At 61.2% G+C, this 54,561-nt stretch carries 56 protein-coding genes and 3 pseudogenes (1 of these 59 cut by a window edge); 25 read left to right on the forward strand and 34 right to left on the reverse strand.

The genetic code is table 11. The features are described from left to right. Nucleotides 1–592: 592 nt before the first annotated feature. Nucleotides 593–754 (forward strand): DUF1328 family protein, encoded by a 162-nt coding sequence (locus AB3X95_RS09450; RefSeq protein ID WP_176122082.1) that lies wholly within the window; start codon nt 593–595, stop codon nt 752–754. Nucleotides 755–1,380: 626 nt separating this feature from the next. Continuing rightward, nucleotides 1,381–2,115, forward strand: coding sequence for a hypothetical protein (locus AB3X95_RS09455; protein ID WP_176122081.1), 735 nt, complete (start codon nt 1,381–1,383; stop codon nt 2,113–2,115). Between the two features lie 35 nt (nt 2,116–2,150). Here the strand turns inward: AB3X95_RS09455 and AB3X95_RS09460 are convergent, their stop codons facing one another. Together AB3X95_RS09460 and AB3X95_RS09465 are read right to left on the reverse strand one after the other, a co-directional pair. Further along, nucleotides 2,151–2,453 (reverse strand): DUF4148 domain-containing protein, encoded by a 303-nt coding sequence (locus AB3X95_RS09460; protein ID WP_176122080.1) that lies wholly within the window; start codon nt 2,451–2,453, stop codon nt 2,151–2,153. A 191-nt stretch (nt 2,454–2,644) separates the two neighbouring features. Then, complete coding sequence (locus AB3X95_RS09465) at nt 2,645–4,930, reverse strand: NADP-dependent malic enzyme (protein WP_176122079.1); 2,286 nt, start codon at nt 4,928–4,930, stop codon at nt 2,645–2,647. A 138-nt stretch (nt 4,931–5,068) separates the two neighbouring features. Between AB3X95_RS09465 and AB3X95_RS09470 the strand changes: the two genes are divergently transcribed. From AB3X95_RS09470 to AB3X95_RS09485, 4 genes and pseudogenes are all read left to right on the forward strand, one after another. Next, entirely contained in the window at nt 5,069–6,046 is a 978-nt protein-coding gene (locus AB3X95_RS09470; RefSeq protein WP_176366617.1) for a LysR family transcriptional regulator, read from the forward strand. 16 nt (nt 6,047–6,062) lie between these two features. After that, nucleotides 6,063–6,239: pseudogene (locus AB3X95_RS09475) on the forward strand (LysR family transcriptional regulator); the annotation flags it as partial. A gap of 132 nt (nt 6,240–6,371) precedes the next feature. After that, nucleotides 6,372–6,640, forward strand: a pseudogene (locus tag AB3X95_RS09480) (alanine racemase); the annotation flags it as partial. An 83-nt stretch (nt 6,641–6,723) separates the two neighbouring features. After that, nucleotides 6,724–7,134, forward strand: a complete 411-nt coding sequence (locus AB3X95_RS09485; protein ID WP_368621168.1) for a RidA family protein — start codon at nt 6,724–6,726, stop codon at nt 7,132–7,134. On the opposite strand, the gene AB3X95_RS09490 is transcribed toward AB3X95_RS09485, so the two are convergent. Next, nucleotides 7,124–7,309: a hypothetical protein gene (locus tag AB3X95_RS09490; protein WP_176122076.1), complete on the reverse strand. Its 186-nt coding sequence runs from the start codon at nt 7,307–7,309 to the stop codon at nt 7,124–7,126. The two genes, AB3X95_RS09485 and AB3X95_RS09490, sit on opposite strands and share 11 nt — an antisense overlap. Before the next feature lie 26 nt (nt 7,310–7,335). On the opposite strand from AB3X95_RS09490, the gene AB3X95_RS09495 reads away from it, so the two are divergent. Then, the gene (locus AB3X95_RS09495; RefSeq protein WP_368621169.1) at nt 7,336–8,736 is read left to right on the forward strand and encodes an aspartate aminotransferase family protein; all 1,401 of its coding nucleotides are present in this window, start codon (nt 7,336–7,338) and stop codon (nt 8,734–8,736) included. A 261-nt stretch (nt 8,737–8,997) separates the two neighbouring features. On the opposite strand, the gene AB3X95_RS09500 is transcribed toward AB3X95_RS09495, so the two are convergent. After that, a complete protein-coding gene (locus AB3X95_RS09500; protein ID WP_368621170.1) occupies nt 8,998–9,582 on the reverse strand; it encodes a TetR/AcrR family transcriptional regulator in 585 nt (194 codons plus the stop codon). A 137-nt stretch (nt 9,583–9,719) separates the two neighbouring features. On the opposite strand from AB3X95_RS09500, the gene AB3X95_RS09505 reads away from it, so the two are divergent. After that, complete coding sequence (locus AB3X95_RS09505; protein ID WP_368621171.1) at nt 9,720–10,496, forward strand: SDR family oxidoreductase; 777 nt, start codon at nt 9,720–9,722, stop codon at nt 10,494–10,496. 32 nt (nt 10,497–10,528) lie between these two features. On the opposite strand, the gene AB3X95_RS09510 is transcribed toward AB3X95_RS09505, so the two are convergent. From AB3X95_RS09510 to AB3X95_RS09520, 3 genes and pseudogenes are all read right to left on the reverse strand, one after another. Continuing rightward, a complete protein-coding gene (locus tag AB3X95_RS09510; protein WP_368621172.1) occupies nt 10,529–11,149 on the reverse strand; it encodes a hypothetical protein in 621 nt (206 codons plus the stop codon). A gap of 61 nt (nt 11,150–11,210) precedes the next feature. After that, nucleotides 11,211–11,564, reverse strand: a pseudogene (locus AB3X95_RS09515) (patatin-like phospholipase family protein); the annotation flags it as partial. Nucleotides 11,565–11,569: 5 nt separating this feature from the next. After that, nucleotides 11,570–12,121, reverse strand: a complete 552-nt coding sequence (locus AB3X95_RS09520; RefSeq protein ID WP_368621173.1) for a hypothetical protein — start codon at nt 12,119–12,121, stop codon at nt 11,570–11,572. Nucleotides 12,122–12,343: 222 nt separating this feature from the next. Here AB3X95_RS09520 and frmR point away from each other — a divergent pair, with 222 nt between their 5' ends. Together frmR and AB3X95_RS09530 are read left to right on the forward strand one after the other, a co-directional pair. Then, nucleotides 12,344–12,619 (forward strand): formaldehyde-responsive transcriptional repressor FrmR, encoded by a 276-nt coding sequence (frmR, locus tag AB3X95_RS09525; protein WP_176366508.1) that lies wholly within the window; start codon nt 12,344–12,346, stop codon nt 12,617–12,619. A 54-nt stretch (nt 12,620–12,673) separates the two neighbouring features. After that, nucleotides 12,674–13,783 (forward strand): S-(hydroxymethyl)glutathione dehydrogenase/class III alcohol dehydrogenase, encoded by a 1,110-nt coding sequence (locus AB3X95_RS09530; RefSeq protein WP_184227505.1) that lies wholly within the window; start codon nt 12,674–12,676, stop codon nt 13,781–13,783. A 140-nt stretch (nt 13,784–13,923) separates the two neighbouring features. On the opposite strand, the gene AB3X95_RS09535 is transcribed toward AB3X95_RS09530, so the two are convergent. Further along, entirely contained in the window at nt 13,924–15,072 is a 1,149-nt protein-coding gene (locus tag AB3X95_RS09535; RefSeq protein ID WP_368621174.1) for a 2Fe-2S iron-sulfur cluster-binding protein, read from the reverse strand. 7 nt (nt 15,073–15,079) lie between these two features. Beyond that, nucleotides 15,080–16,339 (reverse strand): SRPBCC family protein, encoded by a 1,260-nt coding sequence (locus tag AB3X95_RS09540; RefSeq protein ID WP_368621175.1) that lies wholly within the window; start codon nt 16,337–16,339, stop codon nt 15,080–15,082. Between the two features lie 199 nt (nt 16,340–16,538). Here AB3X95_RS09540 and AB3X95_RS09545 point away from each other — a divergent pair, with 199 nt between their 5' ends. Beyond that, nucleotides 16,539–17,465, forward strand: coding sequence for a LysR substrate-binding domain-containing protein (locus AB3X95_RS09545; protein ID WP_176122067.1), 927 nt, complete (start codon nt 16,539–16,541; stop codon nt 17,463–17,465). Between the two features lie 110 nt (nt 17,466–17,575). On the opposite strand, the gene gcvA is transcribed toward AB3X95_RS09545, so the two are convergent. Further along, on the reverse strand, nt 17,576–18,487 hold the full coding sequence (gene gcvA / locus AB3X95_RS09550; RefSeq protein WP_176122066.1) for a transcriptional regulator GcvA: 912 nt from the start codon (nt 18,485–18,487) through the stop codon (nt 17,576–17,578). Nucleotides 18,488–18,705: 218 nt separating this feature from the next. Here gcvA and AB3X95_RS09555 point away from each other — a divergent pair, with 218 nt between their 5' ends. Together AB3X95_RS09555 and fdxA are read left to right on the forward strand one after the other, a co-directional pair. Beyond that, entirely contained in the window at nt 18,706–20,109 is a 1,404-nt protein-coding gene (locus AB3X95_RS09555) for a KamA family radical SAM protein (RefSeq protein WP_368621476.1), read from the forward strand. Nucleotides 20,110–20,179: 70 nt separating this feature from the next. Further along, the gene (fdxA, locus tag AB3X95_RS09560) at nt 20,180–20,518 is read left to right on the forward strand and encodes a ferredoxin FdxA (RefSeq protein WP_368621176.1); all 339 of its coding nucleotides are present in this window, start codon (nt 20,180–20,182) and stop codon (nt 20,516–20,518) included. A gap of 13 nt (nt 20,519–20,531) precedes the next feature. Here fdxA and AB3X95_RS09565 read toward each other — a convergent pair whose 3' ends face one another. Further along, a complete protein-coding gene (locus AB3X95_RS09565) occupies nt 20,532–21,680 on the reverse strand; it encodes a branched-chain amino acid ABC transporter substrate-binding protein (protein ID WP_368621177.1) in 1,149 nt (382 codons plus the stop codon). Nucleotides 21,681–22,050: 370 nt separating this feature from the next. Here AB3X95_RS09565 and AB3X95_RS09570 point away from each other — a divergent pair, with 370 nt between their 5' ends. Beyond that, entirely contained in the window at nt 22,051–22,221 is a 171-nt protein-coding gene (locus AB3X95_RS09570; RefSeq protein ID WP_184227509.1) for a hypothetical protein, read from the forward strand. 134 nt (nt 22,222–22,355) lie between these two features. Here AB3X95_RS09570 and AB3X95_RS09575 read toward each other — a convergent pair whose 3' ends face one another. From AB3X95_RS09575 to AB3X95_RS09585, 3 genes are all read right to left on the reverse strand, one after another. Further along, nucleotides 22,356–22,520, reverse strand: a complete 165-nt coding sequence (locus AB3X95_RS09575; RefSeq protein WP_176111137.1) for a hypothetical protein — start codon at nt 22,518–22,520, stop codon at nt 22,356–22,358. A gap of 142 nt (nt 22,521–22,662) precedes the next feature. Continuing rightward, a complete protein-coding gene (locus AB3X95_RS09580) occupies nt 22,663–23,349 on the reverse strand; it encodes a hypothetical protein (RefSeq protein ID WP_368621178.1) in 687 nt (228 codons plus the stop codon). Nucleotides 23,350–23,814: 465 nt separating this feature from the next. Then, entirely contained in the window at nt 23,815–24,612 is a 798-nt protein-coding gene (locus AB3X95_RS09585) for a hypothetical protein (RefSeq protein ID WP_368621179.1), read from the reverse strand. Nucleotides 24,613–24,973: 361 nt separating this feature from the next. Between AB3X95_RS09585 and AB3X95_RS09590 the strand changes: the two genes are divergently transcribed. Next, entirely contained in the window at nt 24,974–26,080 is a 1,107-nt protein-coding gene (locus AB3X95_RS09590; RefSeq protein ID WP_368621180.1) for a transglutaminase domain-containing protein, read from the forward strand. 56 nt (nt 26,081–26,136) lie between these two features. On the opposite strand, the gene AB3X95_RS09595 is transcribed toward AB3X95_RS09590, so the two are convergent. Together AB3X95_RS09595 and AB3X95_RS09600 are read right to left on the reverse strand one after the other, a co-directional pair. Then, nucleotides 26,137–27,291 carry a WD40/YVTN/BNR-like repeat-containing protein gene (locus tag AB3X95_RS09595; protein WP_368621181.1) on the reverse strand — a complete coding sequence of 385 codons (1,155 nt, stop codon included), beginning with the start codon at nt 27,289–27,291 and terminating at the stop codon, nt 26,137–26,139. A gap of 32 nt (nt 27,292–27,323) precedes the next feature. After that, nucleotides 27,324–27,593, reverse strand: a complete 270-nt coding sequence (locus tag AB3X95_RS09600; RefSeq protein WP_013093592.1) for a MoaD/ThiS family protein — start codon at nt 27,591–27,593, stop codon at nt 27,324–27,326. A gap of 561 nt (nt 27,594–28,154) precedes the next feature. Between AB3X95_RS09600 and AB3X95_RS09605 the strand changes: the two genes are divergently transcribed. After that, nucleotides 28,155–28,505, forward strand: a complete 351-nt coding sequence (locus AB3X95_RS09605; RefSeq protein ID WP_176122058.1) for a BON domain-containing protein — start codon at nt 28,155–28,157, stop codon at nt 28,503–28,505. Nucleotides 28,506–28,733: 228 nt separating this feature from the next. After that, nucleotides 28,734–29,045, forward strand: coding sequence for a high-potential iron-sulfur protein (locus tag AB3X95_RS09610; protein WP_176122211.1), 312 nt, complete (start codon nt 28,734–28,736; stop codon nt 29,043–29,045). Between the two features lie 67 nt (nt 29,046–29,112). Here the strand turns inward: AB3X95_RS09610 and AB3X95_RS09615 are convergent, their stop codons facing one another. Beyond that, the gene (locus tag AB3X95_RS09615) at nt 29,113–29,238 is read right to left on the reverse strand and encodes a hypothetical protein (RefSeq protein WP_260332324.1); all 126 of its coding nucleotides are present in this window, start codon (nt 29,236–29,238) and stop codon (nt 29,113–29,115) included. Between the two features lie 459 nt (nt 29,239–29,697). Beyond that, a complete protein-coding gene (locus tag AB3X95_RS09620) occupies nt 29,698–30,336 on the reverse strand; it encodes a TetR/AcrR family transcriptional regulator (RefSeq protein WP_176122057.1) in 639 nt (212 codons plus the stop codon). 250 nt (nt 30,337–30,586) lie between these two features. Here AB3X95_RS09620 and AB3X95_RS09625 point away from each other — a divergent pair, with 250 nt between their 5' ends. Further along, nucleotides 30,587–30,931 (forward strand): putative quinol monooxygenase, encoded by a 345-nt coding sequence (locus AB3X95_RS09625; RefSeq protein ID WP_176122056.1) that lies wholly within the window; start codon nt 30,587–30,589, stop codon nt 30,929–30,931. A gap of 32 nt (nt 30,932–30,963) precedes the next feature. Here the strand turns inward: AB3X95_RS09625 and trpS are convergent, their stop codons facing one another. Then, complete coding sequence (trpS, locus tag AB3X95_RS09630; RefSeq protein ID WP_368621477.1) at nt 30,964–31,980, reverse strand: tryptophan--tRNA ligase; 1,017 nt, start codon at nt 31,978–31,980, stop codon at nt 30,964–30,966. Between the two features lie 302 nt (nt 31,981–32,282). Between trpS and AB3X95_RS09635 the strand changes: the two genes are divergently transcribed. Beyond that, nucleotides 32,283–32,663 carry a hypothetical protein gene (locus AB3X95_RS09635; RefSeq protein WP_176122055.1) on the forward strand — a complete coding sequence of 127 codons (381 nt, stop codon included), beginning with the start codon at nt 32,283–32,285 and terminating at the stop codon, nt 32,661–32,663. On the opposite strand, the gene AB3X95_RS09640 is transcribed toward AB3X95_RS09635, so the two are convergent. The 8 genes from AB3X95_RS09640 to AB3X95_RS09675 all read right to left on the reverse strand — a co-directional run bounded on the left by AB3X95_RS09640 (nt 32,656) and on the right by AB3X95_RS09675 (nt 42,058). After that, the gene (locus AB3X95_RS09640) at nt 32,656–34,377 is read right to left on the reverse strand and encodes an IlvD/Edd family dehydratase (protein ID WP_368621182.1); all 1,722 of its coding nucleotides are present in this window, start codon (nt 34,375–34,377) and stop codon (nt 32,656–32,658) included. The two genes, AB3X95_RS09635 and AB3X95_RS09640, sit on opposite strands and share 8 nt — an antisense overlap. A gap of 360 nt (nt 34,378–34,737) precedes the next feature. Beyond that, nucleotides 34,738–34,887, reverse strand: a complete 150-nt coding sequence (locus AB3X95_RS09645) for a hypothetical protein (protein WP_254905882.1) — start codon at nt 34,885–34,887, stop codon at nt 34,738–34,740. 10 nt (nt 34,888–34,897) lie between these two features. Next, on the reverse strand, nt 34,898–36,790 hold the full coding sequence (locus AB3X95_RS09650) for a thiamine pyrophosphate-dependent enzyme (protein ID WP_368621183.1): 1,893 nt from the start codon (nt 36,788–36,790) through the stop codon (nt 34,898–34,900). A gap of 18 nt (nt 36,791–36,808) precedes the next feature. Further along, entirely contained in the window at nt 36,809–37,879 is a 1,071-nt protein-coding gene (locus tag AB3X95_RS09655) for a Gfo/Idh/MocA family protein (protein WP_184227516.1), read from the reverse strand. Further along, a complete protein-coding gene (locus AB3X95_RS09660; protein ID WP_368621184.1) occupies nt 37,876–38,991 on the reverse strand; it encodes an ABC transporter ATP-binding protein in 1,116 nt (371 codons plus the stop codon). The genes AB3X95_RS09655 and AB3X95_RS09660 overlap by 4 nt, the downstream gene beginning before the upstream one ends. A 4-nt stretch (nt 38,992–38,995) precedes the next feature. Beyond that, complete coding sequence (locus AB3X95_RS09665) at nt 38,996–39,841, reverse strand: carbohydrate ABC transporter permease (protein WP_368621185.1); 846 nt, start codon at nt 39,839–39,841, stop codon at nt 38,996–38,998. Then, nucleotides 39,834–40,715: a carbohydrate ABC transporter permease gene (locus AB3X95_RS09670; protein ID WP_184227518.1), complete on the reverse strand. Its 882-nt coding sequence runs from the start codon at nt 40,713–40,715 to the stop codon at nt 39,834–39,836. Before AB3X95_RS09670 ends, AB3X95_RS09665 begins: the two co-directional genes overlap by 8 nt. A gap of 59 nt (nt 40,716–40,774) precedes the next feature. Continuing rightward, nucleotides 40,775–42,058, reverse strand: a complete 1,284-nt coding sequence (locus AB3X95_RS09675) for an ABC transporter substrate-binding protein (RefSeq protein ID WP_368621186.1) — start codon at nt 42,056–42,058, stop codon at nt 40,775–40,777. A gap of 234 nt (nt 42,059–42,292) precedes the next feature. Here AB3X95_RS09675 and AB3X95_RS09680 point away from each other — a divergent pair, with 234 nt between their 5' ends. Further along, nucleotides 42,293–43,012 (forward strand): IclR family transcriptional regulator, encoded by a 720-nt coding sequence (locus AB3X95_RS09680; protein WP_368621187.1) that lies wholly within the window; start codon nt 42,293–42,295, stop codon nt 43,010–43,012. A gap of 224 nt (nt 43,013–43,236) precedes the next feature. Here AB3X95_RS09680 and AB3X95_RS09685 read toward each other — a convergent pair whose 3' ends face one another. Then, the gene (locus AB3X95_RS09685) at nt 43,237–43,713 is read right to left on the reverse strand and encodes a bacteriohemerythrin (RefSeq protein ID WP_013093601.1); all 477 of its coding nucleotides are present in this window, start codon (nt 43,711–43,713) and stop codon (nt 43,237–43,239) included. 328 nt (nt 43,714–44,041) lie between these two features. Here AB3X95_RS09685 and AB3X95_RS09690 point away from each other — a divergent pair, with 328 nt between their 5' ends. Both AB3X95_RS09690 and AB3X95_RS09695 read left to right on the forward strand, forming a co-directional pair. Beyond that, nucleotides 44,042–45,373: a Rieske 2Fe-2S domain-containing protein gene (locus tag AB3X95_RS09690; protein WP_368621188.1), complete on the forward strand. Its 1,332-nt coding sequence runs from the start codon at nt 44,042–44,044 to the stop codon at nt 45,371–45,373. A 16-nt stretch (nt 45,374–45,389) separates the two neighbouring features. Then, entirely contained in the window at nt 45,390–46,568 is a 1,179-nt protein-coding gene (locus tag AB3X95_RS09695; protein ID WP_368621189.1) for a Gfo/Idh/MocA family protein, read from the forward strand. A 114-nt stretch (nt 46,569–46,682) separates the two neighbouring features. Here AB3X95_RS09695 and nadC read toward each other — a convergent pair whose 3' ends face one another. From nadC to AB3X95_RS09720, 5 genes are all read right to left on the reverse strand, one after another. Next, nucleotides 46,683–47,528 carry a carboxylating nicotinate-nucleotide diphosphorylase gene (gene nadC, locus AB3X95_RS09700; protein ID WP_368621190.1) on the reverse strand — a complete coding sequence of 282 codons (846 nt, stop codon included), beginning with the start codon at nt 47,526–47,528 and terminating at the stop codon, nt 46,683–46,685. 145 nt (nt 47,529–47,673) lie between these two features. Next, complete coding sequence (locus tag AB3X95_RS09705) at nt 47,674–48,276, reverse strand: MarR family winged helix-turn-helix transcriptional regulator (RefSeq protein WP_176134982.1); 603 nt, start codon at nt 48,274–48,276, stop codon at nt 47,674–47,676. 89 nt (nt 48,277–48,365) lie between these two features. Then, the gene (locus AB3X95_RS09710) at nt 48,366–49,436 is read right to left on the reverse strand and encodes a porin (RefSeq protein ID WP_176122049.1); all 1,071 of its coding nucleotides are present in this window, start codon (nt 49,434–49,436) and stop codon (nt 48,366–48,368) included. A 109-nt stretch (nt 49,437–49,545) separates the two neighbouring features. Further along, nucleotides 49,546–50,538, reverse strand: a complete 993-nt coding sequence (locus AB3X95_RS09715) for an ABC transporter substrate-binding protein (RefSeq protein ID WP_176122048.1) — start codon at nt 50,536–50,538, stop codon at nt 49,546–49,548. A 46-nt stretch (nt 50,539–50,584) separates the two neighbouring features. After that, nucleotides 50,585–51,931 (reverse strand): MFS transporter, encoded by a 1,347-nt coding sequence (locus tag AB3X95_RS09720; RefSeq protein WP_176122047.1) that lies wholly within the window; start codon nt 51,929–51,931, stop codon nt 50,585–50,587. A 211-nt stretch (nt 51,932–52,142) separates the two neighbouring features. On the opposite strand from AB3X95_RS09720, the gene AB3X95_RS09725 reads away from it, so the two are divergent. From AB3X95_RS09725 to AB3X95_RS09735, 3 genes are all read left to right on the forward strand, one after another. Next, entirely contained in the window at nt 52,143–53,111 is a 969-nt protein-coding gene (locus tag AB3X95_RS09725) for a 2Fe-2S iron-sulfur cluster-binding protein (RefSeq protein ID WP_368621478.1), read from the forward strand. A gap of 145 nt (nt 53,112–53,256) precedes the next feature. Then, nucleotides 53,257–53,502: a hypothetical protein gene (locus tag AB3X95_RS09730; RefSeq protein WP_184227600.1), complete on the forward strand. Its 246-nt coding sequence runs from the start codon at nt 53,257–53,259 to the stop codon at nt 53,500–53,502. Then, on the forward strand, nt 53,439–53,771 hold the full coding sequence (locus tag AB3X95_RS09735; protein ID WP_368621495.1) for a hypothetical protein: 333 nt from the start codon (nt 53,439–53,441) through the stop codon (nt 53,769–53,771). The genes AB3X95_RS09730 and AB3X95_RS09735 overlap by 64 nt, the downstream gene beginning before the upstream one ends. 13 nt (nt 53,772–53,784) lie before the next feature. Here the strand turns inward: AB3X95_RS09735 and AB3X95_RS09740 are convergent, their stop codons facing one another. Beyond that, nucleotides 53,785–54,561 carry the 3' portion of a dihydrolipoamide acetyltransferase family protein gene (locus AB3X95_RS09740; RefSeq protein ID WP_368621191.1) on the reverse strand. It continues 345 nt past the right edge of the window, so 777 of the gene's 1,122 nt are visible here — the last part of the coding sequence; the start codon falls outside the window, past its right edge — the gene reads right to left on this strand; its stop codon occupies nt 53,785–53,787.

Raw genomic sequence — 54,561 nt, forward strand, 5'->3', positions numbered from 1 at the left:
CCTTTCGACATGGAAGTCGAACCACTGGTGGCGCCTGTGTTCGGCGCACTGATTCCCGCACCGCCCTGGCCCGCTCCGTTGGCTCCTCCCGCCACGCCAGCACCAGCGCTCGTCCCACCGCCTCCACCGCCTCCACCGCCCTGCCCATAGGCCGCGCCGACCGACGCTAGCGCCAATGCAAGACAGACGATTACTGTCTTCGTTGCTTTCATGATTGCCTCCCTTGAATGACCGCAAACTCGCGGCAACGCCGTTGGGCGAATCTGCGCTATCCCCGGTGGGGTGCCAGATTTCGCAAGCCGGCATTTCCCGAAGCGCAACGAATATGCCAGACACGCATCATGAGTCGCCGCGCCTTCCTTGCCGCGAGATTGACGACGATATGGAAACGTTGACCGCATGGTGGTCATTCGTCGGACCATCCATGACTGGAAGCGCCACCCCGCGGCAATCCCGGAGTACTGCGATAGCTGGCTGATTCCGTTCGTGGCATTCATATGCCTGCTCCATCCGGTGAGGAACGGGAGTTGCTCAACTAAAACGTCAAGCGTGCATATAACGCGAGCTGCCCGCGATGGGAGGAGGAGACATCATGTTGTATTACGCCCTTGTATTTTTCATCATTGCGATCATTGCCGCAGCGTTCGGCTTTGGCGGCATCGCTGCGGGTGCAGCCAGCATCGCAAAAATACTTTTCGTCATATTCGTTGTGATTTTCCTCGTCACGCTCGTGATGGGCCTCATGCGACGGTGACACGAGACTTTGCAAACGCGGGCGCCGTTATGTTGGTGCGAAAGTTCAAAAAACGCCTCTAACGTCAAATACGGGAGCAGCGCGAACGCGCCGACTTGCTGGGTGAGACGAAATAATCGTCGACCTCGCGGGAAGTTCACCCGGACTCGCCATGGCGCCCTGCGACGCAGAACATCACCAGGCCAAAAGACTGCGATGCAGCCATGCCATGAGCCATGCATAGGGTGCTGCCGATCCGCATCGGAACCAGGGCCGACGACATGAAGTTGCCGAACCGCTGGGCGGTGACGTAGCAGCTTGAGGCCAAGCCGCGTCGCTCCTAAAGCAATCCCCGACGACGACGAGGTCGGTCGCAAACCGACGAGCAATCGAGAGGCTGCGAATAGATGGCTGGCTTCGGTCCGGAAACAGCCCGTCGCGCCGTGTAAAACTTTGTTTGTCGAGTGCGGACACGCGCAATAGTGTTCGATGTCTTCATGGATCAGAAAGCGGGTCTAGCTCCGTCGCAATTCTAAAGTTCATACCAGTGATGCCGATAAATGGCTTGCCGGTCCCTGATTTCCAGGGATGGCCATTACTCAAAAAGGCGCTGGGCGTCGACGCTCTCAATCCATAAATACACAATCATGAAGACCAAAGCACTTTCAAAGTTCGTGCTCGCCGCGGGTTTTGTCGTCACAACACTGCTCACCGGTTGCACTTCGCTTCCGAAAACCGACCTTGCCGCCAGCAATCGACAAAAGCTCCATACGATCGCCATGTTGGACGTCAAGGAACCGCGCGGAGAGAGCGTGGTCAACTTCGGTGGCGCTGCTGGAGCATTTGGATTGATTGGCGGATTGGTGCAAGCAGGGGTCAACGCCAATCATACGAGTACGTACACGCAGCGTGTGGCGAGCGAAAAGATCGTTTTCGCTCCGGTTGTTGACGATGGCCTTACAGCGCGACTTTCCAATGCCGGCTATCAGATCGTTGCGCTGCACGGCCAGAGCGTCAAGCTCGCAAGCGATGGCAAGTCGGACGACTTCTCAGATATCAAGACCGACGCGGATGCCATCCTGAACGTGTGGATTACTTCCTTTGGCTATGCATCCCCACCGGACACGAGCGACTTCATTCCGTGGGTCGTTATCCGTGCGCGCCTGCTCGACTCTAAGTCCAGGCAGGACATGTACTTCAAGACATTCGCTTGCGGCTGGGACATCAAGGCCAATTCGATTCATATCGAAGCAGACGCCAAATATCGTTATGGCAGCTTCGGCACGCTGACCGAGCAGTTCGATCAGTCGGTGACAGGCCTCAAGGATTGCGAACAGGCGGTCGTCGCAGCAATTGGGCAGGATTTGACGAAGCCGCAGTAAGCGGCTGATAGCCGAAGACGCCGGGCCAACCGCAATCAATGCGGCAGGCACTCAGTTTGGAACCAATAGTCGACCAGGCGCTGGGCCTCTTGCAGATCATCCGGGTAGTAAGGGTCGTCATTCCACGGCGACGGGTCGTAACCTGCTTTCCTCAAGGCCGCGAGTTCGTTCTGGTGCTGTGCCAAGGTCGGAGGCGCGTTGGTTTTGAGCGCCGCCAGGTCGCGGCACTCCGCCGGGCTGAGATGCCGCCCGGTATATGGCATGCCGCCGACGACACAGCCAGCGAGCAAAAGTACCACGGCAGGAAGCGTCAATCCTGTCTTAAGCGACTTGGTCATAGTACGTGGACTTCCCTTCATTGCATGATAGTACGTCGTCGCGACTGGCGCCTCGTCGCCAGGTCGTTCCTTCATACCGCAGCAACTGGCAAAACGGCCCCGCCACCATCTGAACCGCGCTGGCATCGCGCTCACGTCGTCGAGCGCGCAGCGGCAACTGGCATTGGTCCAGAGGACCGTTGCTTTTGTACTTAATCGCGATTTGCCTGCAACACCGTGAGCGCGGCCATATTGATGATCCGACGAACCGTCGAACTGGACGTCAGTATGTTGACGGGTGCATTGACGCCGAGCAGGAACGGCCCCACGGCAACATTACTTCCTGCCTCCGTCTTCAGCAGGTTATACGCAATATTTGCCGAATCGACATTCGGACAGACCAGCAGATTGGCGGCGCCCTTCAGTCGCGACGTGGGTAAAACACGCTGACGCAGCGCTTCATCCAGCGCGCAATCTCCGTGCATTTCACCGTCGATCTCGATGTCGGGCGCCTGTTCGCTGACGAGTGCCAGTACTTTCCGCATCTTCTCGCCCGATGCAGAACTGCCCGAGCCAAAATTCGAACGCGATAACAACGCAACTTTGGGCGACAGATTCAACCATGCCATTTGCGCTGCGGCCGCAACCGTGAACTCCGCAATCTGTTCAGCCGTGGGGTTGTCGTTGATGTGTGTGTCGACGAGTGCCAGCGTGCGCCTGTCGAGCAGCAGGATATTCATCGCCGCATAAGTTTGTGCGTCGTGTTTCCTGCCGATCACTTCGTCGATGAAGCGCAGATGCTTGTGATAAGCACCGACGGTCCCGCATATCATCCCGTCCGCGTCGCCCAGTCGCACCATCATGGCGCCGATCAGCGTCAGGCGGCGGCGCATTTCAACCCGCGCCATTTCCTTCGTGATCCCATCGCGGCACCGCAGTTCCCAATACGTCGTCCAGTATTGGTGAAAGCGTTCGTCGTTTTCCGGGTTCGTGACCTCGACGTCCTCGCCGAGCTTCAGCCGCAGGCCGAATTTCTCTATTCTCGATAGCAGCACTTCCGGTCGGCCGACAAGAATCGGCCGCGCCAGCTTCTCGTCGACGATCACCTGAACCGCCCTCAGAACACGTTCCTCCTCGCCCTCCGTGAAGACGATGCGCGAGTTGCCACCCTCGCGCACGAATTGCTTCGCGGCGGCGAACAACGGTTTCATGAACGCGCCGGAGTGATAGACGAACTGCTGAAGCTGATCCGCGTAAGCATCGAAATCGGCAATCGGGCGCGTAGCCACGCCGTCCTCCATCGCGGCCCTTGCGACGGCGGGTGCGATGCGCACGATAAGCCGGGAATCGAACGGCTTTGGAATCAGATACTGCGGCCCGAAGGAAAGATCGTACGCACCATACGCGGCCGCGACGGAGTCGTTCGGTTCCTCTTGCGCGAGGCCGGCAATCGCGTGAACGGCGGCCACTTCCATGTTCCGCGTGATGGTGGTCGCACCAACATCCAGCGCACCGCGGAACACATAAGGAAAGCACAGGACATTGTTGACCTGGTTCGGATAGTCCGAACGGCCCGTCGCGATGACCGCGTCATCACGGGCTTCGCGCGCTTTCTCCGGAAAGATTTCCGGCGTCGGATTGGCGAGCGCGAGAATCAGCGGACGCGGCCCCATCTGTTTCACCATTTCCGCCGTCAGCACGCCGCCCACCGAAAGCCCAAGGAATACGTCGGCACCTTCGATGACATCGGACAGCACCCGCGCCGACGTCGCCTGTGCAAAGCGCGCCTTGTCGGGGTCCATCGCGGCCTTGCGTCCTTGATAGACCACACCTTCGATGTCGGTCACCCAGACGTTTTCGCGGGGCAGTCCGAGACCGACCATCAGCTCGAGACACGCGAGCGCCGCGGCACCTGCGCCTGAAGTGACGACCTTCACCTTCGAGATGTCCTTGCCCACCACTTTCAGACCGTTGAGAAACGCGGCCGATACGGTGATCGCAGTACCGTGCTGGTCATCATGGAAAACGGGAATCTTCATACGGTCGCGCAGCTTTTGCTCGACGATAAAGCAATCGGGCGCCTTGATGTCCTCCAGATTGATGCCGCCAAATGTCGCCTCGAGGCTCGCGATGATATCCACGAGCTTATTGGGATCGCTCTCTGTAATTTCGATGTCGAAGACGTCAATGCCCGCGAACTTCTTGAACAGGACCGCCTTGCCCTCCATCACCGGCTTGGACGCGAGCGCACCGATATTGCCGAGACCCAGCACCGCCGAGCCATTCGTGATCACGCCGACCAGGTTTCCTCGGCTCGTGTAGCGGAACGACTCGCGCGGGTCCGCCGCGATTTCCTCGCATGCGACCGCCACGCCCGGCGTATAGGCGAGTGCGAGATCGCGCTGCGTGACGAGCGGTTTGCTTGCGCTCACCGATATCTTCCCCCGCGTAGGAAACTCGTGATACTGCAGGGCTGCCTCGCGTTCGGTCCTGTCCATTTGTGCCGTGCTCCTATGTGTACGCCGGGCCAATCCCGGCTGATCGTCATGAACACATTCTAGGAACGAGGCATGCGGGGTTTATTTTGTTTTATTATCGGGGCATCACCTTTTGGTTATGGCTGGATTCCCACTATCGTGTCATTCAACACGGATGAAGTGATAAGGCGCTTGAGCGCGCGCCTGAAAATGCGCCATCTCATGTTGCTGCTGCAAATACGGCAACATGGCTCTCTAACACGCGTAGCCGAGCACATGGCGAGCAGTCAGCCAGCCATCACGAATGCCCTCGCTGAACTGGAGGATATGTTCGGCGGCGCGCTGTTCGAGCGTTCGTCGCGCGGCATGATTCCGACGGCGCTCGGCACGACCGTCCTCGCACGTGCCGAATCGATGCTGCACGATCTCGACCACCTCGCATCCGATGTCGGTGCGCTGATCTCCGGTCACGCAACGCGGTTTCACATTGGCGTGATTTCCTTCATTTCAGGAAAGACTCTGGCGTCGGCAATCCGTCATACGCAGTCGCAAATTTCGCAGCGGCTCACGTTTTCCATCCACGAAGGCACGAGCGAGGGGCTAATGTCCCAATTGCGCGACCATACGCTCGACATCGTGATCGGACGGGCATCGTCGAGCGTCGATCTCGACGACCTTCATTTCGAAGTAATTCATCAGCAAAAACCCCGTCTGATCGCGTCCCGACGCCTCGCTGCCAGACTCTCGCGCAGCGCAATGAACTGGCGAAAACTCGCCGAACTCGACTGGATTCTCGGTGCATCGCAAACTCCGATGCGCGACCAGATATCCGATCTGTTCCTGTACGCCGGCGTTACACCGCCCTTTCCCGTTGTCGAAAGCCTTTCGCCGCGGCTGATTGGCGAGACGGTCGCGTTGAACGAGAACGCGGTGTCCATCATGCCGGCAGACATCGCGGAAGAACTGGTACGGATTGCGGGTGTGGCGATTGTCCCCTATGCGTTCGACTGGACCTTGCCACCCGTTGCGCTGTTCACCCGCCCGGGTATTCCTCGCGAGATAGATACGATTTTCGCCGCATCATTGCGTGCGCAATACCAGACCAAGGTAGTGAGCGATCCAGCGTCGCTCGGGTAGCGTTGGTCGCAAGGCGCTGCTGGATCTGGACGACCTACGTCTGATACGCGCCGTGGGCGTCTCTCGCTCGCTGGCCTCGGCGGCGCAGTTGCTGAACCTCACTCCCTCTGCGGTCACGATTCGTTTGCAGCGGATGGAGGAACGACTGCGTATCCGGCTCGCCGTGCGCAAGGCCAAGGGCATTTCCTTAACCCAGCGCCATGGAGAAGCCGCGGATAGCTCTCACGCATTTAACTGCGCTTAATTCCCGATTATCCGTTCGTTAAACACCGGAGAAAGCACTGCGCATATAGTTGTCACATAGGCCCAACTATGAGACAGCAACGTGAGCATTGACACCTTGAACACCCCTGCAGCCTTGATTGATGTGGCGCGCATGCGCCACAACATCGACGGCATGCAATCGCGACTCGATAAGCTCGGAGTCAGATTTCGCCCCCACGTCAAAACGACAAAGTGCAAACAGGTCGTAGATGCACAAGTCGCGGCAGGTGCCTGCGGCATCACGGTTTCGACGCTCAAGGAAGCGGAGCAGTTTTTTCGAACGGCGTTCGCGACATCGTCTACGCGGTCGGCATGGTGCCGACGAAACTCCCGCACCCTGGTAAGCAATCGGCTGGTATCTGCAAACAGCGAGTACCTGGTTTCGTTCGGCTCGCTTCATCCAGGATTACGAAATGTCCACTGAATCTCACACTTCGACGATTACCTGTTCGAACGCGCCTGATATGCCGGCCCCCGCTGGTCACTACTCGCACGTTTGCATCGCGAACGGCTTCGTCTTCGTCTCCGGGCAATTGCCCGTTGATACGGCAGGAAAGCCCCTGAGCGACGAACCTTTTGAAGCCCAGGTAGACCAGGTTCTCCGCAATGTAGACGCTTGCCTGAACGCGGCTGGTACTACTCGCGATCGGTTGGTTCAGGTCCGGGTATTCGTTTCGGATATTAAACATTGGCCGGCTTTCAACAAACTCTACGCGCAATGGATTGGCGCCCATAGGCCAGCGCGAGCCGTTGCGCAATCGACTTCCCTGCATTACGGCGCCGCAGTCGAAGTGGAAGGCGTCGCCTTGGCCGCTACGGACTGAAAAAGAGGAGAGGAGACGCCATCATGAAAAGACTAAAACTCGCCCATTGGATTATGTTCGGTATGGTGCCGTCGTTGCTAAATGGGAAGGTGAACTCGCTGCTGCTGGCACCCTCGAAAACGAAGAGGCCGCCATCGGCACCAGCACCAATGAGCAGGCGGCGGAGTACCTGCATTTAACGAAATCTCCGGGACGAACCATATGAAACTCGACGGAAGTGCAAAACCGGCCGGACTAACGCCGACCGCTGAACTGCTGCAGGACGCCGGGCAACGTGCGCTCGCTTATGTTCAGGCTGTGCATGACAGGCCTGTCACCGTTTCTACCCACGCATTGCGAGGCCTGAACGAATTCCGGCACTCACTGCCAGACGCCGGGCTGGATGCACGTCAAGTCTTGCGCCGCCTCGACGAGGCTGGGTCACCCGCTACCGTCGCGACAACGGGCGGACGGTACTTCGGTTTGGTGATCGGCGGCGCGCTGCCCGCGACCATCGCAGCGAACTGGCTCGCCACTGCCTGGGATCAAAACGCGTGTTTTCGGTGGACTTCGCCGATCTCGGCAACGCTCGAAGACGTCGCGCTACGCTGGATCGGCGACCTGTTCGGCTTGCCGGACGACATTGGAGGAGCCTTCGTTACGGGTGCCTCGATGGCGAACTTTGCGGCGCTGGCGGCAGCACGCCACGCCCTGCTATCCCGCCTGGGCTGGGACGTGGAGGCGAAGGGACTCTACGGCGCCCCGGAACTCCGCGTAGTCGTCAGTAAAGAAACTCACGTGACCGTCTCCAAGGCGTTGTCGATGTTAGGACTCGGACGCGAGCGGGTCATCGTAGTGCCAACGGATCACCAGGGCCGGATGCGAGTCAGCGAGCTTCCGGAACTGGATGAGAAAACGATCGTGTGCATCCAGGCTGGCAACGTGAATACCGGCGATTTCGATCCGGCGCGCCAGATATGCCGGCTTGCGAGGAAAGCCGGGGCTTGGGTCCATGTTGATGGTGCATTCGGTCTATGGGCGCTTGCAAATCGTCAGTTCGACAATCTGACGGATGGCGTCGCCGAAGCCGACTCCTGGGCGACGGATGGGCATAAATGGCTCAACGTACCGTATGACAATGGCATCGTTCTAGTGCGCAGAGCTGCCACTCTGCGTGCGGCAATGTCGTTGAATGCCGCATACCTGGCAGAGGGCGATGCGACTGACCGTGAACCGTCGCACTACACGCCGGAATCCTCGAGACGAGCGCGTGGTGTGGATATCTGGGCGGCGCTTCTTACCCTGGGCAGAGATGGCGTTGCGGGGCTAGTCGAACGTACCTGCCGCTATGCCCGAATGTTTGCCCAGGGTCTGCAGGCCAGTGGCTTTGAAATCCTGAATCGTGTCGTACTCAATCAGGTGCTCGTCTCATTTGGTACCCCGGAGATGACGCGCGCCGTAATTAACCGTCTTCAGGCCGAGGGGATTTGCTGGTGTGGCGGCACAGTATGGCAGGGCCGCGTCGCCATGCGAATCAGCGTCTCCAGTTGGGCCACCACTGACACGGATGTGCAGACGAGCCTTCGGGCAATGATTCGCGCCGCGCAAGCAGGTGTGCCGTGATGCCGTGCAGACACTGATCAGCAGCCCGGCTGCTTAACTGCTGATGATGGGGGGCGACGCATTTCCCGCGTCTATTTGTGGACTGATTGGTTTAGTTACCAATGGCAGCTATTCATATAGCAGCGGCCCTGCTCGTTCCTTTGCTGTGGGGATTTCAGTTTGTCGTCGTAAAAGCGGGGCTCACGCTGCCACCGCCATTCTTCGCTGGGCTGCGATTTGCCGCGGTTCAGATTGCCTTTACACAACTGCAGACCAATACACTCACGCAACCGGTTTCTTGCGACGAGGTTGAGGCCGAGGCCATGCCGACAGCGCAATATCAGCCAGCCGCTTCAATATTGCCCTGCATGCCCCGTCACAGGCTTGCGCCGACATGCCTTGCACAACCGCCTCGTAAAAGCGGGCGAGAGCTTCGGTGTCGGTCTCAGCGGCAAGCTCACCCTCGGCGACGGCACGGTCGAAGCGTGCCTTGACGGCCTGGAACCAGGACTCCCGCCGCTCGGCGACCGTCCGTGCGACGGACTCGCTCTTTTCGGCATATTGAAGAACAGCCGTCGAAATCATGCAGCCGCGCGGCCTTCCGGGGTCGGTAAAGCGTGCCGCGGCGTCGTGCAGGTAGAACGCTATCGCATCGTAGGCCGGCATGTCTCCCTGCAGCGCTTCCATCCACTGCCCGTTCTCACGCTTGCTGATATGGTCGACCGCCTGTCTAAAAAGCTCCTCCTTCGAGCCGAACGTAGCGTAGAGGGACGGCGGCGGAATACCCATGGCCTCGGTCAGGTCGGCTATCGAGGTGCCCTCGTATCCATGCTCCCAGAACAGCCGCGCGGCGACATCGAGCCCCACGTCGCGCTCCAGCAACCTCGGTCTGCCACGTTTTCGGGCGGGGTGACTCATTTTGTAGCGATTCCTATAAAAAACATTGACAGCGTGTTTTCAGCGTTATTAATATAACGATCACTATTCAATTCGGAAAGGAGTGAATGATGTCTGGAAAACTTTCAAACAAAACGGCCATCATAACGGGAAGCTCGCGCGGTATCGGCCGTGCTGCGGCACTGGCCTTCGCGCGAGAAGGAGCCGCGCTCATCGGCGTGCATTACGGCAGCAACGCGGATGCCGCTCACGCCACCGTTCGCGAGATCGAGGCCCTCGGAGCAAAAGCCGTCGCCATCAAAGCGGACTTGAACCGCGGGAAGGAAGCAACGGACAGTATCTGGGAGCAGTTCAAGGCAGCCGCGATTGCCGCCACGGGCGAACCTCGGCTTGACATTCTAGTCAACAACGCCGGCATTGCACCCGGGATTCCCTTGTCCGAGACCAGTGAGGCGACCTTCGACGAGGTCCTGACGGTCAACTTCAAGGCACCGTTCTTTCTGATCCAGGCCGTTGCCGATCATCTCCGCAACAATGGACGAATTATCAACGTTTCGACCGGCTTTACGCGTGTGGCCGCGCCAACGCATCCCGCGTACGCCGCATCGAAGGGTGCCGTTGAGACCCTGACGCTGGCGCTTGCTCCTGAGTTCGGTCGTCGCGGCATCACGGTCAATACGGTCATGCCGGGTGTGACGGACACCGACATGAATGCGGAGTGGCTTACCGTACCGGAGGCGCGCGCCGGCGCGGAGGCCATGTCGGTATTCTCGCGAGTGGGTCGACCTGACGACGTGGCTGACGTGATCACCTTCCTGGCCTCGAATGACGCACGCTGGACTACGGGACAGGTGATCGACGCGACCGGCGGCGCCCGGCTCTAAACATTCATCCCGGGACTAAGCACCGCCCGGGTCTACCGCGATCCCGGCGTCTCCGACGCGAGCCGCCACGTGAGATTCCCGCGAGCACGCAACTCGCATCTCGCGTGGAAATAGTCCGTGAAATAGATGCGAGGTCGTGCAAGCAGGCTGCCCAGGAACTTTCGCTCCTGCAAGTCATATGCGAGGTCGTCGAGGTCCGAGCGCTCTCTGCGCACGCGCACTCCTTCCGCGAGAAACCGGGATCTCGCTGCGCCCAGGACAGCGAGGTCGATGTCGCATGTAAAGCGCTCGTCGAGCTCTTCCGGCGCGCCGGTATGTCGGGTGGCGAGGACCATTGCGCAGATTCGCTCACACATCGCGATGCGATCGCCGGCCGAGCGTCGAAGCCAGTCCGCGCTGCGCCGCTCGTTGTCGCTTGCGCCTGGAACATAGATGATGTCGTGGCACCACAGCGCAAGTTCCACGAGGTCAGGATGCGGGATCGCGCTGCGTGCCGCATCGAAATAGCGCAGACAGCGGCGAACGTGACGCAGCGTGTGATAGTGACGAATGGGTTCGCTGTAACGTTGCGCGAGATCGGCATAGATAGCCTCGGCGCGTGCGCCGCCGCAGCGCGTCCATAACTCGACGAAGCGTTCCTGCAAGTGGCTCATCTCTGCTCCTTTGCGCACGTCGGCTCACTACGACTGTCCGCCGCTTTCTTCAGCAGGCTGCTCAGAGAAACTCCGCGCGAATGTCGATGCTGGAGCGTCGACCGATATCCGCGTAGTGCCGCGCGAGCCACGCATCGGCCTCGTTCCGGCCGTTGTCGCGCAGTTCGCAGAGAAAGCTCCAATCCGCGTTGTACTTGCTGGACAGGCTGAGCGCGCACATCGCGGCGTCGGAGCGGATCGAATGAATCAGCATTTCCTTCATCTCGTCCCGATCGAGTTTACCTTGCTGGATCAGATCGGTGACAAATGCAATTGCACGCATCTCGCGCATCAGCGATGAATTGAAGCTGATTTCGCTGATCCGATTCAGAATTCCGGCGGCCGTGACTGGCACGCCGGAGCGTACGAGCGGATTGGCGCTTACGCCTTCGATCTCGAGTTCAACGCGCGAATGCCCGGGTCCACGCCGTGAGCAAAAACGTGGGCCTGATGCCGCTCAGGATCATAAAGTGCGAGCGCCTGTTTCAGGTGCGCAGCGGCCGCGCCCAATTCGCCCTGGGGGAACATACAGGCGCCGAGTGCGCCGTGCGCCTCCAGCAGCCAGTCCGCATCTTGCGCTTGCTGTGCCATGTGAAGCATCCGCTCTCCAAGTTCGCGACCGACGGCGTACTGCGCGCGCGAAACGTTGTGGATTCTCAAGCCAAGGAGCGCCGCGAAAAGTTGCGACGTCTCACCCAACTGTTCGCACAACTGCCGTGCACGCGTATAGGTCGCGCCCACCTCCGGCGCCCCATAGCCGCGTACGTCCATCAAGGCAGGGCCCAGCGATAGCAGCAGCATCAGCTCACGAGATGCGCGTGCGGGCGTATCGGGCAATCGATCGAGCAGACCCAACGCGGCACCGAGGTGATGCATCGCGTCCAGCCCGCGACCCGCCCGCGTCGCTTCGAGCGTCTGGTTCAGGTGCGCCATTTCGGTCTCGCGCCCGACGAACCGCGCGAGGCCCCGATGCGCCGCCAGTTGCAGTCGCGTGCGCAGTGCGCCCGGGCCCAGCACCTCGTAGACCGGCAGCGGCTCGGGGACGCCTTTGACCTGGGCGCACCTGGTGTTTCGGCCGCCGAATCCCCGCAACACGTATACTCCCCCTATGTATTGTCATATACTGCCCCCTAGTATCAACACATCGTCGCTGTCATGCCTCATTCCGCCGAAGAAAAGAAACGTGTGCTGACACGCGTGCGCAGGGTTCGCGGCCAACTGGACGCGCTCGAGCGCGCGCTGGAGGACGGCGCCGATTGCGCTCCGGTGCTCCAGCAACTGGCGGCCATCCGCGGCGCGATCAACGGTGTGATGGCCGGTGTGCTCGAAAGCCATCTGCGCGAGGAGTTCACCCACCTTGCGGGATCCGCGGATGCCCCATCGGGGTCGATCGACGATGTCGTGACCCTCGTTCGAACCTATCTACGCTAGTTCAATGCGGGAATTCCACCCCGCAATTGGCGCCCCTTTCTTAACAGGACCACTATGAAATCGCGTGCTGCAGTTGCGTTTGCGCCAGGTAAGCCCCTCGAGATCGTCGAGATCGACGTCGAACCGCCTCGCAAGGGCGAGGTGCTGATCAAGATTACGCATACTGGTGTGTGCCACACCGACGCCTTCACCCTCTCGGGGGACGATCCCGAAGGCCTTTTCCCAGTCGTGCTCGGTCACGAGGGCGCCGGCATCGTCGTGGAAGTGGGTGAAGGCGTGACGAGCGTCAAACCCGGCGATCACGTGATCCCGCTCTACACCGCGGAATGTGGCGAGTGTCTGTTCTGCAAGAGCGGCAAGACCAATCTGTGCGTGTCCGTGCGCGCCACGCAGGGCAAGGGCGTGATGCCCGACGGCACGACCCGCTTCAGTTACAACGGCCAGCCCCTCTATCACTACATGGGCTGCTCCACGTTCAGCGAGTACACCGTGGTGGCCGAGGTGTCGCTCGCCAAAATCAACCCGCAGGCCAATCCCGAGCAGGTGTGCCTACTCGGCTGCGGCGTGACCACGGGGCTGGGCGCGGTGAAGAACACCGCGAAGGTACAGGAAGGCGATACCGTCGCCGTATTCGGGCTGGGCGGCATTGGCCTCGCCGTGATCCAGGGCGCCAAGCTCGCCAAGGCTGGCCGCATCATCGCCATTGACACCAACCCGGGCAAGTTCGACCTGGCGCGCGCCTTCGGGGCGACCGACTGCATCAACCCCAAGGATTACGAAAAGCCGATCCAGCAAGTCATCGTCGAAATGACGGGCTGGGGCGTGGACCACAGCTTCGAATGCATCGGCAACGTCAACGTGATGCGTGCGGCGCTGGAATGCGCGCACCGTGGCTGGGGCCAGTCGGTCGTCATTGGCGTGGCCGGTGCGGGTCAGGAAATCTCCACCCGTCCGTTCCAGCTCGTGACCGGCCGCCGCTGGCTCGGCACCGCCTTTGGCGGCGTGAAGGGCCGCTCGGAACTGCCCGGCATGGTGGAAGACGCGATGCAGGGCAAGATCCAGCTGGCGCCGTTCGTTACCCACACGAGGCCGCTGTCTGGCATCAATGAAGCTTTCGATTTGATGCACGAGGGCAAATCGATCCGGACCGTGGTTCATTACTGACACCGAAGGACGGAGAGAGGCCCTGGTCTCGGCAGGCTAACCGGGGCATCGGGAAGGCGCGCGAACTTCGCGGGCGCCGCCGCTCTTAGCGGCGGCTGGCCGCGCTATCCGCGCCCTGAGCCCCTCCGGAATGGTAAAAGCTACAGATCGAGAATCAGATCCGAAGTCGGTCGGCTGCAGCACATCAAGCGCATGCCCTTGTCGATTTCACGCGGGCGGATGCCTCCGTTGTGCTTCATGTCCACCGAGCCATCGAGTACTTTCGTCTTGCAGGTCCCGCATATGCCCTGGCTGCATGACGATGGCAAGGGCACACCGGCCTTGCGCGCGGCGACGAGCACCGTCTGCGATCCGTCCATCGTGAACGTGCGACCCGAGCGCGCCAGCTGCACCGTATAGCCTATCTGCCCGCTCGCTTCTGCGCTGGGCTCCGCGCCCGGCCCTTCAGCGCACTCCACAGTCTCCGCGAAGTTGAAGCTTTCCTGATGATATCGGGAAGGATCGTGCCCGCCTTCCTCGAGCATCTTTCTGCAAGCGTCCATATAGCCGCCCGGGCCGCAGATGAACACTTCACGATCGCGGTAGTCCGGCACATGCTGGCTCAACAGTTCAAGGCCAAGACGCCCCACGGGGCCCGACCGATCCGGCTCGTTCCCAGGCGCCTCGCATACGTGCACGACCCGGAGCCTGTCCGAGAGCGCGCAGAAGCACGCAAGCTCGTTGCGAAAGATGATGTCTTCCGGCGTCCGGGCGCTATGAATAAACACGATGTCGCGATTCAGGCCGAGGTCGAGTGCCGCCCGCGTCATTGACATCAGTGGTGTCACGCCCGATCCCGCCGAAAGATACAGAAGCTTTGCAGCGGGGCCCGAAGAAGGTGTGAATACGCCCGAGGGCCCGAAGGCTTTCAGCTCGACACCCTCCCTCATGTTCTCGTGCAGCCAGTTCGACATGACGCCGCCCGGCGTGCGTTTGACCGTAATGGAAAGCGTATGGGGGCGTGTCGGCGGCGAAGAGATCGTGTAGCAACGGCTGACCTCCTTGCCGGCGATCTCGGCCGATACCGTGATGAACTGCCCCGGCTCAAAGCTGAAGAGCCGGCCGTCCCGGGCGCTAAACACGAATGTCCGGACATCGTGCGTTTCAGCGGACACCCGCGTGCACGTGAGCGTGCGCTGCTCGTGACTCGGCCACTGCGTGTCCGCGAGTTCCCACGTGCTCGCACTGCAAAAGCGATCAGGCATTTCCCGACCCGGCTCGATGAAACATGAATCCACGGCAACGTTCATGGCGACCTCAAACTCCGTGCGCTCTCAGCTTCGCTTCGTACCACCGCGAAAACTGATCCAGCGCTGCCTCTGTATAGCTCGAAAAAGGCCCCGGGATATAAGCCGGATCCTGCGTGCCTGCGTGCGTGTTCGCGACGAGTTCCGCGTCCTGGTTCGTCGTCGCGATCCAGACCTCGGTTAGCCGCTTCAGGTCATAGTCCACACCTTCAACAGCGTCTGCGTGGACGAGCCAGACCGTGCGCACGAGCGTCTTGTCCGGCGCGAGCGGCAAAAGATAGGCGATCACCGCATGGTCGCTCATCACGTGAGTCCACGAATGATGACCCCACATGTGGACGTCACCAAGGTCGCGCCGGCTGACTCCGCCGAGCAGTTTCGTGCATGCGACTTTCGTGTCCAGCGTCTGCGATTCGTTGGCCGCCGAGATGACGAGGCGCTGGGTCCGGAAGTTGGTCTCCACAGTCTCGTCGAGCGATTCGAACGTGGCGCAGACATAGCCGTCCTTTTCCCAGTTCTCCCGGCAAGCCGCGTTGCGTTTCAGGTAGTCCTCGTAGCTTCGCAGCGATTCTTCGCTCTGGCCGTCCGGACAAAAACCGAAGTCCTCCGCCAGGAACGAGTTTGTCAGTTCCGGATGGGTGCCGGCGCAGTGGTAGCACTCGCGGTTGTTTTCCATCACGAGCTTCCAGTTGCCGTTTTCGACGATCTCCATCTCATGGGCGATCTTCGTTCGCGTCAGATCGTACGGCGCGAAGCGCGGGGCCATCACGGTCTCGAGCTTCTCGAAGTCAGCGGGCGGATCGTCGGCGAGACAAACGAAGATATGCGCGCCCACCGTCTTCACATGGACGGGAATCAGGCTGTGGCAGCTTGCGTCGAAGTCCTTGCCCATATGCGTCGAATGCTTGAGGCTGCCGTCGAGATCATAGGTCCACTGATGGTATGGGCACACGAGCATCCCCACGCTGGCCTTGCCGGCCTTCTTCATGATCCGCGAGCCGCGATGGCGGCAAACGTTGCGATAGGCGCGCACGTTCTCGTCGTCGTCCCGCACGATGACGATCGATGCCCGGCCGATGTCGACCGTGTGGACATCGCCCGGTTCCGGTACATCGGCTGTGACGCCAACGAGAATCCAGAGCTTGTAAAAGAACACCTCGACGTCCGTCTCGAAGACGTCACGACGCCCGAACAACTCGCCGGGCATGCCGTGTCCCTTCTTGCGGCTTTCGATTAGTTCGCGATGCGTTTGAAGCTGAACTTCAGACATGGTGGACCTCGTGGTGAGAACGTTTCGCAGCGCTCGCGGCACTGATATGGCGTTGAGTATTGGATCGTCGAAACGCACCGTCAACGTCCTTTATAAGCCGGTTCACATTCCTTTAAATCATGCGAGAATGCACGTGAAACCGGACTCCTGAACCGGGCATCATGGATCTGCTCTCAAACCAGGGTTCCGCGTGAGCAAGATGAAAACCACCAAAGCAACCAAAGGCTATCGTCGGATCGTTCCCTCGCTGACCGCCCTTGTCGAATTCGAAGCCGTGGCTCGGCTTGGGAGTTTCACCTATGCCGCGAGTGAATTGGGCGTCACGCAGTCCGCTGTGAGTCGACAGGTCAGATTCCTCGAAGAGACGCTCGGCGTTCAACTCTTTCACCGGCTGCACCGTTCGATTGATCTGACGAGTGAGGGCGAAGCGTTGTATATGGTCGTCGCCGAGTCGATGCAGAAAATCGCCGGCGTGTTCGATCGACTTGTGACGGGAACCGAATTGCGGGAACTAGTGCTGGTGTCGACGGCCGCCTTTTCGCAATTCCGGCTCTTGCCGCGGCTCGCGAAGCTAAAGAAGCTCGTCCCTCCTTTGCAACTGCGGCTGTCGACCGACATGTTCAAAGCGGACCTGCGCCATGTCGAAGTCGATGTCGCTGTGCGCTACGGGGACGGCAACTGGCCGGATGGAACCTCGACTTTGCTGTTCGACGTCGAAGTCTTTCCCGTATGTTCTCCGGAGTTCCTTCGGGAATACGGCACACCTCGCTCACTCGATGAACTGGCGAAGCTGGCGCTCGTCGAGTCTGACGCTACGACTGAAGGTTGGATGGGCTGGAACGAATGGTTTCGTGCGGTCGGGTACCGGCCTGGGCGACTCAACAAGGTGCTGCGGTGCAGTCTCTACACCGATGCGATTCAAGCCGTGAGATATGGACAGGGAATTGCGTTGGGGTGGAGCCGCCTGGTCGATGACCTGTTGCTCTCAGGAGAACTGGTCCGGATGGACGTGGCGACGTTCCGGCCGAGCGACGCCTATTTCGTCGTGGTTCCGCATGGTCGGACCATCACACCGGTCATTACGCAGCTAATCGAATGGCTGCGGGGAGATCCGGCGCCCCGCTGACTTCTCGCGCAGGGCAGCGTCGGTTGTCGCTCAGGCCCAGATATCACCCCGATCACCACCACCGGAAGAGCGCTGTGGTGTTTGCTGGTGTAAAGGCACCTCGGCGACGGTTAGCGGCATCCGCCGAGTTCGACATATCGGCCTGCTTCTGAGAGCATCCATCGCTCGAACGCTTGCACCAGCGGCATATTCTGTTTGCACTCCGGATATACGAGGTAATAGCCCTTGTCGCTGTGCAAGGACAAATTGCACGGCACGATCAATTCACCCAGTTCCAATTCGTGCGACACGAAGAATCGAGGAACGAGCGCGATACCAAGGCCCGCGCGCGCGGCTTCCACGAGCATTGAAAACAGCTCGTAGCGCTGCCCACGCATGCAGTCGGCGTCGTGAATGCCCGCCTGCGCGAGCCAGTTCCTCCACGCGTCCGGCCGCGCGGACTGATGCAGCAACGTGTAATTCGCGACTTCAGGCGGCTGCAGATCGGTCCGCCCTTTTAGCAACTGCGGGCTGCAAACGGGCGTCATCTCTTCGCCGAAAAGGTACTTTGCGCAAGAGCCCGGCCAGACAGGATCGCCGAAATGGATCGCTGCATCGAACGGCGTGTCGGTAAATAAGAAAGGCTCCGCACGTGTCGTCAGGTTGACCGTCACCCGCTCGTGTTCCGCATAGAACCGGGGAAGACGCGGTATCAGCCAGCGCGTAGCGAATGTCGGTATGACAGCGATTTCGAGGACGCCGCCCGCGTCGCGATGCGCCATTGCGGCCAGCGTGTCCCGCTCCAGCCTTCCAAGGTTCTCGCGAACCTGCCTTGCATAGATCTGGCCGATCTCTGTCAGGCTGAGTCGCTTCTTGACGCGATTGAAAAGCGGTACGCCCAGATACTCCTCCAGACTCCCGACCTGCCTGCCGACCGCGCTTTGCGTCAGGGCCAGTTCGTCGGCGCTGCGCGTAAAGCTCAGATGCCGTGCTGCGGCCTCAAACGCAATCAATGCTTCGATACTGGGAATTCTTCGCCTCACGTTCCTTCCTCAAACGCACAACGTTGCGAGTTTATATCGTTTGCTGGCCGGTGGCCGACGACGCCACAATTAATTCCAACTTGCCGAGCGACGGACAACGCACCCGTCCGTTCGGTTGGCTTCACGTTGCAGAAATTTCTTTCGCTTCGATTCATCATCGCCCGGCAACAGTGGCGGTGTTCGTCAGCATCTTTCCAAACCTCACGAAGGATCAGGCCATGACTTTCGACTCGCCCCCTGTAAAGTTCAAACCATATACCCGGCAGACGATCAGCCAGGCGCCACAGTGGCAACACCTTCCTGAATCGCTGCGGGAGGCCGTGCAGGTCGTATCGCGTGTCATGCCGTTTCGTACCAACCAGTATGTGATGGACGAACTGATCGACTGGGGCAAGGTGCCCGACGATCCCATCTATCGCCTGACGTTCCCGCATCAGGACATGCTCTCGCCCGCCGACTATTCGAAGCTGCGAGACCTGGTGCTCGTGAAAAAGGACGAGGCCGCCATCGAGGAAACAGTTCGCGGTATCCGGCTGGCGATGAATCCGCACCCGGCCGGGCAGATGACCCACAACGTGCCGTTCATGAACGGGCAGCCCGTGAGCGGACTTCAGCACAAGTACAAGGAGACGGTACTGTTCTTCCCGAGCGCCGGGCAGACATGCCACGCGTACTGCACATTCTGTTTCCGCTGGCCGCAGTTCGTGGGCATGGACGACCTCAAGTTCGACGCTCGCGAATCGAGCGAACTCGTTGCGTACCTCAAGCTCCACACCGAGGTGACCGACGTGCTGATCACCGGTGGCGACCCGCTCATCATGAACACGCGTTCGCTCGCCGGGTATATCGAACCTCTGCTGGCACCCGAGCTTTCGCATATCCAGAATATCCGCATCGGCACCAAGTCGGTCGCTTACTGGCCACAACGCTATGTGAGCGACAAAGACTCCGACGACTTGCTGCGTCTATTCGAAAAGGTCGTGGCGTCCGGCAAAAATCTCGCGATCATGGGCCACTACAATCATCCGGCCGAACTGCGAACCGAGATCGCACAGCGCGCGGTCAAACGGATCGTCTCGACAGGCGCGACCCTGCGCATGCAGGCGCCGCTGATTCGGCACATCAACGAGGACCCCAACGGGTGGGTGGAACTATGGACGACGGGCGTGCGTCTGGGCGCCATTCCCTACTACATGTTCGTCGAACGCGATACCGGGCCCAGTCATTACTTTGAACTGCCGCTCGCAAAAGCATATGAGATATTCCAGTGTGCTTATCAGCAGGTGTCGGGACTTGCGCGTACGGTTCGCGGCCCGTCAATGAGCGCGTTTCCCGGCAAGGTGGTCATCGACGGCATCGTCACGATTGCCGGCGAAAAGGTGTTTGCCTTGCAGTTTCTCCAGGCACGCAACCCGGACTGGGTGCGTCGCCCCTTCTATGCCAGGTTCGATCCCACCGCGACGTGGCTCCACGATCTCGTTCCGGCTTTCGGTGAAAAGAAATTTTTCTTCGAAACCGATGAAGACACGCGGCATAAGACCGTACATATCATGTCGCGGCACGCTGGACGGCGTGTTCCCGAGTCGACGGTCGAGATACCCGCGGTAACGGCCGAAGCGTAATCCATCACCAACAACCGGTCCGCTTCCGGCGGGCCGGCGTCTTATCGACTCATATTGATAGGGATTCGAAATGACTTACGTGGTAACCGAAAACTGCATCCGGTGTCGCTATACCGACTGCGTAGAGGTCTGCCCCACCGACTGCTTCCGCCAAGGTCCGAACTTTCTCGTGATCGATCCGGATGAATGCATCGACTGCGGAGGTTGCGCGCCAGAGTGCCCCGTCGACGCGATTGTGCCGTCCGAGGACATTGCCGAAGACCAGCTCGGGTTCGTTGAACTGAACGCCGAGCTTGCCAAACAGTGGCCGACGATCGCCGCCCGACAGGCGCCGCTTCCCGACGCCGAGGACTGGAAAGATGTTCGGTCGAAGCTTCGATATCTTCAGAAAGAGTCCGCTACTTGCTAACTCGCCCGGCAACTTACTTGGCGCCGATGGTTGTCACGGGCACCCACTTGCCGCCTTTCACCTGATAGAGCGTCGACGTCGGGTGTTTCAGATCTCCGTACGAATCGAATTCGATCTTTCCCGTGATGCCGTTGTACTGAATAGTTCGCAACGCAGGCATAAATACCTCGGGTTTTGAGGAATTCGCCTGTTTCATGGCGGTGATAGCGACCCACGCGCAGTCGTAGGCGAATGGCGCGTAAGTCAACGTATCCGCGCCGAATCGTTTTTTGAATTTATCCGCGAACGCTTTGCCTTGAGGAAGGGACTCGACTGGCCGTCCGTACTCCCAGGCCATTGCGCCCTCGGCGGCACTGCCGGCAACGCCGATGAAGATGCTGTCGGCGATGCCACCGCTCCCTACGAACTGCGTCCGCATACCGAGTTGTTTCATCCGCCTGGTAAGAAGGGCCGCCTGGTTATCGAGGCCCGCAAAGTACAGCAGGTCCGCGTTCGCCGCCTTGATATTCGTGAGCTGTGCGTTGAATTCGACGGCCTTGTCGTTGGTGTATTCCGACGCGACGATATGGCCACCGGCCGCGATGACGGCCTTCTTGAATTCATCCGCGGCTCCCTGGCCAAATGCCGTGCGATCGTCCATCACTGCAATGCGCTGCGCCTTGGTGACCGCTACCGCGTACTCCCCCGCATTGCCGGAGTTCTGTGCGTCGGTGGCGATAATACGGAAGACGTTCTTCAGCCCTTGTCGGGTTATGGCCGGGTTCGTGGCGGCGGGGTCTATCAACGGAATGCCGGCCTTGGCGAATATGGGCGACGACGGCAACGCTACTCCGGAGTTGTAGTAGCCCACCACGGCGACCACGCCATCATCGACGAGCTTCTGAGCGACTTGTACGCCAATGCGTGGGTCGCCCTGATCATCGACGGAGTCCAGCTCGAAGCGCACCTCCTGCCCGCCCAACTTCGTGTGCTGGGCGTTGGCTTCTTCGACGGCGAGCCGAACACCATTCTCGATGTCCTTACCGTTGGCGGCTCCGGCGCCGGTCAGCGGGGCCGATACGCCGATCTTCACGACCTCCTGTGCGAACGCCTGACTGCTTGCGAGCAATAAGGCGACGGCAGCCAGTCCAGCCGCAAAGCATTTTTTGGAGGTGTCGAGCATCTGTTTACTCCTGGACGTGCGAACTCCAGCTTCGAGCGGGTGCAGCCGCGCCGAACCTTCACGGTCGTCTCGAGGCCGGAACGCGGCCACTTTTGCTTTGCGACAGGATTCATCACCAGATATCACCAGCAGTAAAACCATTCGTGAAAGGATCGCTGGAGTCCAGCACGTATGTACTGAATCCTTGGACCACGAATGTCCCGACACTGTCGGCACGTGCGGATCAATGGCGTGACGCTGGCCAACGGCGTGAATCTGGCTGGGAGGTACGGCGGCGGCTCGCTGAGTTCGCAGGGCAGGCCCGCAGTACAAGATTACCGGGGCGGGCACGACCGGCCTTGCACCGAATCCTTCGACCGGCCAGGGCGGATTGATCACATTCGACTGCGATTACAGCCCGTCCGGCGATGCGGTACGCTGGAGCCCGTCGCTGAGATCGCCGGGTCCGGTGTTCGTGAGCAATGTGAGCGGCATTAAGCTGAACAAGGCGGTGATCGCGGGCACCACGTACAACACGTCGCTGACCGCACCGGCAACCTGATGCCGGCGCACATGGGCGCGGGCAACCGCTGTCCGTGTGCGCGTGGCAGCGGGCAGATCGAGCGACGAAACGATGCGAACCGAGGTACGACTACTACCCCTTGTTCTTTGGCTCCCTGACGCAGTCGTCGTGTCCTATTGCCACTTCGCGTGCTTATGACGATTGCGACCGACTACGTCCCACTGCTTTCTCGCTTCCTTTTGCGCCGACTTGCCGTGATCATGCTGATGTTCTCCGTCGGCTGCTTGACCGGCCTTGGCGCCGCGCCTTGCGAACCTGAACATTTCGGCGAATTTCATCTCGATCTCCTTGTGCGGTAACGACGCCGCAAATCCAGTGTACTGCGGCTGCCAGGTCAAAAGTCGCGACTCGGACCAGCTTGCGTCCGGGTTCTGACCGGGTTTGGCTTTTCCCAGGAAACGCAATGATCGACGCGTCAATTCAAATAATCGTTCTCGTTCTTGTCGCCTCGATCGCTGTCGCGCCCGGGCGCGAATATTTCTGAATCTCAGCGTTGCAGCGCGTCGCGTAGATGAATGTCAGATTCGGAGCGTCTCGATGCGGCACTTGAAAAGTACCCCAATCCTCGCCTGGTTCGCTGAGGCGGTCACATAACAGTTTGATCACTGCATCCGGAGCGGGTGCGCAGTTCATGAACGGCTTGTGCGACATCAGAAACGTCCGCATTGTCTCTGGTCGTTCCAGATTGAGCGGAACGTGCCACGGCAACCGGCCAGACGTTCCGTCAAACTGCACGTACAACACCGGCGGAGCCTTGAAGTGCATGTGGAACAACCCATGCACATGGATCGCGAAACGCTCGAAATAGTCCTCCATGCGGGACTGCAGGCTTGAGTGGGAATAAAGAAGTGTCGCGCTCGCGGTGGCTTCCAGACGAAAGGTGACAAACCTTGCTTCGCCTTCCTGTGAAACCACCCCAACTCCGTACTGCCCTATCACCTGAAACGGGGTCGCGCGAGGCGGAGTATAAAAATATCGATCGACGTAAGAGACGGGTTCCCCATCGTCGTCATCATCGCGGAAGTTGCCCGCTCGAGAACTCGCGGAGGCTGGATTGCCGGGATTCAATTGGGTGGATCTGGCGTCCCTATCGCTTTTGCTCGACATAGTGGTGCCTCCGCATCCGGTTCTGGGAGAAGCAGCATATGCGTCCAATCCGACGGGCTCGGCCTTGCGTCTGCCTTGCGAAAATCACCCTTTCGGATCTTTACGTACCAGGGAGTTTTGCGGTCCGTGAGTCGTGCGCCTCCAGGCCTCGTCCGCTCTTTGTTGAGCCGATTTCACGGTATGTTCGATCCGACGCTTGCTAGTGGGCGCATGGGTAATCGCCGAAGTCAGAGTGGAAAGTGTCCGTCGGACAGTCCTGGTGACCATAACTCGCTCCGCGTTCTTGTCCATATCCATGTGTTAAGTCTAGGCCGATACGTGAAGTGCGCGCTACTGTACGTTTGAACAGCACCTTGGTGAGTCCATAATGGACATCGTCTCGTTTCATCGGAGCAATGAGCCTCCGGCTAAGGCAGCGCTCGATTCACAACTGCCCTGAAGGAACCGCGCAGTTCAGTCAGCGCTTCACGTCTCTGGCTTGGGGCCTCTAACCGCAGCGAAGCGGTGTTGTATCGCGACGAGTTGGTCGTCCGTGGTCGCGACCAGCCACAAGCGTGCGTGCTCCTCGATTTTCCGGTTGTGGTCCTTCAGCGGTCCCATCGAGGTCGCAGCCTTCCAGACCACCGGCCCCACTCGGCTGCTCCTGCCGGACGGGGCGCCTACCAGCAGGCAATAAGGTCCAAGAGGAAGCGATACGAACGGTACCGCTGGACTCCCCCGCACGCGCCAGTCGATGAAGGGCGTCTCGCTGATAAGCAGCGGCGTGGCCAGGCCGTAAAGCACGCTGAAATCGTACAGCGCCAGTTGCTTGCGCAGACCCGCGTAACCGCGCCGGATATCAGCAACGACTGCCGCGCGGATTTCATCCTCGAACATCGGCTCGTTCGCATAGCGCGCGAATGCCTCCCGGGCGTCCGACTGATACGCGCTGAACACCCCGAGTTCCACGCAGTCCTGAACCGCGCGGTGGATCTCCGCTACCGAGCCGGCCTCGTCTGGCTTGCCCAATTGCGCTGCCCGCAAGAACCGGGCAAGTCCCGCTTCCTGGATCGGAGGGCCCTCCGCGGATGTGTCGCCGTCAGCGTCCTTATCGAGCGGCACGTAGACGTATTTTTCGGCCGCAAAGCGCGATTTCTTGCCTTCATCAAACTTGATTTGGCCATCGCTACAGTCGAGATAACGAGTTCCGATTCGTCCGTGCTCCCAAATCCAGTTCTTCAGGAGCGGGCGGAGTGGATGCAACGTGTCGTGGTCAGCAGCCATTCAAGCCTCCCGATGCCTTCGGATAGTTCCGCGTGGTCGCCTGTTTCGTCGAGGATCCCCAACAGCGATGGTAACGGAGACACGGCCTCCGGCTTCCATCAACTCGAAGTGTGCGGGTAGCGCGAACAGGTATCGCGTGTCTGTTGGGCGTTGGGCGCCACGGAGCGTTCGCAGCACTCGAACCACAAAGCCAATCTCTTTGTAAATCAACGATGTAGAGAAATATGACGAATTGGCACGTCGCGTGCAGTGTTGGGTTCAGCCCGCGTTGCCCTGCGCTGAATGGCGTAAGACGCCATCGGAGGGGACTTCGAAACACTGTCGCGCATCGGCGTCCGGTGTGGCTTCCTGGAGTCTACCTATGCCGCTCGCTCGACTGCTCCTCTGCTTTCTCCAGTGCTCGCTCGCAGCCGCGGCGCTGTTGCCCATCGTCGCCGGCGCCGCGAACCTGCCGGACGCATCGCATCGCTATACGTCCGGCACGCTCGATGCGGGTCCCAGCGATTCGACGACGCCACGCGAGCTGAAAGCCGGCATCGAGCGCCTGCGCACCGGGACGTGGTGGGAAGCCAACCGCAAGATCCGCCCGGAACTCGCGCAAGTCGGCGACCTGATGTTCCTGCTGCCGCTTGCCGACAGGCAGCTGGAACCATCGTCGGATGCTATCGGCCGCGTGCAGCGCCTGCGCGAGGCGCTGCGCGGCCACCTGACGCGCGAACCCGCCGGCTGGACTCGCCTCGTTGCGCAGGTGCGGGCAGAGCGCGCGAAGGCCGGCGATGCGTCAGCCGTGCTGCTCGCTGACGCGCTCGTCAACGAGGTGCGCTACCGCGACGGAACCGACGGCAGCTACTACGCGCCGGCACGGTTCTTTGCCGAAAGCGGCGTGTGCAAGGACTTCGCCGTCGCCAAATACCTGCTGCTGCGCGACGCGGGTTTCGACATCGAGCGGCTGCGTCTCGTATCGCTCGCGCCACGCTACAACAACACGCCGGACGACTGGCACGTGATCCTCGTCGTGCAGATCGACGGCGCGAGCGAACCGCTCGCACTCGATTCACCAAACGCGAAGCGCGCCGCCGATGCGTCCAGCGAGACATCGGCTTCGAGCGGTCCGTCCGCGCTGCTCGGCGCAATCCTCGCGGGCCGCGAGCCCGCCGACGCGGTGCTGCGCGCGCCCGCCGGACCGCTTGCCACACCGCTCAGCCGGTCTGGGCAAGCGCGGCGGCCGCTTGCGACAGTGTTCAACGAACTGGGCAGCCGGTCGTTCGAACGCGCTGCGCCGGGCGCGCTGCGGCGCGTGTCGGCGGCCAGGCGAAGCGCGAACGCGACGTATGTCGACGAAATGGGCGAGTCGTGGACAGTCGACGGATCCGGCACGTTTCCGAAGTGGCGCGTCGCCGTTGACCAGGCAGACGCGCCGCGGGAGCCGGGTCCGGCGGCCAGGTTGATACGCGTGGCGGCACGCTGACTAATGTGGGCATGGCACGCGCGCCGCCGCCTCGAAAGTCTTCTGGCGCAGATCCCTCATCCAAACCGAACACAATAAACAGGCGGCAAATGCGCTGATATCAATTGCCAGTTTTCACCGCCGTCGTCGGACGTCCAGAGCGAGCCGGTGGTCGACCCCATCGCGAGGCGCATGCCAGAGTCATCCACCGCGAGCCCGTGCCGATACACAAGGTCATACGCCGGTTTTCGCGGCAACCCGTTCGAGAAACGTTCGAACGTGCGGCCGCCGTCGCGTGTGCGCGTGACAACGAATTGGCCGTCCACCGGAATGCGGCACTGGTCTTTCACGGCAGGCACGAACCACGCGGTGTCCGGGTCGCGCGGATGGACGGCAACCGCGAAGCCGAAGCTCGATGGCTGCGCTTCGATCCGCTGCCAGTGAGCCGCACCGTCGAGCGAGCGGAAGATGGCGCAGTGATGCTGAGTCCACAGCGCATCCGGGTTTGCCGGGCATTGCACGACGCGGTGCGGGTCTTGCACGTTGGCGTCGCCGCGCCGCTCCGGCGGCATGTAGTCGGCTTCCATGCCCTCGGCACTCACGCGCCAGCTCGCGCCGCCGTCGTCGGTTTGCCAGACGCCGCCGCACGATACACCGATCGTCACGTGCCGGCTGTCGCGCGGATCGACCATCACGGAATGGATTCCCGCCGCGTCGTAGCCGCCTCCGAACCATTCACGGCGCTCCGGGCGATCCCACAGCGCGCGGTTGAGCACCCACGTGTCGCCGCCATCGCCGGATCGGAAAAGCCCGCCTGGAATCGTGCCGGCCCACAAGACGCCCGGCTCGTCGGGGCCGCCTGTTTCAAGCGACCAGATCTGCTGAAGCGTCCAGGGAGTGGCTGGCCGGCTGGGCGGGGCTTCGTCATCGCTGTCGGCGCCTGCGCTCGCGTGCGCGCCGTCCGCGGCAGGCGTCTCTTCGGCAGGCTGCGGCGGGTAGACCGGAACCGCGCACTCCTCCCAATCCGCGATGCCCGCGCGCCGGCGATGCAGCTTCACGCCGAAGTGGCCGAGATTGAGCGCCGCATACAGCGAGCTGTCGCGCGGATCGCGCAGCACCATACTCACTGGCTCGCCGGCGAAATGCAGATCGCCGAGGTGCCAGCCGCCCTCACCATCGGCTCTGACATCGAACAGGCCCTTGCGGGTCGCGACAAGCAATCGATCGCTCATATCGAGTGACTCCTCGAGTACTGATAGGCCTCTCACCCGCCCGACAGCGCCTGAACCACGTAAACCCGGCTTTGCTCGCCGAGCGCGTCGGACAGATGTTCCCGGTCGTGGACCCGCCGGCCGTCGACGAACACCGCGAGATGCGGCCGCAGCGAGCCCTGATCGTCAAGGATGTAGCCGCGCAGTCGAGGTTGCGCGACGAACACGGCTTCGAGCGCTTCGCCGAGCGTGCGCGCGTCGATCTCGCGCTCGGGCGTTGCGATATGTCGCTGAATCGAAGCTGCAAAAAAGATATGCGCCATGGCCGGATAGAGTGGCGGGGACGACAGCGTCCGTAGGTTCTGTAGTCTAGGCGATTCCGCGCTTGCGGTTGAGTTGCACGAAGTGCTGTCGCCGTCCATTCGCGACACCGCAGTCGCAAGGACGGCAATCGACCCGGTCGCAACGACCAGCAGCAGCCAGGTCCCGTTGAGTCCAGTGTGCAAACCGGGCTTTCTTTGTCCGATCGCCATCGCGGCCAGAAACGTATAGGTGATCACGAGCCACATCGCGGCCGCGAGACCAAGGAACCATGGCACGACGCGCGGCAGGACGTGATACACCGATAGTGGGCTGCCGAGCACGGCCGTCGCCGCGACCAGCGTCGGAAACCCGGCCCGCGGCTGTGATCGACAACACCGGCAGGCACCGCGCGCGGATAGCGCAACAGGCGGCATAGCGTGATGGCGAGCAAGACAGGCCACGTCACAGCATTGATGCCGAGAAGGAGCCAGCCCCGTATACTCGACAAGCCGGACCGCTTCGTTTACATGAAGTGAATGTACGAATGTTTCATTCAGAGCCTCTTCGGGAAATCGACTTCAATGCGAAATGCGCCCTACCTCCAAGGCCGGTTACTGATCGTCGCGATGTTCGCGTTGCCCGCGTTCGTGTTCACGAGCGGCTGTAAGTCGACGACCACGGCGAGACCGTCCGCGGCCGCGCCGACGGCAGTCGCCACTGACGACGCCACGCTCGCCGGCCGGGTAAAGCAGGCGCTTGCCGCGGACTCCACGCTACGTTCGTTGCCGATCAGCGTGGCAACGTACCGAGGCGTCGTGCAGTTGTCGGGATACGTGGATTCACAGGCTCAGATTCTGGAAGCCCTTGCGGTGACCCACAGCGTGCCGGGGGTGCAATCCGTGAGCAACGATCTGCACCTCAAGTCGCAATGACAGGCGTTCGCCGGTAGACGGATGACACGGGAGTCACGCGGGCCCGCGCACGCCCTCGCTTTCAATGTATCTCAATGTGATATGTCGGCCAGCAGGCCGACTGCGAAACCGGTGTTCGACAATCGAAAGGTATGCCGATTGCTCATGTGTATGACGAGGCGGTTCGCGATTGACCGGTTCAACGCCACTTTGCGGCCGTCTGATTGTGTCCCGAAAGGAGTTTCGATCGTGCCGCTCTCTCGCCGTCATTTCATGATACTTGCCGCATCCGTTGCCTCAACGACCGTTCTCTCGACGAAGTCAAACGCGGACGCGCCCGTGCTGGCCGAAAACGATCCGACCGCGCAGGCGCTCGGATACAAGATGGACGCGTCGAAGGTCGACAAGGCGAAATTCCCTCGGTACCAGACAGGGCAGACTTGCGCCAATTGCCAACTGTATCAAGGCAAACCCGGTTCCACGAATGGACCGTGCCCGACCTATGGGGGCAAACTGGTCGAAGCAAAAGGATGGTGTAACGCCTACGTGAAAAAGGTGTAATTTACAAACTGCGAGTGTTGAAAGAGAACTGTCACGCACCGCAAGGAACGATAAGCCCGCCTCCCGTTCAGCACCATATCACCTGGTCATATCCAACCGTGCGCCGGTAGACGTGCGTGGCGTTCCAGTTGCACGTCGTGTATTCCATGTACGCATTGGTCAGAACAACGATCCAGTGTGACAGCGTTTGCATCACGATCTCCATAGGTCGGGAAATGCCCTTGAGGCTCCTGCGGCGCAACAATTCCGTGATTGTTGAGCCCTCGATGTGTCGTCGGACAAGACGACCGCACGGTCCAGCTTCGAGGTTTCGATTTCGTCGCGAATACCTGGCCAGATCATGCGGTTCATCATCGCCTTCTGGGGCAGCAACCGATTCTTCGAGGACCTGAATCGACCCAGAGCCAAAAACCGCCAATGAAAAAAATGGCGGACCGTTGTCGCGATGCAGCACTAAAGCGACCCCGGCAAGGGAGAGCGATGCATGATGTGACTCCATGCTGCCGGTTGTGCCTCGACGCGGCAATTGCGAAATCCGCCACCGCTATTGCTGATTCTTGCCGCCGTCGAAAATAGATAGGCACGCGACGCGCGACGACGCCTACCTCATGCTCACCGAAGTGAGCGGAGAACGACATCGTTCTCGCCTTCGTCAGACGGATCGTTTCGTAACATGGGCTTTACCATGTCGACCACCTTTTACGTCATGCCTGGAACGTGCCGCGCCTCGTGTGCCCAGCATCGCGTCGACTAAATTCTCCAACTGCGTAGCGACACGATCCGCGCCTAAAGATTGCGCCGCAATCTGGGCACCCTCGAAGCACAGATGCAGGATCATCGCGCAATGTTCGGGATTTCCAAGCCCGGCCTGGCCGCATAGTGTCTGAATGCGCTGCAGTTGGGCATTCTTGTGCCGGTCAATTACCACGCGGGCCGGATGGTTCTCGTCCGGGAGTTCCGCCAGGCTGTTCGCGAGCGCACATCCGCGGTTGCCCTCGGTGCGAAGTCGCTGAACGACGGACTGGACCAACGCCTTGAGTTGCGATGCGGGATCCCCGGGGTACAGATTTTCCCAATGGGCCCACATCTGTTCATACTCCTGCGCCACCGAAGCCAGCCAGTAAGTGACCAGATCGTCTTTGGTATCAAAGTGGCGATAGATCGCCATCTTGTTGGTGTTTGCGGCTGAAGCAATAGCCTCAACGCCGATGCCGCGAATGCCCTCACGATAAAAGAGCGACTGCGCGGCTTCGATGATGCGTTCGCGAGGCGAAAGTGCGGAGGTAGTCATGTTTGTCTGCAGATTTGAGTGGTCTGCCACAGTCGCCAACTGGAGAATTCGGGCTGACCTGTTGACCATGATACTGATCGGTATCATACTAGCACATACAATGATACCGACCAGTATCATTCCCATCGTTCAGGACAATACATTCGCAACCCGACAGGAGAGCAGTGACATGTCAGCGTTAGTCATCATCGATCTTGAAGTACACGTCCGCGCCAGAATGAAACCGCCCGTCGCCTGAGGAATCGTAGCCATGAATCAACACACCCGAACCACCGCTTCCGGTGAAGTGATTGTGATGCTCAACCTCCACTTCAAGCCGGGTTCAGCCGGAAAGGTGCTGGAGAAGATGCTGCCAGGCATCCGCCTCACGAGGATGGAGACAGGCAACAATGAGTTCCAGATGTTCAAGGTAAAAGGCAGCGACGACAAATACGTGGTGTTCGAGCGCTGGAAAGATCAGGCTGCGTTGGACTGGCACTGGCAACAGCCCTATACGAAAGAGGCGCTGGCGCTTTTTGGCGAACATCTGGCAACGCCGCTGTCGGAGACCGACGACGTCGCCTACCTCACTGACGTGATGGAAGCTGAGGAATAGCGGGGGAGCGCGACACAGCCGATCCCCTCGGTTCAGCTTTGAAAGTACGTCAAGCCCAACGCGCTTCTGACCTCTGACAATGTCTGTCCAGCCACCTCCCGTGCGCGCATCGTACCCCGACGCAGGATCGCAAGCACCTCGGCCGGGTCTTCCTCCAGCTCGCGACGTCGTGTGCGAATCGGTTCAATGAGCGACTGGAGCCGCTCGTTCAGCACGCGCTTGATCACGCTATCGCCAAGTCCACCCCGCCGATAGCGGGATTTCAGTTCGTCGACTTTCTGCACGTCCGGCTCGAACGCATCGAGAAACGCGAACACGACATTGCCTTCCACCTGACCAGCATCGCTGACTCGCAAGTGGTTCTGGTCGGTGTACATGTTGTTGACCGCCCTCGTGATTTCGTCCGGCGTAGCGCCTAGTGCGATGGCGTTCCCGAGGGACTTGCTCATCTTCGCTTTGCCATCGATGCCGGGTAATCGCGTGACCTGTGACAGCACCGCCTCGCATTCGACCAGCACAGGTCGGTCGACGGTGTTGTTAAAGCGCCGCACCAATTCGTTGGTCTGCTCGATCATCGGTAGCTGGTCGTCGCCCACGGGTACGTGGGTTGCCTTGAACGCGGTGATATCAGCCGCCTGACTGATCGGATACGTCAGGAAGCCCGCCGGGATGTCGCGCTCGAAACCGCGCAGGCGAATCTCCTCCTTGATGGTCGGGTTTCGCTCGAGGCGCGCGACCGTCACGACGTTCAGCAGATACTGAAACAGCTCGGCCAGTTCTGGCACCTGGGACTGGATGAAGATGGTCGACTTCGCTGGGTCGATGCCCACCGCAAGATAGTCGAGCGCTACTTCGATGACGTTCTGGGTAACCTTCTGATGCCGGCCGACGTTGTCGGTTAACGCCTGCGTGTCAGCGAGAAGCAGGAACTGCTGTGCCTCATGCTGAAGTTGGACGCGCGCACGCAGCGAGCCGATATAGTGGCCGAGGTGAAGCGGGCCGGTGGTGCGGTCACCGGTCAAGATCGTGGGGCGGTTGGTGTGTGTCATGGACAGGAGGTTCCTGATTTGGGTGCCACCAGCCATGAGCGTGCTGAAACGAAAATGCCGCCAGGACTGGCGGCATCACGTTTGCGAATATGCGTATGTGTGTGGAAACGGGCCGCCGGATTCAGGCGTGCCACCAACGGTGCAGTTTCAGCGAGGTCAGTTTCGTATCCATGGAATTGAGTATAACGCAGCCTCAAACAAATTTGCCTGAGGTCGCCGACGCGTACCAGGGTGACGCGCTACGTGCGGGCGCGAAAAAGGGAAAGTGATACGATTGTCGGGCGTCCGATCAGGAGACGAATATGCCCATCTATCAGATCACTCGCAGTGTTCTGGAGCGCGTCGCCCAGGCGGTATCGCGCTCCTTCCACGATGACGCTATCTACAGCGAAGAGGCTGCGGCGGACGGTCGGTTGAACGTGCTACTAGTGCGCAACCCAGCCGGGCCCGATACTCCCTACATTTCGCTTCGCTTCCCCGGCGATCTGCTGGGTCGCCTCGAAACACTGGGGCCCAAGCAAACCGCGATAGTCGGGAATCACATTCGAAACATCGTTTCGGCCCGTCTTGCCGAGTACCGGAACGCATCCGACGCCGGAACGCTGAGCCGGAACGCCCCCTTCCCGATCGAATTCGACGAGCGCATTTTCGACGACACCGCTGGGGCCGATGAGCTTACTTGAGCTCGTCGGAAGGAAAGGCGGTGAGGAAATCAAAGTCGCACCCTGCCGCGGCGGATAGCACGTGATCGTGATAAAGCCGCTGGTAACCGCGCGCATACATCCCTTCCGCCGGACGAAGCTCAGTGGCACGACGCGCCAGTTCGGCCTCGTCAACCAGCAGATCGATCCGCTTGTCCCGCGCCGACAGCCGGATCCGGTCGCCATTGCGCACCAGCGCCAGCGGGCCGCCGAGCGCCGCCTCCGGCGTCACGTGAAGCACGATGGTCCCGTATGCGGTGCCCGACATGCGCGCATCGGAAATGCGCACCATGTCCTTCACCCCCGCCCGCGCAAGTTTCTGCGGAATCGGCAGATAGCCGGCCTCGGGCATGCCTGAAGCACTGCGCGGCCCCGCGTTCTGCAACACGAGAATGTCGTCCGCGCGAACGTCCAGATCGGGGTCGTCGATGCGCGCGGCCAGATCTTCGAGCGAAGTAAATACCACCGCGCGCCCCTCGTGTTCGAGCAGTTCGGGGGTAGCGGCGGCGCGCTTCAGAACAGCACCGTCAGGCGCCAGGCTGCCGTTCAGAACGATCAGCCCGCCCTCGGCACTGACCGGTTTTTCCGTCGAGCGGATCACTGTCGTATCGATCGGATCGGCAAGCGGCTTGCTCAACCGCTCATCGAGGCTCTGCCCGGCGATGTCGCGACAAGTCAGATCGAGTTGGGGCATCAGTCCGCGCAGAACGCCCTCCAGCCCGCCGGCCGCATGGAAATCCTCCATGTAGCCGTTGCCTACCGGCTTGAGATCCACGAGTACCGGCGTTTCATCTGACAGCCGGTTGAACTCGTCGTAATCGATTTTCAGTCCGATACGACCGGCGATCGCCGCCAGATGAATCACGGCGTTGGTCGAACCGGAGACCGCCAACAATACGCGCAACGCGTTGCGCACCGATGCGGGCGTCACGATCTCGGCCGGTTTCGGTCCGCCATCGAGGGCCATGCGCGCAACCAGCGCTCCGGTTTCCTCGCAATTGCGCAGACGATCCGCGTGCACGGCCGGGATCGCCGCCGACCCGGGCAGCATCATGCCCAGCGTTTCCGCGATCAGCGCCATCGTCGACGCCGTACCCATGACCGCACAGGTTCCCGCGGTGACGGCCAGACGTCCCTCCACCTGCCTGATCTCCTGCTCCAGGACTTTCCCCGCGCGGAAATTCGCCCAGAAGCGGCGGCAGTCCGTGCAAGCGCCAAGCCGCTCGCCGCGATGTCGACCGGTCATCATCGGACCGGCCACCACCATGGCGGCGGGCCGCCCTGCGGAGATTGCGCCCATCAACATCGCCGGCACGGTCTTGTCGCATCCGCCGAGCATCACCACCGCATCCATCGGCTGGGCGCGGATCATTTCCTCGACGGCCATCGCCATCAGGTTGCGATAGACCAGCGAAGTCGGCGAAAGGAATACCTCGCCAAGCGAGATCACCGGAAATACCACCGGCAACGCGCCCGCCGCGAGCACACCGCGCTCGACCGCCTTGACCATTTCGGGGAAGTGACGATGGCAGTTGTTGAAACCACTCTCCGAGGTGCAGATCCCGACGATCGGCTTGTCGAGCGATTCGCCGGTGTAGCCCATCGATTTGGCAAACGACCGGCGCAGATAGCGCGCGAAGTCGTGATCAGCGTAGTTCGTCAGGCCATTGTCCAGGCCACGCGGTTTTTGATTCATGTCCCATTCCTTGATCAGGCGATGACGAATGTATTTGGGCGTCAGGTAATCGAGTATCCCGAGGCTACCGCAACGGGTGCAAACGGCTCGATGAAATGCCCACGTTCGAGATGGGACGGCCGTCGGCCGCCAGCCAATACTCGCGCACCACGGGCGCGGGCATCCTCGATCAGCGACAGTGCGCTCTCCACGCGAACGGCATCAGGATCGACCGGTGCACCTAGAACCGCGACGGCGAGATGCAGACCTGACCTCAATTGCGGAACCTGGTCGTTGCGAGCCCTTTCGCGCGTTGCACGGGGTCCGCGTCGGCATGGACGATCACCGGCGCATGTCCGCACAGCTCCATCGTAACCTTCTTCACATGAGCGCAGCGGCTTCGTCCGCTCCGATCGCGGCGGGCACGCTGCCAACCGGCTCGCCGGTCGCCGGACTTCTGACCACGATACATGCACCGTCGGACGCACAGCGCCACGCGCCATCGATCAGCAAGCCACAAGATTCGTACATGCTCGCCCCTTCAGATTCGCGTCTTCGTATAAGCGTCCTGCACGCCGTCGGACCACGGGCCGACGTTCCACTGGCCATACGCACCCATCCCGCCTGCGGGGTCCGCACCGTAATAGACCGGCACGTGAATCAGACTCAGGCCAGGGTGAGCGTGCGCCTTCGCGAGCGCATCGCGCAGACCTCGCTCCGTCTCGCCCGCCGACAACGCCATCACGCCCGCCACCGCTCCCGCCATCGCCACATAATCGACGGCGACCGAATCGTTGGTGCGGTAATCGGTATCGAACTGCGCTTCCTGCAAGCTGCTGATCGCCGCCATGCGGCGGTTGTCGAGCAGCAGGATGGTGCCGTGCACGCCATGCTCGATACCGTCGATCAGGATCTGCGGATTCATCATGAACGAGCCGTCGCCGGTGAACGCGACGCCATAGCATCCTCGCCGCGCGATCGCCTGAGACAGCAGCGCGGAAACGGCGAAACCCATATACGACGCGCCGGACTCGGTATATGTTTCGCCGGGCAAGTCGTCGCGGATCACCTGGAAGCCGTTAGCCTGCACGTCGCCGGCGTCGAAAAACTTCAGCGCACCGATCTCGCGGCAAAAACGCTCGGCGATGGCGATGGCCTGCGGTTGCGTCAGCACCTCGCGCCGCCAGACCGCATCGAAACAGCGCGGGCCGCCGGCGCGTGCGTCGCGCAAGCCCAGCCACTCGGCTTTCTTGCGCGCGGCCTCGTCGAGCCATGCCGATTTCGCCGGGCTCAACGGGCCGGCCAGCGCCAGCGCCAGCCGCTCGCAGATGGCCGCAGCATCTCCCAGCAACGCGGTGCTTTCGTTGTAGTGCTGCACGTCGGTCGGATCGGCGTTGATATTGACCACATGACGAACCTTGGGCCAGCCGATGCCCGAGCAGTCCGACTGGCACACCGCGCGGCTGCCGATCACGATCAGGAGCTCGGCCTCCTGCATGGCCCAGTTGCCGCTGATCGATCCTTTCGAGCCCGCCACGTGCAGGTTATGCGGATGCGCGTCGGGCAGCACACCAACCGTTCCGGGACTCAGGACCGCGACCGCACCGCTGGCTTCGGCCAGCCGCCGCACGGCCACCGCCGCATGACGCGCGCCGGCGCCGACCTTGATGGCCACCCGGTCCGCGCCCGCGATCAGCTTCGCCGCCACGGCCAGGGAAGCCTCGTCCGGTATCGGCAAACGCGGCCACACGGGTCGGGCCGCAAGCGCATCGAGTCTCAGCGATACCCGCGCCAGTTGCGTGTTCAGCGGCAGATTCAGATAGAACGGCGCCGGCCGCCACGGATGAAACACGGCCGCACTGCCGTTGCGCAACGCATCGCGCAACGCGGCGGGCGTATGCAGCGTATAGGACGCCCCCATCCGTTCTGTCAGGGAGCCAAACAGTCCCTGCCCCGGCCGAGGAATCTGCTGCATGTTGTAGCCCTCGCCGTGCGTCGTCTCGTCGCCATACAGATGGTAGACACCGACCCCGTTCGACGCTGCGGCCAGCGAGCCGGCGAGCGCCTGCAACGCGCCGGGCCCGATCGACGTGAGCACCGCGGGAACTTCGCCGTAAACCCACGAAAGCGCGGTGGCCGCGTGCGCCATTTCCACTTCGTTGCGGAACTGCCAGCATTTCACCAGACCGTGCGCCTCGTAGATACGCAGAATCTCGGCGATCGCGGTATTGCCGTGTCCGAAGATCGCCAGATACTTGGTCACGCCCTGCTTCATCAAACCCAGCACGAGAGCTTCGGCCAAAGGCAGTTCGACGACATCGGACAGCAGGCCGTCCGCGAACGCCGCGCTCAGCCCGCCCGCCTCGCGCAACCAGGCGGCGCGGCTTTCTGTCGTGACCGGAAGCTGCTTCGACGGAGTAACGAGATCAGACATGGTTGTGCCCTCGCGGGATCAAAATGCCAGGCGAATCGCCTTGCCTTCACGAGCCGACTGCTCGGCCGCCGACGCGAAACGCAGCACCTGGCGGGCCTCCCTCGCCGTCAGCACCGGCGCCCCGCCCATGCGCAGCGCATTCAGAAAATGCCGGGTCGACAGCACGAAGCTCTGCTCCCATCCGCTCGGCACGTCGTAGGTCGTGATCTGGCCGTCCCGGTACAGGGTCACGGGCGGTGTCGCCCCGAGCCGTCCGTGGCCGCCGTTGATGAAGAGCACACCCGACGTGCCGGTGATCTCGACGCGATCGTCCTGCGCATAGTGTCGCGTGATGAGTTCCATGTCCGGCGAATAGACGATCTCCAGATTGCCGACACGATTGCCGGGAAACCGGAACGAGATGATCGACTGCGCATCGAAACGCATGCCGCCCGGACCTTCGGTATCGCCGATAAACGCATGCACCTCTTCCGGATCGCCCATGAAATGCCAGGCGAGCGCGAACTTGTGATGTCCGTCGTCGAATACGAGCGGCCCGCCGCCCGCGTGAGACTTCTCGCTGCGCCACGCCGATGCGGACGGCGGCACTTCCCACGCCGTCGCGCTGCGCGCCGGGTTCGACTTGATGCGGATCGACAGCGGCGTGCCGATCGCGCCCTGATCGATCAGCTCGCGCGCCTTCAGCACCGGCGGATAGAAGATGAAATTCTCGAAGACCTTGAAAGGCCGGTCATAGGCCTCGGCGGCCGCCACGAGTTGGTCCGCCTCGGCGAGATCGACGCACATCGGTTTTTGCAGCGAGACGATCTTGCCCGCAGCCATCGCCTTAAGCGCCACCGGCAGATGCAGATGATGCGGCAACAGGATTTCGACCAGATCGATGTCCTCACGCGCGAGGAAGCGATCCACGTCCTCCTCGACCGCGACGTCGGGAATGCCCCAGGCCGCGAGCTTGCTGCGCGCCTGCGCCACATCCCGGTCGCAGACGCCGACGATGCGCGCCAACGGATTTTGCAGGTATTCGATGGCGTGCAGATCGGAGATGCGACCCGCACCGATGATCCCCACGCGAAAACGAGATCCCGTCATTTTTCTTCCTCTATTTGAATAGTCTCTGTTGGCGATGGTGTGCGTTCATCGCTTCGAGCGGCGTGATTGCCGATCGCGATCCCGTCCGGGCCGAAGCGATGCAGCTTCGATCTGTCCACTTTCAGTCCGACTTCGTCTCCGCGGCGCACCGCGTGCGCGAGCGGCGAGCGTACCGTGAGCGTGGGCAGGCCATTGCCGATGCCGAGGTAATACAGTGTCTCCGCGCCAAGCTGCTCGACGAGTTCGATGCGCCCGCCAACACTCGCCTGTCCGCGCTCGCAAAGCGTGACGTGCTCGGGCCGAATACCGATACAGTCGACGCCGCCCGCCTCGCTGCGAGGTCCGGCATGATCCGGACTCGTCAGATGCGGCCACGCCGACGCCGGCAGCACGTTCATCGCAGGCGCGCCGATAAAGCGCGCGACGAACAGATTCGCGGGCCGTTCATAGAGCTCCATCGGCGTGCCGACCTGCTCGATCTTGCCGCCGTTGAACACGACGATCCGGTCCGCCAGCGTCATCGCCTCGACCTGGTCGTGCGTGACGTACACCATCGTGGCGCGCAACTCCGCATGCAGTCGCGCGATCTCGAGGCGCAACTGCACGCGCAACGCGGCATCGAGATTCGAAAGCGGTTCGTCGAACAGAAAGATCTTCGGATGACGAATGATGGCGCGCCCGATCGCTACGCGCTGCCGCTGCCCGCCCGACAATTCTCTCGGCGTGCGTTCCAGCAGACGGTCGAGCTGGAGCGTCTTGCCGACCTCCCCCACCTGCCGCCTGATCTCGCGCTTGTCGACACCCGCGAGCCGCAGTCCGAAGCCGATGTTTTCAGCCACCGTCATGTGCGGAAACAACGCATAGGACTGAAACACCATCGCTATTTCGCGCTTCGACGGATGCACCTGCGTCACATCCCGGCCATCGATATGGATCGTCCCGCCCGACACATCTTCGAGGCCGGCGATCATTCTCAGCATCGTCGATTTGCCGCAGCCGGAAGGGCCGACGAACACCACGAACTCGCCGTCGGCGATGTCCAGATCGACGCCATGGATCACCTCATGGCCAGCGAACGATTTGCGTATGCCTTGCAGATTCAATTGCGCCATTCGATCACCCTTTTACCGCGCCCATGGTCATGCCCTTGATGAAGTAGCGCTGGAAGAACAGAAACACCAGCAGCGTCGGCAAGCTCGCCAGAATCGACAACGCGCCCTGCACGCCCCAGGCGACGGAATACTGGCCATTCAGGTTCACGATGCCGAGCATGATGGTGCGTTTCTCGTCGGATTGCGTGAACACCAGCGGCCACAGAAAGTCATTCCAGATCCACGTAAACTGCAGCGTCGCCAGCACCGCGAGCGCCGGCAAACTGAGCGGCAACACCACCGACAGCAGCACCCGCGGCTCGGATGCGCCTTCCATGATCGCGGCTTCACGCAGCGTGCTCGGCACGGTCGCGAAGAAGTTGCGCATCAGCAGCGAGCAGATCGGAATGCCCAGCGCCGTATGCACGAGGAACACCGGCCACAGCGTGTCGATCAGGCCGAGAAAATTGAAAAGCCGGAACAGCGGAATCAGAATCACCTGCGGCGGAAAGAACATGCCGGACACCAGCACCAGGAACAGGCCAGTCGAACCGCGAAAAGGCAGCTTGGCGAATACGTAGCCGGCGAGCACGCCGAGCGCGGTCGACACGATCGTGGCGGGCACGGTGACGATCAGCGTGTTCACGAAATACTGGTGTACGGAGGGCTTCGACAGCACTTCGATGAAATTGCCGAGGTACAGCCTGACCGGCAAGCTCCAGAGATCGCCCAGCGCAATGTCGCGCTGCTCCTTCACCGACGACAGCAACACGCCGACAGTGGGCAACAGGAACAGCACCGCCAGCACCACGAGAATCGTGAAAGTGGCCGCTCTCGCCGGATTGAAGCGGGCATACAGACGCTCATCCATAGATGCGGTCCACCTTGCGCAACTGACGGAAATACAGGCCGATCACGGAGACGGCGATCAGGAACAGCACCACGGAAATCGCACTGCCATAGCCCATGTGGTATTTCTTGAAGCTCTCGTTGTACATGTGCATGGCCAGCGTATCGGAACTGTTGAACGGCCCACCGCCGGTCATGATGTAGAGAATGTCGAAACCCTTCAGTGAGTTGATCACCGACAGCGCCACCGCGACCACGGTGGAGGGCGTCAGCAACGGCAGGATCACGAGGCGGATGCGCTGCCAGCGGCTCGCGCCTTCGATATGGCAGACCTCCTGCAGGTCTTCGGGAATCGCGGTGAGCCCGGCGAGATAGATCACCATCGACAGCCCGGTCTGTTGCCACGACCACGCCACGATCACGGACCACAGCGCCGTATTGGGTTTAGCGAGCCACGCAAAGTCGTGAGGCGTTCCCGCCGCGTGCGACAGAAACAGGTTGAGCAGCCCCCAGTCGGGCTGATAGATCCAGATCCAGATCTGGCCGACGATCACGGCCGACAGGCAGATCGGCAGATAGAAGATGCTCTTGAACACGCGGGAACCGGGCACCTTCGAATCGAGCAGCAGCGCGAGACCCAACCCCAGCAGCGTCGGCAACGCGATAGCGGCAACGATCCAGAGCGCGGTATTGAGCGCCGCATGCGAAAACAGATGATCGTTGCGAATCCGTGTGAAATTAGAGAGCCCGACAAAATCATAGTCGGACGAAAAGCCATTCCAGTCGGTAAAGCTGTAATAGAACGACGACAGCAACGGTCCCACCACCAGGATTCCGAAAACGCCCAGGGGCAGCGCCAGAAATATCACACGCCATAGCCGATCGTGCTTCCTCATCTCGCGTCTCTACCGGAAAAAGGCGGGCCGCCGCAGGGCGACCCGCCTTCGTGAAGGAGTTACTGCTTCTTGAACGCGGTCTGCGCATCCGTCTGGGTCTGAGTTAGCAGGCTCTTGATATCGCCAGGCTGGTCGATGAACTTCGCAAACATCGACAGACCGACTTCGGACACCGGCGGGGGCGTGGCGAGGTCGTAGTTGAAGGCGAAGCCGTTGGACTTCTCGACCGCCGCGGCGGCCTTTTGCATCACCGGGCTGTAGTGGGACTGATCGACCTTCACGTTGGCCGACAGCGCGCCTTGGGACGACGTCCATGCCGACTGCACGTCGGTGTTGCTGATCATGTAGTCGAGCAGTTTTTCGCTACCCGCCACATTCTTCGCGTTGGCGGAGATCACGAGGCCGTCCACCGGACCAAGCGCGACGTTCGGCACGCCCGCCTGCATCTGCGGGAATACCGCAACGTCGTAGTCCTTGCCCGCCACCAGATGGTTGTTGTTCCAGTAGCCCGTGATCCACGTGCCCATCAGCGTCATCGCGGCATCGCCCTTCGCGACCTTGTCGGCGGCGTCGGTCCAGTCGATCGCGTTGGCGTTGTTGTTGAAATAGCCTGCATCGAACATGGACTTCCATTGGTCCATCACCGAGCTCACCTGCGGATCGTCGTAGCGGGCATGCCCCGTCATCAGCTTCGCGCGATACTCCGGCCCCGCGGTACGCAACAGCATGTAATCGAACCAGAACTGCGAGGGCCAACGATTCTTCGAACCCATCGCAATCGGCGTGATGCCTTGCGACTTGAGTTGCTTGCACATGGCGAGGAAGCCGTCCCACGTCGTCGGCATCGTCGTGATGCCCGCCTTGGCCATCACCTTCGGGTTATAGAAAACGCCGACGAAGTGATAGTCGACCGGCACCAGATAGCGATGCCCGCTGTAGCTCGTCGCCGCCGCCGCAATCGGCCTGGAGATCACGGAATCCAGCCCCGCGGACTTCCACATGCCGTCGATCGGATGAAGGCTCTTCGAATCGGCGATGAATTGCGTCTTGGCGCCCGCCCAGAAACTGAATACGTCGGGCAGACTATGTCCGGCCGCGCGCACCAGTATCACCGACTTGAAATCTTCGTGTCCCACCGGGCTTTGCTTGATTGCGATCCCGGTCGCCGTGGTGAATTTGGCGAGCTGTTCGTTGAACGCCTTCTCTCCCATGTCGCCCGTGAAATAGTCGCTGATCGACACTTCGCCCGAATCCGCGAAGGCCGGGGTCGTGAATCCCGCGGCTGAAGCCAGTAGTGCAGCCAGCACAAGCGCGCGACGCTTTACTCCGTGTCTCCCCAACATGCCTGCCTCCGTAAAGTTGACGCATGCAAAACAACTTGGATTAAAAACTGAATTCGCCCTTCAGACCGACCTGATTCACTAGCGCTCAATTTGCATACGCACAACAGTACTTCACATCTAGCGTAAAAAATGCGTGTAATTCCCTACATTGGGTGATTTTTCGGCTACAGTTTTCCTATGTAAAACTTTTGGTGTTTTACAGAGAAAAACTTTTATTGGCGTGGAGGGATATTCATGCGACTGCTCCAGTCCCTGACTCGTGGCCTCGAAGCACTGACGTATCTGCGGACTCATCGCGGCCCCGTCCGGCTAACGGAACTCGCGAGCGAACTCGAAATGGACAAATCCATGGCCGCCCATCTTCTGAAGACGCTGGTTGCCGCCGGCTATGCGGCGCAGGATTCCAACCGGCGCTATCTGGCCTCGAACGGCAGTCAGCCGGGCAAGCCGGTACAACGCACGCTCGAGGAGGTCGTGGCGATCAAGGAAGCATGGCGCCCGGCGCTGGAAAGGCTCGCTGCGTCCACCGGGGAGTGCACGCATCTGGCGGTGCTGGTCGGCTCGCGCGTCTGGTATATCGACAAGGTCGACTCGACCTTGCCGCTCAAGGTCGATCATCCGATCGGCGCCCTGTCGCCGCTGCACTGCACGGCGCTCGGCAAAGCGTTCCTGGCCTTCGGCCATGCCGAAGCGCCGGCGGAATTGGTCCCCTACACGTTGCGCACCCTGACCTCGGAGCCGGCTCTCGCGCAGGAGTTGGAACTGACACGTCAGCGCGGCTATGCCATCGATGACGAGGAATTCACCGATGGCATCCGCTGCGTGGCTCGCCCCATCTACGACGCGCACGACGAGATGATCGCGGCCATGGGCATCTCCTGCCCGAGCGTGCGCGTCGATGCCGCCCGCCTCGCCGAATTGGGCGACGTCGTGCTGCGCGAGTCGGGTAATTGAACGGGGCTGATATCGTCCGCGGAGATTCCAGCAACGACGCCCGCAAGCGACGATGCGTTGACGGGAGCCGCAGTGCGGTAAAACTCTGAGCGCGCAAAGGACGCTACGGAAATCAACCGCTCGCGAGATTTTACGGCGGGAACTACGCGACATGGGTTGAGCCAGCAGTCTGCCGGCTACAACTTATGGCGCCCAGTGTATTTCGACGGTCGAAACGGCAAACTTCAAATCGTCCGTCTTAACACAACGGGCTTTCCACCCATCGTCTGTTTGGTCATCCATGCGGCAAGCGCCGAATCCAGGTAGTCGGCGTGTCCGGGAAACCAGTTGTACAGATGCATGCCGATGTCATGCACCAGCGCGCAACCAGCCTGCCCTGCTTCGACCGCTGCTTTAACGTCCCGCACTGACTTCAGCACGGCTTCGTGTTCTTCGATGTGGCAATCGCGCGGGGGAAAGTTGGTCGTGCGCATCCATTCGTCTTCCTGCTCGAAATGGCTGACGGCGTGTTTTTCGAATTCCTCGATCGCGGCAAGGGCGCTCGCATCGGTGCAGGTCACGAGCCTTAGCGCGACTTCGTAGAATTCCTTATGCACGTCATCCATCGGCGTGAAGCCGAGTAGCCGTGCGTCTGACCACACAAGACTGTTGTCACTTTCCCGCACAGGGGCTTCGACATCTTTCAATACAGAGTCTGTCATGTCCGTTCAATCCGGCTTTATCAAGGGCTCTATCATAGCCGTCCAACATAGAACGCCGCGAATTTGCCAGCGTTCCATCATCAGCGTGGCTTGAATCCTTCCGTCTTTCGAGACTAGCCGGGTGGAACACCAGCGCCTCGCAAATCCGATCCATCGGCGATGAATCTCGCCACTTCATATTAGAGATCGAATATTCCTGAGCCAGGGTCGCTTTCGACCATACGTACTTTCCCGGATGTCTCGAAAGGCTCTTGCCATTTTCACTAGATATCTAATATAGTTGGGCAACACCTGTTGATGAAGGCGAGCTTTCGCCGGGAGACATTACATGCTGACCCACCAAGAAAATGAATTGCTGTGCCGCGTCGAAGGCGATGCCCCGATGGGCCAACTGATGCGCCGGCACTGGACGCCGGTTTGCCTCATCGAAGAAGTCAGCGAGCCGGACGGCGCGCCGGTCAAGGCGCGCGTATTTGGCGAGGACCTCGTTGTATTCCGGGACTCGGAAGGCAGCGTTGGTGTGCTGGACGAGTACTGCCCGCACCGTCGCGCATCGCTCGTCTACGGCCGCAATGAAGACTCCGGCCTGCGCTGCCTGTATCACGGCTGGAAGTTCGACGTCTCGGGCAACGTGCTTGAAATGGTGTCCGAGCCGGCAGCGAGCTGCATGACCGACAAGGTCAAGCACAAGGCCTACCCGGTGCAGGAATGGGGAGGCATGGTATGGGCATATATGGGCCCGCAAGACGCTATCCCCGAATTCGTGCCGCCGGCCTGGGCGCCGACTTCCGACACCCGCGTGAGCATCGCCAAGGCGCTGCTGCCGTGCAATTGGGCGCAAATCCTCGAAGGCGCGATCGACTCCGCGCACAGCTCCAGCCTGCATTCGTCGGACTTCGTGCCGGCGCGCGTGGGCGGCGCCGAAGCGACCGCGAAGAACTGGTTGCGCCCGTCCACCGACAAGGCCCCGCGCCTGCAGGTCGAGCGCACCGACTACGGCTTCCGTTACGCCGCGCTGCGCCGCCCGATCTTCAACGCCAACACGCACGACTACGTGCGCTCCACGGTGTTCGTGGCACCGGGAACGGTGCTGATTCCGCCGAACAACCTCTACAACGTTGCGAACATCAACGTGCCGATGGACGACACGAACACGGCGTTCTACTTCATCGCCTGGGGCGATCCGGAGACGACGCCGGAAACCGAAACGTGGCGCAAGTTCCTGCGTCAGCAGGTCGGTGTTGACCTCGACCAGTACTATCGCCCGCTGCGCAATCACGACAACCGCTTCTGGCAAGACCGCCAGGCGATGAAGGCTGGCAATTTCACTGGCATTTCGGGCTTCCCGAACCAGGACATTGCGATGTGGGTCACGATGGGCCCGATTGCGAACCGCTCGGACGAGCGCCTCGGCGCGAGCGATCTCGCCATCGTCGAATTCCGCCGCCGCATGATCGATGCGCTCGCCGAATTCGAGAAAGATGGCGACGCAATTGGCACCGGTGCAAAAGCGATTCCCCGCGAAGTGTGTTCGTACCAGGCTGTCGTGCCGAAGGAAATCGACTGGCGCACGTATGCCGCGCGTTACGTCAGCAAGAAGAATCCGGAACAGGCCGACCAGCCGTCCGCGCTCGCAACGGACTATCAGGTCAAGCAATAACGGGAGGCACACGGCCATGGAGCAGCGCCGTTTGCGCATCGGGGTCGCAGGACTGGGACGGGCATTCTCGCTGATGCTGCCGACCTTCCTGCGCGACGCCAGAGTCCAGCTCGTCGCTGCGTGCGATCCGCGTGACGAAGCGCGGCGGCAGTTCGCCGCCGACTTCGCGGCGCCCACCTATGCGGACGTGGCGGAGTTGGCGGCTGACCGCAACGTCGAGATCATCTACGTTGCGAGTCCGCACCAGTTCCACGCGCAGCACACTGAAATTGCCGCGGCAAAAGGCAAGCACGTGCTGGTCGAAAAGCCGATGGCGCTCGCCGCTGCGGACTGCGATCGCATGATCGCTGCATGCCGCGCAGCGAACGTGCATCTGATCGTCGGCCATTGCCATAGTTTTGACACGCCGTACCTGCGTACGCGCGAACTGATCAGTCGTGGCGATTTCGGCGCAGTGAAAATGATCCAGGCCGTCAACTACACCGACTATCTGTATCGCCCGCGCCGGCCCGAGGAGCTGGCCACGGCTGAAGGTGGCGGCGCCGTCTTCAGCCAGGCGGCTCATCAGGTCGATATCGTGCGAATGCTCGCCGGCTCGCGCGCGACGCGGCTGCGCGCGAGCGTGGGACGGTGGGATCCGTCCCGCCCGACCGAAGGCGCTTATTCGGCGCTGATCTGGTTCGAGAACGGTGCTTATGCCTCGCTCTCGTACAACGGCTATGGCCACTTCAACACCGAAGAGTGGAGCGGCTGGATCGGCGAAATGGGCGATCGTACGAGCCCCGACACGTACGGCAGCGCCCGCCGCCGTCTGGAGACGCTCGCGTCCTCGGGCGACGAAGCCAGGCTCAAAGCGGCCGGCACCTACGGCGGTTCCGCATACAAGCCGCCAACGGCCGACGCGCACGAGCCGCCGCGCTTTCATCAGCATTTCGGCCCGATCATCGTCTCGTGCGAACGCGCCGACCTGCGCCCGCTGCCCGATTCGATCGTCGTCTACGGCGACGAGCAGCGCCAAACGCTGCCGCTGCCTGCGCCCACCGTGCCGCGCGCCGAAGTCATCGACGAGTTGTATGGCGCGGTCGTGGACGCACGCTCGCCCCTTCACGATGGCGAATGGGCGAAGGGCACGCTGGAAATCTGTATCGCGATTCTGAAGTCGAGCGAAACGGGCGCAGATGTGACACTTGGATAGTTCGAGGTAAGCGCAAAAACCCTCGTTTTGAACTGCGCCATGCACAGTTCAAACGAGGGATTTTTTTGTCGGCGTTTCCTTCTACGGAGCGCACACATGCGCCCCGACCTCCGCTTATCCAGCGAACGCCGCGAAGCGCAGTGAAAAATCGATCGCCCTGATGTTCTTCGTCAGCTTGCCCAACGAAATACGGTCCACGCCGGTTTCGGCAATCGTTCGCAGCGTCCGCTCGGTCACACCGCCAGAGACTTCCAGCTCGGCGCGCCCCGCGGTGACGCGCACAGCCTCGCGCATCGATTCGATCGAGAAATTGTCGAGCAGAATCGCCGCAGCGCCAGCAGCCAACGCTTCCGTTAATTCATCGAGCGTCTCCACCTCGACCTGCACGGGCACACCTGCACCCAATGCTTCGGTAGCGCGAAGGGTCGACGCAATGCCGCCACCCGCCGCGATGTGGTTTTCCTTGATCAGGATTCCGTCGTACAGCCCCCGACGATGGTTTTCGCCGCCGCCAACACGAACTGCGTATTTTTGCGCGAGGCGCAATCCCGGAAGCGTTTTTCGCGTGTCGAGAATCCGCGCAGACGTGCCTTCGACGATCCGCGTCATCACGCTTGTCTCGGTGGCCACGCCAGAAAGCAACTGAATGAAGTTGAGCGCGGTGCGCTCGGCGGTGAGCATGCCGCGCGCCGGACCAGCGATCCGGCAGACGGTCTGCCCTTCGTGCATCCGTTCGCCCTCGCCGACCAACCATTCAATCGTGATGCGCGGGTCGACCTGCCGCAGTGTTTCATCGAACCACGGTCTGCCGCACAACAGCGCAGGTTCACGCACCGTCAAGACCGCTTCGGCTGAAGCGTCGGGGTCGATCAGTAGCGAGGTCCAGTCGGCCTCGCCGACATCTTCCGCGAGCGCATCGCGGACGTTGCGCGTCATCGCCGCGCGGGTCATTCCATCCATTCCAGATCCGTATGTTTTGAGCGAGGGAGCAGCAGCATGCCGTGGCCTGCCGTCGTGCCTGTCGTGGACTTGGCACGCCCGCCAATATTATTAGATCTATAATGAATTTGCCACTCGGGAATGACCCGAAACGCCGAGCCGCGCGTCAATCCTGATCGACTTCTTCCCCGCGCGCCGCGATCAGATTCCCCACTTCCCGAGTCGACGGAATACGCAGCGCCGGGTCGTCCGACTCTGATTCGTCGCGTGCCATGTTCTCGATGATCGTCAGCAGAACCTTGCGGGCGACGTTGATCTCGGTGGCTTTCAGGCCCCTGACGCTAATTTCGTTAACTTCTTCCGCGAGCGGAACGAGTTTGTGTTTCAGGCTCCGTCCGCGCGGCGTCAGATAGACGTGCGTGTTCTTGCGATTGCCGGGCTCGTAGCGGCGCTCGACATAGCCGAGCTTTTCCATTGCCGACACCGCACTGAACGTGGTGGGGGTGGTGGTGCCGGTCTCGTCGCTGAGCTCCTTCTGCGTCAGCCCGTCGGTGACCCATAGCACGCGCAGATACGCCCAGTGGCCGAACGAGACTTCATGCTGCGCCAGGCGCATTTGCAGACCGCGAATCATCGCGCGGCCCGCATCCTTCACCAGGTGAGCGAGACGATCGTCCGGTACCGCCTCACGCCAGTGCCGCAGAATGGGGTCCTCGCTCGCGACCCCGCCCTTGCCCTTGCCTCTGCCCGAAGTACGTGCTGCTGCCATGCCTTCCTCGCTGTTATTTTGATCACACCGCTGATAATCATAGCGCTTTAGCCCGCGCGAGAGGCACTGGAGCGCAGCGCCCGGACCGCTTAGAAGGTATGGCGAATGCCCACGGTCACGCCCGCCTGGTCCATGCCTGGCGCAATATCCACGCCCGTGCCGCGAATACCGACATTGGAAAACGAACGATTGGAGACATACGCCCCTTCCGCATACACGTCGGTGCGCTTGGACAGCGAGTAGTCGACGAGCAATGCTCCCATCGTCGGGCCGCCGTGCGGATTGCGAAACTGCGTGTGATAGACGCTGGCGGAAATGGAAAGCGGTGCATTCACCCTCCAGGTCACGCCGCCCCAGTAGAGCAGCGAACTCGGCGGCGCATCCGTATTGCGCGTGTTCAGCCAGCGCAGGCCCGCCAGCGTCGTGACCGGCCCGAAGTCGTAAGAGAGGCCGAGCAGCGCGCGCTGCTGCGCGTTGCTCTGCGTCGCGATCGAGGTGCCCTGCAACTGGTCGTACGTCAGGCCGATGCTGAACGGCCCGCGGTCATACAGCACCGCCGCGCTCATTTCGCGGCCCACTTTCGTTGCGCCGGGCACGTTCGCACCGTTCGGGATCGTCGCGTCGAACCCAGTGCTATACAGTGCCGCGAACGTAACGCCGCCGAGGTGCACGCCATAGCGCACCGAGTTGTCCGCGCGGTTCACGAACTGGCTGTCCATGCTTTGCGCGGAGTAGCTCGGGTTGAAGGTCAGCGCGTCGTACTTGTACATCAGCTCGTAGAGCAGGTTCTGGTGACGTCCGAGCGTGAGCGTGCCGTACGGCGTCGAGACGCCAACGAATGCCTTGCGGCCGAACAGCCGTCCGCTCTGACCCAGCGCGCCGGTGTTCACGTTGAAGCCGCCCTCCAGCGTAAACACGGCCTTGTAGCCGCCGCCGAGATCCTCCGAGCCCTTGAGCCCCCAGCGCGATCCGGCGAGATTGCCCGACTGCTCGCGGATCACCGAGCCCGTCTGTTTGCCTTGGGTCACCCGGTTGACGTACTCGACGCCCGCATCGACGATGCCGTACAGCGTAACCGAACTCTGCGCATGGGCCGCCGTGCAGGCGAGCGTCAGCAACCCGCCGCAGGCGAGCGGGAATGTGTGTCTCTTCATTTTCATCTCTATTCTGGAGGACTGATTATTCTTGATGCGTCGTTCCCTTCCGCGCATCCATCGCGCACCCAGCACCTGCCGCATGCGCGACGGCGCAAACAACCGCCGTGAGGGATCAGATCTTGAATCGCTCCAGGCTGGCCGGGTGGAACAGTTCGGCAGGCTCGAGGCGTCGGCTCGACAATCCCTCTGCGTGGTGCTGCGCGAGGAAGCGGTCGATCACGTGTTCATTGTTGGCGAATCCATACGACCAGAAGTCGTGCCCCATCAGACGCCGCGCATTGCGCAACTGGTCCTCGATGAACGGCAGCGTCACCTTGGTCGCCGAGGTGTCGCTCAAACGGGACAGCGCGACTTCCTTCGATTGCTCGAACGCCTTCGCGATCGCACCGGGAAGCCACGGGTGCTGATCCGCGAGCGTCTTGCGAATGCCCAGGGTGTGCATGATCGGGAAAAGCTTCCTGCGCTCGTACCATCGGGCGGCGCTCTCTTGCGGATCATCGAAAAGGTACTTGACCCTCGGATGCCCACGGTCGAAGCACGACGGCGCGCGCGGTCCGATCACGCCGTCAATCTCGCCATTGGCCAGCAGATTCGAGATCGTCTGTCCTTCTGGCGCGTTTTCCAGCACGACGCCTTCGGGAAGCTTCAGCGCAATCTTCTCGACGCGCGTCGGATCCTCGTAGCCGCCCCGCACCCAGCGGATATCCGATGCTTTCACGCCGTATTCTTCTTCGAGAAAGAGCCGCACCCATACGTTGGCGGTCAGCTGATATTCCGGCACGCCGATGCGTTTGCCCTTCAGGTCCTCGGGCCGGTCGATCCCACGGTCTGAACGCACGTAGATCGAGCTGTGGCGGAATGCCCGCGACGGAAAAACCGGCACCGCGATGTAGGGCGACGTGCCCGCGGCCGTCTTCACCGAATAGCTGCTGAGCGACAGCTCGCAAATGTCGTAATCCGCGTGCCGGAACGCACGAAAGAAGATTTCCTCCGGGTCCTGCAGCATGAACACGGGGTCTACTCCGTCGATCTGCACGTCGCCGTCGATCAGCGGCCGCATCCGGTCATAGTTGCCCACCGCGATGGAAAGTTGAAGCTTGCTCATTCCTGTTCCTGTCTGACTGTCAAAATGCTGGTCGTCGTGTGCATCGTCACACGCCGGATTGCTGTGCCTGCCGCTCGCGCGGCACGCCGAAGAAGACGGCGATGCCGCCGATGAAAACGAGCGCCGCGACCAGCAGGATGCCGGCCGAGAAGCTGCCGGTCGCGCTCTTCACCCAGCCGAGGACTATTGGTGCGAAGAAAGCGCCCACCTGGCCAAGACTGCTGATCACGCCGATACCGCCGGCAGCCGCCGCGCCCTTCAGGTAGTTCGGCGGAATGGTCCAGATAATGGCTGCGGCCGCGAAATAGCTCACCGAAACGAGGCTCAGGCACGCGATGGCGGCAACCGAGTTGTTCGTCAGAACCGTCAGGAGCACCGCGCCCGTGGCGCCCGCTGTCGTCGACAGCACGAAGTGCCAGCGACGCTCGAGCCGCAGGTCGGAGCTGCGTGCGATCAGCAGCATGGCGACCGCGCCGACGATATAAGGCAGCGCCGACAGGAAGCCGATCTGCAGCAGGTTCGAAACGCCTGACTGCTTGATGATCGTGGGCGTCCAGTAGTTGAGGATGGTTCCGCAGATGGGCACCGTGGCCCAGCCCGCGGCAATCACGTACACGCGCGGGTCGCGCAGCGCCGCGAGGAGCGTGCTCGGCGAGTTATGCGGCTTGCTGCGCCCTTCCTCGTCGAGCGCGCCGATGACGATTCGTTTTTGATCCTCGGTCAGCCACCTCGCATCCTGCGGACGGTCGATCAGGTAGAAGTAGGCAACGACACCGGCAATCACGGCCGGCAAGCCTTCAAGGAAGAACAGCCACTGCCAGTTGCGAAAACCCCAGACGTCCATGAAGTTTTGCAGGATGAACCCGGAAAGCGGGCCGCCGATAATCCCCGCAACCGCGATCGCCAGCAGGAACCGCGATGTGATACGAGCGCGGCGCTTCGCCGGATACCAGTACGACAGATAAAGGATGATGCCGGGCCAGAAGCCCGCTTCGGCCGCGCCGAGGAGCGTGCGCGCGAGATAGAACTGCCACGGAGCGGTCATGAAAGCCATGGCAGTGGAGATGCCGCCCCACAGCAGCATGATCCGGGTGACTGTCTTGCGGGCGCCAATGCGCCGCAGCAGCAGCGTGCTCGGCACTTCGAGCAGGATGTAGCCGATAAAGAACAAACTCACGCCGAGCCCGTACGCCGCGTCGCTCAACCCGAGATCGTGCTTCAGTTGTAGCTGCGCGAAGCTGACGTTGACGCGATCGAGATAGTTGAGGACCCAGCACAGGAAAAGAAAGCTCATGAGCCGCAGCGTGATCTTGCGGTATGTCGCCTCCTCCGCCGCCGAATCGGCTATGGCAGACAGGGATAGGTCCCCTGAGTGCAACGTTGAATGTGCCATGACTGAATCTCTCCGAATTTCTTTCTGAATAGTTTGATTAGAGCTCTAATATTCAGGTTACGGCGGCTTTATGTCGCTGACAAGCACGGGTTTATACCGAGAGCAACAGCGCGAAAAATCGTACTCCTTGACTTGCATCATTAGAGATCTAGCAATAAGATGCGTCCATGTTGATGCAACGCAAGACTGGACTGGTCAGAAGGAGACAGACATGACGCCCCCACTCGAAGACGGTTTTCTTCGACTGAAGATTGCCGGCAAGGAGAAGATCGCCCGTGACATCTGGCGCTTTGAACTGACCGACCCGCAAGGCGCGCCGCTGCCGGCGTTCGAGGCGGGGGCGAACTTGATTGTCGTGGTGCCCAACGGTTCGCGACGCAGTTATTCGCTGTGCAATGACTCGCAGGAGCGCGATCGTTACGTCATCGCGGTCAAGCGTGACAGCAACGGACGCGGCGGTTCGATGAGCTTCATCGACGATACGGCCGAGGGTGACGCCGTGGACGTCTCCTTGCCCCGCAACGAGTTTCCCCTCGATGAGCGCGCCAAGTCATTCGTTCTCGTCGCGGGCGGCATCGGTATCACGCCTATGTTGTCGATGGCGCGGCAGTTGCGGGCGGAAGGCCTGCGCTCGTTCAAGCTGTACTACCTCGCGCGCGATCCGGAAGGCACGGCGTTCTTCGATGAACTGACCAGCGACGAATGGCGTTCCGACGTGAAGATTCATCACGATCACGGCGACCCGTCGAAAGCATTCGACTTCTGGCCCGTATTCGAGCGGTCGAAGCCGGCGCAACACGTGTACTGCTGCGGCCCGCAGGCGCTGATGGACACCGTGCGGGACATGACCGGCCATTGGCCGTCGGGCACGGTGCACTTCGAGAGCTTCGGCGCAAGCAATGCGAATGCACGCGAAAGCACGCCGTTCACCGTGCGGCTTTCGCGCAGCGGCACGTCGTTCGACATTCCCGCCAATCGCTCGATCCTCCAGGTGCTGCGCGACGCGAACGTGCGCGTGCCGAGTTCGTGCGAAAGCGGCACCTGCGGCTCGTGCAAGACAGCATTGTGCTCAGGAGAGGCGGATCATCGGGACCTGGTGCTGCGCGACGACGAGAAAGAAACGCAGATCATGGTTTGCGTGTCGCGAGCGAAATCCGCGGAGCTGGTTCTGGATCTTTGAATATTGCCGTTCCGCGTGCTGGTCCTGGTTCAGGAAATCCTGACGGCCGAAATCAGCGCTTCCTGAGACGACATTCCGCCCGCGCCGATTGGACGCACGCGCCGATCTCCATAGCATCGACTCATCGGATATCGAAGGGAAAATCATGGCGGGCAACAGGTCACTGCGTTCCGAGGTCGAAAAACTCGTTGGCCCGACGCGGGGCCGCGGGGGGTGCGTGCGTTTGCTCGACCGCTGCCGCTCGGGCGGCACATGCCGCGTGTGCATCCAGATCGATCGGCCGTCCGGGACGTTTTCACTCTTCTTCTTTCGCCATGCCGACGGCACATGGCACGTGTTCCCGCCGGGCCTGCGCCGTCCGGAAATGGGGATAGGCCGCCTGGCTGCCTGATCGTTCATCAATCGATGAAACGTCACATCGTCGGGCGCTATCGCGGATTCGTTATCGAAGCGCACATGGAGCCACGCACGGCCCGTTTGTCCGATGGAATCGCGCTGACCTATCGCGTCACGTGGTCGCTACGCAGAAGGACTCGAAAACAACACGTCACCGGTGACTTCGCCGATCCCGTTACATACGAGTCGGAGAGCGTTGCCCTCGCGAACATCGACCGCGAGGCGCGCGCTCGTATCGATGCGATGTTGGCGAATCACGCCTAGCACACGCTAACCGCTACCACGCGTTCTGCAGATCCGCGATCGTCGCCGCCAGGAAGCGCGCCGCCTCGCCGCCTGTCACGACGCGATGATCGAACGTCAGGCTGAGCGGCAAGATCCGGTGCACGGCAGGCGCGCCGTCTGCCGCGACGACCTGTTCGTGGATGCGCCCCGCGCCGAGGATCGCGACGGTGGGCGGCACGACGATGGGCGCCGCGTACTTCCCCGAAATCATCCCGAAGTTCGACAGCGTGATCGTGTTGCCGCGCATTTCTTCCGGCGGAATCTTGCGCGCGCGGATATCGGCGCGCATCCGGTCGAGACCGCCGCGCAGATCCGCCGCATCGCGATGCGCGACGTCGCGCAGCACGGGCACGAAAAGCCCATCGGGCAGATCGACGGCAATGCCGAGATCGATCTTCTCAAGTACGTGGCGTCGCCCCGTATGTCCGTCGAACCATGCGTTCAGTGCCGGCTCGGCGCGGCAGCCCGCGACCAGCGCGCGGATCAGGCGAATCGTCACGTCGGTGTGCGGCGGCCATGCGTGAATGTCGGCATCGTCGATCACGGTCGCGGCGGCCACTTCGCTTTGCGCTCGCGCCATGTTGTGCGCCATCGCACGCCGCACGCCGCGCAGCACTTCGGCCGGACCGACTTCGCCAAGTATCTTCGCGACGCGCTGTACGTCAGCCGCCGTGATGACGCCTTCCGGGCCGGACGGTGTCACCATCGAGAGATCGACATCCAGCTTGCGCGCCAGCGCGCGCGCCGCCGGAATCGCCTTGATCACACC

The organism is Paraburkholderia sp. BR13444, assembly GCF_040948755.1.
Taxonomy (GTDB): domain Bacteria; phylum Pseudomonadota; class Gammaproteobacteria; order Burkholderiales; family Burkholderiaceae; genus Paraburkholderia; species Paraburkholderia youngii.

Excerpts from the sequence above, each read along its gene's own strand:
- AB3X95_RS09595 (WP_368621181.1), bottom strand. The coding sequence starts at position 27,291 with ATGAGCGATCGATTGCTTGTCGCGACCCGCAAGGGCCTGTTCGATGTC.
- AB3X95_RS09450 (WP_176122082.1), top strand. The coding sequence starts at position 593 with ATGTTGTATTACGCCCTTGTATTTTTCATCATTGCGATCATTGCCGCA.
- AB3X95_RS09490 (WP_176122076.1), bottom strand. The coding sequence starts at position 7,309 with ATGCAGGTACTCCGCCGCCTGCTCATTGGTGCTGGTGCCGATGGCGGC.
- AB3X95_RS09675 (WP_368621186.1), bottom strand. The coding sequence starts at position 42,058 with ATGTTGGGGAGACACGGAGTAAAGCGTCGCGCGCTTGTGCTGGCTGCA.
- AB3X95_RS09605 (WP_176122058.1), top strand. The coding sequence starts at position 28,155 with ATGCGAAATGCGCCCTACCTCCAAGGCCGGTTACTGATCGTCGCGATG.
- AB3X95_RS09565 (WP_368621177.1), bottom strand. The coding sequence starts at position 21,680 with ATGCTCGACACCTCCAAAAAATGCTTTGCGGCTGGACTGGCTGCCGTC.
- AB3X95_RS09620 (WP_176122057.1), bottom strand. The coding sequence starts at position 30,336 with ATGACTACCTCCGCACTTTCGCCTCGCGAACGCATCATCGAAGCCGCG.
- AB3X95_RS09670 (WP_184227518.1), bottom strand. The coding sequence starts at position 40,715 with ATGAGGAAGCACGATCGGCTATGGCGTGTGATATTTCTGGCGCTGCCC.
- AB3X95_RS09680 (WP_368621187.1), top strand. The coding sequence starts at position 42,293 with ATGCGACTGCTCCAGTCCCTGACTCGTGGCCTCGAAGCACTGACGTAT.
- AB3X95_RS09495 (WP_368621169.1), top strand. The coding sequence starts at position 7,336 with ATGAAACTCGACGGAAGTGCAAAACCGGCCGGACTAACGCCGACCGCT.
- AB3X95_RS09530 (WP_184227505.1), top strand. The coding sequence starts at position 12,674 with ATGAAATCGCGTGCTGCAGTTGCGTTTGCGCCAGGTAAGCCCCTCGAG.
- AB3X95_RS09710 (WP_176122049.1), bottom strand. The coding sequence starts at position 49,436 with ATGAAAATGAAGAGACACACATTCCCGCTCGCCTGCGGCGGGTTGCTG.
- AB3X95_RS09635 (WP_176122055.1), top strand. The coding sequence starts at position 32,283 with ATGCCCATCTATCAGATCACTCGCAGTGTTCTGGAGCGCGTCGCCCAG.
- nadC (WP_368621190.1), bottom strand. The coding sequence starts at position 47,528 with ATGGATGGAATGACCCGCGCGGCGATGACGCGCAACGTCCGCGATGCG.
- AB3X95_RS09520 (WP_368621173.1), bottom strand. The coding sequence starts at position 12,121 with ATGGCGCACCTGAACCAGACGCTCGAAGCGACGCGGGCGGGTCGCGGG.
- AB3X95_RS09725 (WP_368621478.1), top strand. The coding sequence starts at position 52,143 with ATGACGCCCCCACTCGAAGACGGTTTTCTTCGACTGAAGATTGCCGGC.
- AB3X95_RS09665 (WP_368621185.1), bottom strand. The coding sequence starts at position 39,841 with ATGGATGAGCGTCTGTATGCCCGCTTCAATCCGGCGAGAGCGGCCACT.
- AB3X95_RS09730 (WP_184227600.1), top strand. The coding sequence starts at position 53,257 with ATGGCGGGCAACAGGTCACTGCGTTCCGAGGTCGAAAAACTCGTTGGC.
- AB3X95_RS09465 (WP_176122079.1), bottom strand. The coding sequence starts at position 4,930 with ATGGACAGGACCGAACGCGAGGCAGCCCTGCAGTATCACGAGTTTCCT.
- AB3X95_RS09555 (WP_368621476.1), top strand. The coding sequence starts at position 18,706 with ATGACTTTCGACTCGCCCCCTGTAAAGTTCAAACCATATACCCGGCAG.
- AB3X95_RS09685 (WP_013093601.1), bottom strand. The coding sequence starts at position 43,713 with ATGACAGACTCTGTATTGAAAGATGTCGAAGCCCCTGTGCGGGAAAGT.
- AB3X95_RS09590 (WP_368621180.1), top strand. The coding sequence starts at position 24,974 with ATGCCGCTCGCTCGACTGCTCCTCTGCTTTCTCCAGTGCTCGCTCGCA.
- AB3X95_RS09690 (WP_368621188.1), top strand. The coding sequence starts at position 44,042 with ATGCTGACCCACCAAGAAAATGAATTGCTGTGCCGCGTCGAAGGCGAT.
- trpS (WP_368621477.1), bottom strand. The coding sequence starts at position 31,980 with ATGACACACACCAACCGCCCCACGATCTTGACCGGTGACCGCACCACC.
- AB3X95_RS09540 (WP_368621175.1), bottom strand. The coding sequence starts at position 16,339 with ATGTCTGAAGTTCAGCTTCAAACGCATCGCGAACTAATCGAAAGCCGC.
- AB3X95_RS09660 (WP_368621184.1), bottom strand. The coding sequence starts at position 38,991 with ATGGCGCAATTGAATCTGCAAGGCATACGCAAATCGTTCGCTGGCCAT.
- AB3X95_RS09645 (WP_254905882.1), bottom strand. The coding sequence starts at position 34,887 with ATGTACGAATCTTGTGGCTTGCTGATCGATGGCGCGTGGCGCTGTGCG.
- AB3X95_RS09510 (WP_368621172.1), bottom strand. The coding sequence starts at position 11,149 with ATGAGCCACTTGCAGGAACGCTTCGTCGAGTTATGGACGCGCTGCGGC.
- frmR (WP_176366508.1), top strand. The coding sequence starts at position 12,344 with ATGCCTCATTCCGCCGAAGAAAAGAAACGTGTGCTGACACGCGTGCGC.
- AB3X95_RS09460 (WP_176122080.1), bottom strand. The coding sequence starts at position 2,453 with ATGACCAAGTCGCTTAAGACAGGATTGACGCTTCCTGCCGTGGTACTT.
- fdxA (WP_368621176.1), top strand. The coding sequence starts at position 20,180 with ATGACTTACGTGGTAACCGAAAACTGCATCCGGTGTCGCTATACCGAC.
- AB3X95_RS09505 (WP_368621171.1), top strand. The coding sequence starts at position 9,720 with ATGATGTCTGGAAAACTTTCAAACAAAACGGCCATCATAACGGGAAGC.
- AB3X95_RS09615 (WP_260332324.1), bottom strand. The coding sequence starts at position 29,238 with ATGCAAACGCTGTCACACTGGATCGTTGTTCTGACCAATGCGTACATG.
- AB3X95_RS09625 (WP_176122056.1), top strand. The coding sequence starts at position 30,587 with ATGAATCAACACACCCGAACCACCGCTTCCGGTGAAGTGATTGTGATG.
- AB3X95_RS09600 (WP_013093592.1), bottom strand. The coding sequence starts at position 27,593 with ATGGCGCATATCTTTTTTGCAGCTTCGATTCAGCGACATATCGCAACG.
- AB3X95_RS09655 (WP_184227516.1), bottom strand. The coding sequence starts at position 37,879 with ATGACGGGATCTCGTTTTCGCGTGGGGATCATCGGTGCGGGTCGCATC.
- AB3X95_RS09545 (WP_176122067.1), top strand. The coding sequence starts at position 16,539 with ATGAAAACCACCAAAGCAACCAAAGGCTATCGTCGGATCGTTCCCTCG.
- AB3X95_RS09640 (WP_368621182.1), bottom strand. The coding sequence starts at position 34,377 with ATGAATCAAAAACCGCGTGGCCTGGACAATGGCCTGACGAACTACGCT.
- AB3X95_RS09575 (WP_176111137.1), bottom strand. The coding sequence starts at position 22,520 with ATGAAATTCGCCGAAATGTTCAGGTTCGCAAGGCGCGGCGCCAAGGCC.
- AB3X95_RS09580 (WP_368621178.1), bottom strand. The coding sequence starts at position 23,349 with ATGTCGAGCAAAAGCGATAGGGACGCCAGATCCACCCAATTGAATCCC.
- AB3X95_RS09705 (WP_176134982.1), bottom strand. The coding sequence starts at position 48,276 with ATGGCAGCAGCACGTACTTCGGGCAGAGGCAAGGGCAAGGGCGGGGTC.
- AB3X95_RS09735 (WP_368621495.1), top strand. The coding sequence starts at position 53,439 with ATGGCACGTGTTCCCGCCGGGCCTGCGCCGTCCGGAAATGGGGATAGG.
- AB3X95_RS09695 (WP_368621189.1), top strand. The coding sequence starts at position 45,390 with ATGGAGCAGCGCCGTTTGCGCATCGGGGTCGCAGGACTGGGACGGGCA.
- AB3X95_RS09720 (WP_176122047.1), bottom strand. The coding sequence starts at position 51,931 with ATGGCACATTCAACGTTGCACTCAGGGGACCTATCCCTGTCTGCCATA.
- AB3X95_RS09535 (WP_368621174.1), bottom strand. The coding sequence starts at position 15,072 with ATGAACGTTGCCGTGGATTCATGTTTCATCGAGCCGGGTCGGGAAATG.
- AB3X95_RS09650 (WP_368621183.1), bottom strand. The coding sequence starts at position 36,790 with ATGTCTGATCTCGTTACTCCGTCGAAGCAGCTTCCGGTCACGACAGAA.
- AB3X95_RS09715 (WP_176122048.1), bottom strand. The coding sequence starts at position 50,538 with ATGAGCAAGCTTCAACTTTCCATCGCGGTGGGCAACTATGACCGGATG.
- AB3X95_RS09485 (WP_368621168.1), top strand. The coding sequence starts at position 6,724 with ATGTCCACTGAATCTCACACTTCGACGATTACCTGTTCGAACGCGCCT.
- AB3X95_RS09585 (WP_368621179.1), bottom strand. The coding sequence starts at position 24,612 with ATGGCTGCTGACCACGACACGTTGCATCCACTCCGCCCGCTCCTGAAG.
- AB3X95_RS09455 (WP_176122081.1), top strand. The coding sequence starts at position 1,381 with ATGAAGACCAAAGCACTTTCAAAGTTCGTGCTCGCCGCGGGTTTTGTC.